This window comes from Arthrobacter ulcerisalmonis (assembly GCF_900609065.1).
GTDB classification, from domain to species: Bacteria; Actinomycetota; Actinomycetes; order Actinomycetales; family Micrococcaceae; genus Arthrobacter; species Arthrobacter ulcerisalmonis.
Window position 1 is genome coordinate 55,568 of sequence record NZ_UXAU01000020.1, and the last position, 55,711, is coordinate 111,278.

The 55,711-nt window shown below is 64.4% G+C and carries 55 protein-coding genes (1 of these 55 only partly in view); 22 read left to right on the forward strand and 33 right to left on the reverse strand.

Annotation, left to right across the window (positions count from 1 at the left end; translation table 11 throughout):
- The 6 genes from PSET11_RS06870 to PSET11_RS06900 form a co-directional block, all read right to left on the reverse strand.
- On the reverse strand, positions 1–54 hold the start of the coding sequence (locus tag PSET11_RS06870; RefSeq protein ID WP_124091366.1) for a GNAT family N-acetyltransferase. It extends 540 nt beyond the left edge of the window; only the first 54 of its 594 coding nucleotides appear in the window; it begins with the start codon at positions 52–54; its stop codon lies beyond the left edge, outside the window.
- Positions 55–63: 9 nt separating this feature from the next.
- Positions 64–2,298 carry a S9 family peptidase gene (locus tag PSET11_RS06875; protein WP_124091367.1) on the reverse strand — a complete coding sequence of 745 codons (2,235 nt, stop codon included), beginning with the start codon at positions 2,296–2,298 and terminating at the stop codon, positions 64–66.
- 295 nt (positions 2,299–2,593) lie between these two features.
- Positions 2,594–3,265 carry an arsenate reductase/protein-tyrosine-phosphatase family protein gene (locus PSET11_RS06885; RefSeq protein ID WP_124091368.1) on the reverse strand — a complete coding sequence of 224 codons (672 nt, stop codon included), beginning with the start codon at positions 3,263–3,265 and terminating at the stop codon, positions 2,594–2,596.
- A gap of 71 nt (positions 3,266–3,336) precedes the next feature.
- Positions 3,337–3,966, reverse strand: coding sequence for a hypothetical protein (locus tag PSET11_RS06890; RefSeq protein WP_124091369.1), 630 nt, complete (start codon positions 3,964–3,966; stop codon positions 3,337–3,339).
- A 36-nt stretch (positions 3,967–4,002) separates the two neighbouring features.
- Positions 4,003–4,722, reverse strand: coding sequence for a sortase domain-containing protein (locus PSET11_RS06895; protein ID WP_124091370.1), 720 nt, complete (start codon positions 4,720–4,722; stop codon positions 4,003–4,005).
- Positions 4,723–4,746: 24 nt separating this feature from the next.
- On the reverse strand, positions 4,747–5,520 hold the full coding sequence (locus PSET11_RS06900; RefSeq protein ID WP_124091371.1) for an LPXTG cell wall anchor domain-containing protein: 774 nt from the start codon (positions 5,518–5,520) through the stop codon (positions 4,747–4,749).
- A 227-nt stretch (positions 5,521–5,747) separates the two neighbouring features.
- Between PSET11_RS06900 and nhaA the strand changes: the two genes are divergently transcribed.
- Positions 5,748–7,073 (forward strand): Na+/H+ antiporter NhaA, encoded by a 1,326-nt coding sequence (gene nhaA, locus PSET11_RS06905; RefSeq protein ID WP_124091372.1) that lies wholly within the window; start codon positions 5,748–5,750, stop codon positions 7,071–7,073.
- 18 nt (positions 7,074–7,091) lie between these two features.
- Here the strand turns inward: nhaA and PSET11_RS06910 are convergent, their stop codons facing one another.
- A complete protein-coding gene (locus PSET11_RS06910; RefSeq protein ID WP_124091373.1) occupies positions 7,092–7,316 on the reverse strand; it encodes a hypothetical protein in 225 nt (74 codons plus the stop codon).
- Between the two features lie 143 nt (positions 7,317–7,459).
- Between PSET11_RS06910 and PSET11_RS06915 the strand changes: the two genes are divergently transcribed.
- Complete coding sequence (locus tag PSET11_RS06915; protein ID WP_203415923.1) at positions 7,460–8,683, forward strand: hypothetical protein; 1,224 nt, start codon at positions 7,460–7,462, stop codon at positions 8,681–8,683.
- A 32-nt stretch (positions 8,684–8,715) separates the two neighbouring features.
- Here PSET11_RS06915 and lepB read toward each other — a convergent pair whose 3' ends face one another.
- Both lepB and PSET11_RS06925 read right to left on the reverse strand, forming a co-directional pair.
- Complete coding sequence (gene lepB, locus PSET11_RS06920; protein ID WP_124091374.1) at positions 8,716–9,432, reverse strand: signal peptidase I; 717 nt, start codon at positions 9,430–9,432, stop codon at positions 8,716–8,718.
- 93 nt (positions 9,433–9,525) lie between these two features.
- The gene (locus tag PSET11_RS06925; RefSeq protein WP_124091375.1) at positions 9,526–10,407 is read right to left on the reverse strand and encodes a helix-turn-helix transcriptional regulator; all 882 of its coding nucleotides are present in this window, start codon (positions 10,405–10,407) and stop codon (positions 9,526–9,528) included.
- Positions 10,408–10,509: 102 nt separating this feature from the next.
- Here PSET11_RS06925 and PSET11_RS06930 point away from each other — a divergent pair, with 102 nt between their 5' ends.
- The 4 genes from PSET11_RS06930 (at position 10,510) to galU (ending at position 14,982) form a co-directional block, all read left to right on the forward strand.
- Positions 10,510–11,964, forward strand: coding sequence for an MFS transporter (locus PSET11_RS06930; RefSeq protein WP_124091376.1), 1,455 nt, complete (start codon positions 10,510–10,512; stop codon positions 11,962–11,964).
- 52 nt (positions 11,965–12,016) lie between these two features.
- Positions 12,017–12,901, forward strand: a complete 885-nt coding sequence (locus tag PSET11_RS06935) for an aldo/keto reductase (RefSeq protein WP_124091377.1) — start codon at positions 12,017–12,019, stop codon at positions 12,899–12,901.
- 20 nt (positions 12,902–12,921) lie between these two features.
- On the forward strand, positions 12,922–13,950 hold the full coding sequence (locus tag PSET11_RS06940; protein ID WP_124091378.1) for an aldo/keto reductase: 1,029 nt from the start codon (positions 12,922–12,924) through the stop codon (positions 13,948–13,950).
- Between the two features lie 141 nt (positions 13,951–14,091).
- The gene (galU, locus tag PSET11_RS06945; RefSeq protein ID WP_124091379.1) at positions 14,092–14,982 is read left to right on the forward strand and encodes a UTP--glucose-1-phosphate uridylyltransferase GalU; all 891 of its coding nucleotides are present in this window, start codon (positions 14,092–14,094) and stop codon (positions 14,980–14,982) included.
- A gap of 111 nt (positions 14,983–15,093) precedes the next feature.
- On the opposite strand, the gene PSET11_RS06950 is transcribed toward galU, so the two are convergent.
- The 3 genes from PSET11_RS06950 to PSET11_RS06960 form a co-directional block, all read right to left on the reverse strand.
- Positions 15,094–16,407, reverse strand: a complete 1,314-nt coding sequence (locus PSET11_RS06950; RefSeq protein WP_124091380.1) for a UDP-glucose dehydrogenase family protein — start codon at positions 16,405–16,407, stop codon at positions 15,094–15,096.
- 92 nt (positions 16,408–16,499) lie between these two features.
- Positions 16,500–16,919: a VanZ family protein gene (locus tag PSET11_RS06955; RefSeq protein WP_238989064.1), complete on the reverse strand. Its 420-nt coding sequence runs from the start codon at positions 16,917–16,919 to the stop codon at positions 16,500–16,502.
- 49 nt (positions 16,920–16,968) lie between these two features.
- Entirely contained in the window at positions 16,969–18,045 is a 1,077-nt protein-coding gene (locus PSET11_RS06960) for an LCP family protein (protein ID WP_124091381.1), read from the reverse strand.
- Here PSET11_RS06960 and PSET11_RS06965 point away from each other — a divergent pair.
- On the forward strand, positions 18,044–18,439 hold the full coding sequence (locus tag PSET11_RS06965) for a PqqD family protein (protein WP_124091382.1): 396 nt from the start codon (positions 18,044–18,046) through the stop codon (positions 18,437–18,439). The two genes, PSET11_RS06960 and PSET11_RS06965, sit on opposite strands and share 2 nt — an antisense overlap.
- On the opposite strand, the gene PSET11_RS06970 is transcribed toward PSET11_RS06965, so the two are convergent.
- Together PSET11_RS06970 and PSET11_RS06975 are read right to left on the reverse strand one after the other, a co-directional pair.
- A complete protein-coding gene (locus PSET11_RS06970) occupies positions 18,338–18,784 on the reverse strand; it encodes a helix-turn-helix transcriptional regulator (protein WP_124091383.1) in 447 nt (148 codons plus the stop codon). The genes PSET11_RS06965 and PSET11_RS06970 overlap by 102 nt on opposite strands.
- 307 nt (positions 18,785–19,091) lie before the next feature.
- Positions 19,092–19,565: an Lrp/AsnC family transcriptional regulator gene (locus PSET11_RS06975; RefSeq protein WP_124091384.1), complete on the reverse strand. Its 474-nt coding sequence runs from the start codon at positions 19,563–19,565 to the stop codon at positions 19,092–19,094.
- Between the two features lie 150 nt (positions 19,566–19,715).
- On the opposite strand from PSET11_RS06975, the gene pdhA reads away from it, so the two are divergent.
- From pdhA to PSET11_RS06990, 3 genes are read left to right on the forward strand one after another with little or no spacing between them, the layout of a single operon-like run.
- Positions 19,716–20,960 carry a pyruvate dehydrogenase (acetyl-transferring) E1 component subunit alpha gene (gene pdhA, locus PSET11_RS06980; RefSeq protein WP_124091385.1) on the forward strand — a complete coding sequence of 415 codons (1,245 nt, stop codon included), beginning with the start codon at positions 19,716–19,718 and terminating at the stop codon, positions 20,958–20,960.
- Positions 20,957–22,024: an alpha-ketoacid dehydrogenase subunit beta gene (locus PSET11_RS06985; RefSeq protein WP_124091386.1), complete on the forward strand. Its 1,068-nt coding sequence runs from the start codon at positions 20,957–20,959 to the stop codon at positions 22,022–22,024. Before pdhA ends, PSET11_RS06985 begins: the two co-directional genes overlap by 4 nt.
- 1 nt (position 22,025) lies before the next feature.
- Positions 22,026–23,483, forward strand: a complete 1,458-nt coding sequence (locus tag PSET11_RS06990) for a dihydrolipoamide acetyltransferase family protein (RefSeq protein ID WP_124091387.1) — start codon at positions 22,026–22,028, stop codon at positions 23,481–23,483.
- A gap of 327 nt (positions 23,484–23,810) precedes the next feature.
- On the opposite strand, the gene PSET11_RS06995 is transcribed toward PSET11_RS06990, so the two are convergent.
- A complete protein-coding gene (locus PSET11_RS06995) occupies positions 23,811–24,629 on the reverse strand; it encodes a helix-turn-helix domain-containing protein (RefSeq protein ID WP_160118970.1) in 819 nt (272 codons plus the stop codon).
- A gap of 337 nt (positions 24,630–24,966) precedes the next feature.
- On the opposite strand from PSET11_RS06995, the gene PSET11_RS07000 reads away from it, so the two are divergent.
- The 3 genes from PSET11_RS07000 to PSET11_RS07010 all read left to right on the forward strand — a co-directional run bounded on the left by PSET11_RS07000 (position 24,967) and on the right by PSET11_RS07010 (position 27,452).
- Positions 24,967–25,782 (forward strand): MBL fold metallo-hydrolase, encoded by an 816-nt coding sequence (locus PSET11_RS07000; RefSeq protein WP_124091389.1) that lies wholly within the window; start codon positions 24,967–24,969, stop codon positions 25,780–25,782.
- 223 nt (positions 25,783–26,005) lie between these two features.
- Positions 26,006–27,178, forward strand: a complete 1,173-nt coding sequence (locus PSET11_RS07005; protein WP_238989065.1) for a MinD/ParA family ATP-binding protein — start codon at positions 26,006–26,008, stop codon at positions 27,176–27,178.
- 67 nt (positions 27,179–27,245) lie between these two features.
- Positions 27,246–27,452, forward strand: coding sequence for a hypothetical protein (locus PSET11_RS07010; protein ID WP_124091390.1), 207 nt, complete (start codon positions 27,246–27,248; stop codon positions 27,450–27,452).
- A 155-nt stretch (positions 27,453–27,607) separates the two neighbouring features.
- Here the strand turns inward: PSET11_RS07010 and PSET11_RS07015 are convergent, their stop codons facing one another.
- Positions 27,608–28,258, reverse strand: coding sequence for an ANTAR domain-containing protein (locus PSET11_RS07015; RefSeq protein ID WP_238989066.1), 651 nt, complete (start codon positions 28,256–28,258; stop codon positions 27,608–27,610).
- Between the two features lie 724 nt (positions 28,259–28,982).
- Between PSET11_RS07015 and PSET11_RS07020 the strand changes: the two genes are divergently transcribed.
- Positions 28,983–31,025 (forward strand): DEAD/DEAH box helicase, encoded by a 2,043-nt coding sequence (locus PSET11_RS07020; RefSeq protein WP_124091474.1) that lies wholly within the window; start codon positions 28,983–28,985, stop codon positions 31,023–31,025.
- Positions 31,026–31,028: 3 nt separating this feature from the next.
- On the opposite strand, the gene PSET11_RS07025 is transcribed toward PSET11_RS07020, so the two are convergent.
- The 16 genes from PSET11_RS07025 to PSET11_RS07100 form a co-directional block, all read right to left on the reverse strand.
- Entirely contained in the window at positions 31,029–31,853 is an 825-nt protein-coding gene (locus PSET11_RS07025; RefSeq protein WP_124091392.1) for a hypothetical protein, read from the reverse strand.
- Positions 31,854–31,982: 129 nt separating this feature from the next.
- A complete protein-coding gene (locus PSET11_RS07030; RefSeq protein ID WP_124091393.1) occupies positions 31,983–32,306 on the reverse strand; it encodes a hypothetical protein in 324 nt (107 codons plus the stop codon).
- 130 nt (positions 32,307–32,436) lie between these two features.
- On the reverse strand, positions 32,437–32,787 hold the full coding sequence (locus tag PSET11_RS07035; protein WP_124091394.1) for a thioredoxin domain-containing protein: 351 nt from the start codon (positions 32,785–32,787) through the stop codon (positions 32,437–32,439).
- Positions 32,788–32,901: 114 nt separating this feature from the next.
- Positions 32,902–33,621: a hypothetical protein gene (locus tag PSET11_RS07040; protein WP_124091395.1), complete on the reverse strand. Its 720-nt coding sequence runs from the start codon at positions 33,619–33,621 to the stop codon at positions 32,902–32,904.
- A 62-nt stretch (positions 33,622–33,683) separates the two neighbouring features.
- The gene (locus PSET11_RS07045; protein WP_124091396.1) at positions 33,684–34,349 is read right to left on the reverse strand and encodes a hypothetical protein; all 666 of its coding nucleotides are present in this window, start codon (positions 34,347–34,349) and stop codon (positions 33,684–33,686) included.
- A 215-nt stretch (positions 34,350–34,564) separates the two neighbouring features.
- Complete coding sequence (locus tag PSET11_RS07050; protein ID WP_451965627.1) at positions 34,565–35,638, reverse strand: DNA polymerase IV; 1,074 nt, start codon at positions 35,636–35,638, stop codon at positions 34,565–34,567.
- 51 nt (positions 35,639–35,689) lie between these two features.
- Complete coding sequence (locus PSET11_RS07055) at positions 35,690–36,427, reverse strand: GAF and ANTAR domain-containing protein (protein WP_124091397.1); 738 nt, start codon at positions 36,425–36,427, stop codon at positions 35,690–35,692.
- Between the two features lie 46 nt (positions 36,428–36,473).
- Complete coding sequence (locus PSET11_RS07060; protein ID WP_124091398.1) at positions 36,474–37,430, reverse strand: carbohydrate kinase family protein; 957 nt, start codon at positions 37,428–37,430, stop codon at positions 36,474–36,476.
- A gap of 67 nt (positions 37,431–37,497) precedes the next feature.
- Positions 37,498–39,075, reverse strand: a complete 1,578-nt coding sequence (locus PSET11_RS07065) for a glycoside hydrolase family 32 protein (RefSeq protein WP_238989067.1) — start codon at positions 39,073–39,075, stop codon at positions 37,498–37,500.
- Between the two features lie 51 nt (positions 39,076–39,126).
- Complete coding sequence (locus PSET11_RS07070; RefSeq protein ID WP_124091399.1) at positions 39,127–40,668, reverse strand: glycoside hydrolase family 32 protein; 1,542 nt, start codon at positions 40,666–40,668, stop codon at positions 39,127–39,129.
- Positions 40,665–41,735 (reverse strand): ATP-binding cassette domain-containing protein, encoded by a 1,071-nt coding sequence (locus PSET11_RS07075; protein ID WP_124091400.1) that lies wholly within the window; start codon positions 41,733–41,735, stop codon positions 40,665–40,667. The genes PSET11_RS07070 and PSET11_RS07075 overlap by 4 nt, the downstream gene beginning before the upstream one ends.
- Positions 41,732–42,694 carry an ABC transporter ATP-binding protein gene (locus tag PSET11_RS07080; protein WP_124091401.1) on the reverse strand — a complete coding sequence of 321 codons (963 nt, stop codon included), beginning with the start codon at positions 42,692–42,694 and terminating at the stop codon, positions 41,732–41,734. The genes PSET11_RS07075 and PSET11_RS07080 overlap by 4 nt, the downstream gene beginning before the upstream one ends.
- Complete coding sequence (locus PSET11_RS07085) at positions 42,691–43,653, reverse strand: ABC transporter permease (protein WP_238989068.1); 963 nt, start codon at positions 43,651–43,653, stop codon at positions 42,691–42,693. The genes PSET11_RS07080 and PSET11_RS07085 overlap by 4 nt, the downstream gene beginning before the upstream one ends.
- 9 nt (positions 43,654–43,662) lie before the next feature.
- Complete coding sequence (locus PSET11_RS07090; RefSeq protein WP_124091402.1) at positions 43,663–44,640, reverse strand: ABC transporter permease; 978 nt, start codon at positions 44,638–44,640, stop codon at positions 43,663–43,665.
- Positions 44,641–44,734: 94 nt separating this feature from the next.
- A complete protein-coding gene (locus tag PSET11_RS07095; RefSeq protein ID WP_124091403.1) occupies positions 44,735–46,402 on the reverse strand; it encodes an ABC transporter substrate-binding protein in 1,668 nt (555 codons plus the stop codon).
- A gap of 79 nt (positions 46,403–46,481) precedes the next feature.
- Positions 46,482–47,543, reverse strand: coding sequence for a LacI family DNA-binding transcriptional regulator (locus tag PSET11_RS07100; protein ID WP_124091404.1), 1,062 nt, complete (start codon positions 47,541–47,543; stop codon positions 46,482–46,484).
- Positions 47,544–47,884: 341 nt separating this feature from the next.
- Between PSET11_RS07100 and PSET11_RS07105 the strand changes: the two genes are divergently transcribed.
- From PSET11_RS07105 to PSET11_RS07135, 7 genes are all read left to right on the forward strand, one after another.
- Positions 47,885–48,583, forward strand: a complete 699-nt coding sequence (locus tag PSET11_RS07105; RefSeq protein WP_124091405.1) for an HAD family hydrolase — start codon at positions 47,885–47,887, stop codon at positions 48,581–48,583.
- A 44-nt stretch (positions 48,584–48,627) separates the two neighbouring features.
- Positions 48,628–49,845, forward strand: coding sequence for an MFS transporter (locus PSET11_RS07110; protein ID WP_124091406.1), 1,218 nt, complete (start codon positions 48,628–48,630; stop codon positions 49,843–49,845).
- Between the two features lie 2 nt (positions 49,846–49,847).
- Positions 49,848–50,561: an esterase/lipase family protein gene (locus PSET11_RS07115; protein WP_124091407.1), complete on the forward strand. Its 714-nt coding sequence runs from the start codon at positions 49,848–49,850 to the stop codon at positions 50,559–50,561.
- A gap of 182 nt (positions 50,562–50,743) precedes the next feature.
- The gene (locus PSET11_RS07120; RefSeq protein ID WP_124091408.1) at positions 50,744–51,292 is read left to right on the forward strand and encodes an alternate-type signal peptide domain-containing protein; all 549 of its coding nucleotides are present in this window, start codon (positions 50,744–50,746) and stop codon (positions 51,290–51,292) included.
- 90 nt (positions 51,293–51,382) lie between these two features.
- Complete coding sequence (locus PSET11_RS07125) at positions 51,383–51,991, forward strand: hypothetical protein (RefSeq protein ID WP_124091409.1); 609 nt, start codon at positions 51,383–51,385, stop codon at positions 51,989–51,991.
- Positions 51,981–52,688, forward strand: coding sequence for a signal peptidase I (locus PSET11_RS07130; RefSeq protein WP_377947156.1), 708 nt, complete (start codon positions 51,981–51,983; stop codon positions 52,686–52,688). The genes PSET11_RS07125 and PSET11_RS07130 overlap by 11 nt, the downstream gene beginning before the upstream one ends.
- Positions 52,688–53,164, forward strand: coding sequence for a hypothetical protein (locus PSET11_RS07135; RefSeq protein WP_124091410.1), 477 nt, complete (start codon positions 52,688–52,690; stop codon positions 53,162–53,164). Before PSET11_RS07130 ends, PSET11_RS07135 begins: the two co-directional genes overlap by 1 nt.
- A 405-nt stretch (positions 53,165–53,569) precedes the next feature.
- On the opposite strand, the gene PSET11_RS07140 is transcribed toward PSET11_RS07135, so the two are convergent.
- On the reverse strand, positions 53,570–54,475 hold the full coding sequence (locus PSET11_RS07140; RefSeq protein ID WP_124091411.1) for a phosphatase PAP2 family protein: 906 nt from the start codon (positions 54,473–54,475) through the stop codon (positions 53,570–53,572).
- Positions 54,476–54,567: 92 nt separating this feature from the next.
- On the opposite strand from PSET11_RS07140, the gene PSET11_RS07145 reads away from it, so the two are divergent.
- Positions 54,568–55,638 carry an o-succinylbenzoate synthase gene (locus tag PSET11_RS07145; protein WP_124091412.1) on the forward strand — a complete coding sequence of 357 codons (1,071 nt, stop codon included), beginning with the start codon at positions 54,568–54,570 and terminating at the stop codon, positions 55,636–55,638.
- The last annotated feature ends 73 nt before the right edge of the window (positions 55,639–55,711 follow it).

Sequence of the window (55,711 nt, forward strand, 5' to 3'; positions counted from 1 at the left end):
GAAACGGCGCAGGATCAACCGCTCGGTGCGGATGGGCAGGGGAATCTCAGACATGCTCCGAGACTAACGCAGCCCAGCCCCCGGCAGCAGGTCAGTGGCGCGCAGGGCGTCGGCAATGAACGCGTAGTCCCAGGCCCTTTCGCGCCACTGCACGTACCGCCCGGACGCGCCACCATGGCCGCCGTCCATCTCGATCTTCATTACGATCGGTTCGGCGCCAGTCGTCACAGAACGCAGTGCCTGCACCCATTTGGCGGGCTCCACGTACAGCACCCGGGTGTCGTTGAAGGACGTCACGGCGGCGATCCGAGGATAGTCCACGGAACGCACGTTCTCGTACGGGGTGTAGGACTTCATGTAGGCGTACACCTCGGGATCGGTGATGGGGTTGCCCCACTCCTCCCATTCGAGCGCAGACAGCGGCAGGTTCGGATCCAAGATAGTGGTGAGCGCGTCAACGAACGGCACCTGGGCCAGCACGGCAGCGTACTTTTCCGGGGCCATGTTCACGATCGCACCCATCAGCAGGCCGCCCGCAGATCCGCCCAGCGCCGCGATCCGCGCCGGATCCACCCACCCCGAACCGGCCAGCCAGTCGGTGGCATCCACAAAGTCGGTGAAGGTGTTCTTCTTGGTCAGCTTTTTGCCGTCCTCATACCAGTGCCGGCCGAGCTCGCCGCCGCCGCGAATGTGCGCAATCACAAACACCACGCCACGGTCCAGCAGCGAGAGCCGGGCAATCCCAAAACCCGGGTCCATGCTGGCCTCGTACGAGCCGTACCCGTACACCAGCCCCGCAGCGGAGGAATCCTTGGCCACCGACTTGTGCCGCAGCACCGAAAGTGGAATCCGGGTGCCATCGGCGGCCTCGGCCCATTCGCGGCTGGCCACGTAGTCGCTGCCGTCGTAGCCGCCCAGAACCGGGCTCTCCTTCCGCAGCAACAGCTCGCCGGCAGGCAGATCGGACGTGGGCAGCACAAAGTCATACACGCGCGACGGCGTGAAGTAGGACGTGTAGCCCAGCCGAATCACGGGTGCGTTGTGGTCAGCCCCGGCAACGCCCGCCGTGTAGAGCTCCTCGTCAAATGCCGGTTCCACGGGCGCCTGTTGGGCTGCGGTGCCCAGGCCGGCAAGCCCCATTACCTGAACCCGCTCAATGGTGTCCTTGCGGATGGAGACAATCAGGTGGCTGGCGGTGAGGCCGGCGCCGTTGACGCGAACGTCGTCGGAATGTTCGACGACGGTCTGCCACGTCTGCTCCGCCAGTGGCCGGCCGAACTCGGTCAGGTCAGCCACGGACACCATGGAATTGATGGCGCCCCGGTTGTGGGTCAACAGAATCCGGTCAACGAGCTGGCCGTCGGGACCCTGTGCCTGGAAGGGCTCGGCGTCGTAGAGGACGCGTTCGTCGCGCGAGATGATGGTGCTGAGCTGCTGGTCCGGGTCGTCGAAGCGGAGCAGCCGGGTTTCACTGTATTCGGAGCAGCCAATGCTCAGCATCAGGTAGCGGCGGTCGGAGGACAGTTCGAAGCCCAGCCACAGGGCGTTGTCATCCTCTTGGTAAATGACCGTGTCTTCGCTGACCGGGGTGCCCAGCACGTGCGAGCGGACCTGGTACGGACGCCACGCATCGTCCACCACCGTGTAGAAAAGTCGTGACCCGTCGGGTGAGAAGGAGACGCCGTAGAAGATGTCCTCGATGACGTCGGGCAACAGTTCGCCGGTGCGGAGATCCTTGATGCGCAGGGTGAACCGTTCGTCGCCGGCGTTGTCCACCGCGTAGGCGAAGAGGTTTCCGTCCACTGTTACTGCGGTGCCGCCCACCGAGAAGAACGGCTGGCCTTCCGCTTCGATGTTGCCGTCCAGCAGCACTTCTTCGCCGGGAATCTCCACGCCAACCTCCACGGCGGGCGGGGTCCAGTCGGCAATGCGATCATCACTGTCGGTGGCCCTGACCCGGCACTGGATCCCGTATTCCTTGCCCTCGACGGACCGGCCAAAGTACCACCAGCCGTCCTTGCGGTGCGGAACCGACAGGTCGGTTTCCTGGGTGCGGCCCTTGATTTCCTGGAAAATCGCCCCGCGCAGCGGCTCCTGGCCCGCAGTGATGGCCTCCTGGTAGGCGTTCTCGGCCTGCAGGTGAGCCACCACCTCGGCGGAGTCCTTCTCGCGCAGCCATTCGTAGTTGTCCACAAACGTGTCGCCGTGGTGCGTGCGATCGGTGGGAACCTTCTTGGCCACGGGGGCGGAGGCTGAAACGGGCTTTTGGGCGGCATCCTGCAGCGGGGTGGAGGTCATGGCTTCAATATAGCCACCGCCACCCGCGCCAAGCGGCCGCGTTCGCTACCGGGTGAGCGGAGTGGGCCCAGGATCCGGAATGGGGAGCGGTCCGGGCGGCGCCGGCACGGGAAACGGAGCGGGCGGCGTCGGCCCGGGGTAGTCGGGCTGGCCCGGATCAGGCGTGATGGGGCCGGGCCCCGGGCCAGGTTCCGGCGGAAACGGCTCGGGCTCGTGCACTGGCGGGATGGTCATGGTGCTTCCCCTCTCACGCGATGGGCGGCGGAGCTCGGTGATCAGCCCGACGCCGGCACGTTCAGGATACGCCCGACGCCGCCAGCCGGGCGTGCCGCAGGATCGCCATGATGGCTGGTGACAGTTCGTCCTCCATCTGCCGGTAGGTCTCCGCAGACCGGCGGTAGGGGTCGATCACGTCATCGTCGCCCGCAGCCGATGCCAGGGACAGGTGCCGGACACCGGACGCGCGGGCGGCCAGCGAACGCCAGTGCTCGGCACTGCCGGCCAGGACCGAGCCGGGCGCCGCAGTAGGGGAACCCACGACGCCGGCCCCCTGGCCGCCGTCGTCTGCTCCAGAGCCGTCCGTGGCAGGCCCGCCGTCCAGGACGTTCAGCATCCGGGCGAATTCTCGGATGGGAAAGGTGCGCTTCATCCGGGTGGCGTCGAGCCGGAGAACCTCGCCGCGGTGCCCGGCGGTCATGGTGAGCACCAGGTCCGCCTCGCGGAGGATGGCGGGTGTGAGCTGTCGGGCGGCAAAGCCGTCGGGGGTGCCGCCGTAGGTGCGGACCACCTCGGCGGAGAGCGGCTGCATGGGTTCGCCCACCATGGCCCGGGTGCCAGCGCTGGTCACCACAAAGCCGCCGGGAACGGCCTGGTCCAGTCCTGCCTGCAGCAGCCGTTCCGCCACAGGGGACCGGCAGATGTTTCCGGTGCAGACGGTGAGGATGCGGATGGGTGCTGGCGTGTCCAAGGAGAGTCGCTTTCGGCCGTGGTCAGGACCCCCGCGGCCCTGACCTTCAACTTAACACGGACCGCAGGCGATCAGTACGCGGAGCTTGAGGGCGACGGCGAAGCGGATGGTGAGCTGGGGTGTTCTGTCCAACAGGCCAGGATGGTGGTGGCCATTTGGTACGCCAAGTCGTTGCGGGTGATGAAGTTGGGGCCGATCGCGTCTGGCAAGTCGGACGCGTCCACTTCCAGGACAAAGCTGTCCTTCTGGAACACGGCCGAGCCCGCCCCGGTCTCGTAGGCCGGGAAGCCCAGGTTGGACAGCCCGTTGATGGTCTTGGCGTTCTTGGCCAGGGCCTGCATGGCGTCGTAGTATTTCAGCGCCCAGATCTTGTCCAGGCTCTCCTTCACCGAAATGACCAAGTCACCCTTCTCCAGGTGATAGGTGCAGGTGAAGGTGCTGTCAGCCCATTTGCTCTCCGTCCGCGGGTTCGACTGCAGCTTCAAAATGGCCGTGAGGCGTTCCATGGGCTGGTCCCCGCACACCATTTTCGACTCTGCGCTGGGTTCATTGGCAGGCCGGGGCGAGACCGATCCGCCCCCACCGTGGTGGCCCGCGGCGGGAGCGGCACCGCCACCTCCGGGCGAGGCTGCGCCGCCGCAACCGGCCAGCAGCAGCGAGGACACCGCCAAAGCTGCCAGCCAAGATGCCTGCTTCTTCATGACTCGTCCGTCCCGGCCGCTACCCGTGCGGGTAGGTCAGGCCTTGAGTTTTGCGTAGACCACGTAGTTGTCGTCAAAGAGTCCGGTCGCTGGATCATAGCCATCACAGGTGATGAGGCGAAGCTCGGAACCCTCGGTGTTGCCATAGACATCGAAGGTGGGGAAGTCATTCTTGCTGTATTGCGCGGCCCGGTCCACCACAAATGTTGCGGTGCTGCCGTCGGCGCGGAGAGCGTTGATCTCGGCACCTGCAGCGAGTTGGCGGAGGTCCGCGAAGACGCCCTTGTGCCCGCCTAGCGCGTTGACGTGGCCCAGATAGATCGAGGGCCCGCGCTCGCCGGGGGTGGGGGAGCCGTTGTACCAGCTGGCCGGGGCGCCGTCGCCCACGTCCTGCGGCACCTCAAGGGATCCGTTGGCCCGCAGGCCGAGGCTGAGCAGGTCAGTCCGGAGGCCAATTGAGGGGACTTCAAGGGTGACCGGCTCGGATCGGGGCAAAACGGGAAGTACGACGCCGGCGGGCGCAGCGGGTGCAGCGCTGCCAGCAGGTGCCGGCCCAGTTCCCGCGGGAGACGGTGCAACCGTGGCGGCTGGCTGCGAGGCCGCCGCGGAGGAGCTGGACGATGGTGCAGCCGAGCTGGACGCGGCAGGTGCCGCGCCGCCGTCGGGCGTTCCACAGCCGGCAAGGGGGAGGAGGAGCAGAACTCCGGCCACCACGGAGGCACTGAGGCCCCCGCGGCGGCCGGATTTCGTGTGCATCACAATGCTCGTGACGGGCCGCGGTTAGACGGCGTCGTTGGCATTGCGCCGACGCACCAGGTAGGCGCCGCCAGCTGCAGCGGCGAGGACCAAGCCGCCACCCAGGGCCAGCATGGCGGTGTTGGTGCCGCCAGTTTCGGTGGCAACGCCAGTGTCAGCGCCGCCTACCGGCATGGCCATACCTGCCTTGAGCGTTCCGCACAGGGCAGGTGAGGTTGCAGCCAAGGGCAGGCTGGGAACCAAGTCAGACGGCGCCGCCTGGGCTGCGGGGCTGAGGGTGGCTGGATCCAAACCGTGCACCACCACAACGGCCGTGCCTGCCTTGAGCGCCGTCAGCGTATCGGCGTTCAGTTCGAACGTGCGGTCAACGGTGTAGCTGGAGCCTTGGCCAGCTACCTTGAGGTCAAGGCCAGCGGCAGGACTGGTGTCACCGCTGGTGGAGAGCGTGGTGACGATTCCGCCGTAGCTGGGTGCCCCCTCGGTGGTGGAGACGACGCCGTCACCATCCTTATCGGCGGAGGGTGCCGGGCAGACGCCCTGAGCGCCGCCGTGGATATGCTGGACGTGCGGGTACGGCGCGTCCATGAACGTGGCGGCCAGCCCGGACACCTTGAGGACGGCGTGGGCCTGGTTGCCGGTGACATCAACGGTGATGGTGCCGGAGGCGTTGCTGCCATTGATCTGGCTGAGGGTGGATTGGAACGACCACTGATCGGCAGCCGTGGCGGGGGCGCTGGCAAGGGCCATGCCGCCGAGTGCGAGCGCGGGTACTGCGAGGATGCGGAGTGTCTTGTTCATGGGAAAACCTTTTCCTCTTGCACGTGACATTTCTTCCCAGGGCGGGATACAGGTTGTTCGGGGCGCTAGTAAGCCTGGATGGGTAAATATGTGAAATACCTTACAAATACCTGTGACGCGGCTTATCGTTTTGCCCTGAGGTACTGCGCCGGCACGTAAGATGGTGACAAGGTGCGCCGGGAAGTCTGGTCGGCATGGTTTTGTCGACCCTCCGCGAAAGTTAGTTCATGAACCAAGCACCCCAGTCCCGTGTCTTCTCCCGGGGCAGCTACTCAGAAGCCCTCCGAATCGGCGCGATCCTTCGCAAGGAAACCGTGGGTGGCGCCCTCTTGGTCGCCGCAGCGGTGATCGCCCTCATCTGGGCCAATTCCCCGGCGTCGGATTCCTACTTTGCGCTCCGCGACCTCAAGTTCGGTTACGAACCGTGGCACTTGGAGCTGAGCCTGGGTGCCTGGGCGGCGGACGGATTGCTGGCCATCTTCTTTTTCCTGGTGGGTTTGGAGCTCAAAAGGGAGTTTGTGGCGGGGGACCTGCGGGAGATCAAAAAGTCGATCGTCCCGGTGGCGGCCGCGGTTGGGGGCGTGGTGGTTCCGGCCCTGATCTACGCCGGGATCAACCTGACCAGCCCCGAGACCCTGCGCGGTTGGGCCATTCCCACCGCAACTGACATTGCCTTCGCTGTGGCCGTGCTGGCAATTATCGGCTCCCACCTGCCGAGCGCCCTGCGCATCTTCCTGCTCACGCTGGCTGTGGTGGACGACCTCATCGCCATCAGCATCATCGCGTTCTTCTACACCAGCGAAGTCCAGCTCACCCCGCTTCTCTTGGCCCTCATTCCGTTGGGCCTCTACGCTTTCCTTGCCCAGAAGTACCGGCATTTCTTCGGCCGCAAGGCCGCTGCTGCGTGGCTGATCCTGTTGCCGTTGGGCATTGTGACCTGGGCGCTGGTCCACGCGTCCGGCATTCACGCCACGGTGGCCGGAGTTCTGTTGGGCTTCGCCATCCCGGTGATCCGATCGCAGGCCGGCGGCGGTCCCGGCGCAGGTCCGGGCCTGGCGGAAATCTTCGAGCACCGCTTCCGCCCCATCTCGGCGGGTATCGCTGTTCCGGTGTTTGCGTTCTTCTCGGCCGGCGTGGCCGTGGGCGGCTGGTCCGGCTTTGTTTCCGCGTTGAGCGATCCGGTGGCCTTGGGCATCATTGCTGCCTTGGTGCTGGGCAAGCCGATCGGCATCCTTGGCACCACGTGGGTCCTGACCAAGGCAACCCGGGCGCGGCTGGACGACTCACTGAAATGGATCGACATCTTCGGGGTGGCGCTGTTGGCCGGCATCGGCTTCACCGTGTCGCTGCTGGTGGCGGAGCTCAGCTTCGGGTTGGGCAGCCCGCATGACGACCACGCCAAGGTGGGCATCTTGGCTGCCTCGCTGATCGCGGCGATCCTGGCCACCCTGGTGCTGAGCACTCGGAACCGGCAGTACCGGCAGGCCGAGGAACTGGAGAAGGTGGACGCTGACCAGGACGGAATCCCGGACGTATACCAGGGCCGGTCCTAGCGGGCTTTTTTTGGCGGTTTAGGCGGTTGCCAGTGGTTCCGCGGGTTCGGCTACGTGCCGGATGTCCAGCGCCTCAGGGTCGATGAGTTTCCGTAGCCCAGTGCGGGCGTCCATGATCCAGAAAAGCTCCAGCGACGGCACCACATCGATGACCCGGCCGGAGTGGAACAGCTTTCCTCGGTGCCAGGCTTCGATGTAGTCGTTGATGCGTAATGGGTTGGTGCCGGTCAATAGCAGATCCATGGTGTGCCTCCCGTGTCTAATGCTTCTCTCCAAGCATTGCGTGCCTAGATTGCAGGCTCGTTTCCGCCGGATGATTTTCTGGTGACGCCAGGAGATAGGGTAATTTCGTTGACTATTCGGGGTTTGGCAATGGGGGATCTACAGTGAGCGACGTTTTAGGCCTGAGCATCATCGGGGTACCAGCGGTGGTTCGATTCGGCCCTGCGGTGAGCGCTGCGCAGGTGGCCGATCTGACAGCGGCCTGGTCCCGCTGTTTGGCTGCTCCGGACCTGGTTCCAGCCGCCGTCGACCCCGTCCTGCCCGGCTTGCCCTTCACCGCAGCCGTCACGTTCCAGCCGCAGGGGCGGGACCTGGATGTCCGGCAACTGTGCGCTGATACTTTTGAATCCCTCGCTGAGCGGCTGACCTCGCAGCTGACGCTGCTGGCCATCGAGGCGAACGCGGGAACGCTCACCATGCTGCACGCCTGCGGGCTGTCCGCGGCAGCGGACGGCAGCGTCATGGCGTTGGTGGCCAAATCCGGCACGGGAAAAACGACGGCGGCAACGCACCTGGCCAAAACGTTCGGCTATGTGACGGATGAGACGGTGGCGGTCACCTCGGCGGGGGAGGTGCTGGCCTACCCCAAGCCGTTGTCCGTCAAGGGAACCGTTGAAGGCCAGCCGAAGACCCAGACCGGCCCGGACAGCCTTGGCTTGGCTGAACCAACAGATGGGCTGTGGCTCCGGGGGATTGGCCTGCTGGACCGCCAGCCGGGCAGCCAGGCCGTGAGCGTCGAGGCTGTTCCGCTGCTGGAGGCCGTGATGGAACTGATCCCCAACACGTCCTCCCAAGCCCTATTGGATAAGCCGCTGCAGTCGCTCTGCGCGCTGATCGAACAGACGGGCGGCGTCCGCCGCTTCACCTACGCGGAAGCCGCGGACCTGGTGGAGGTGTTCCATGCGAGCGTCTTCGGGGGCGCTGCTGTGCCGGGACCTGTCTCAGCGCCCACGCCTGCTGAGTGGACCGGGGTGGGCTGCGCTGGTTCGGACGATCCGGTTCCCAACGGCTGGGTGGTGCGGTGCAACGCTGCAGACGCCGTGGAGTCTGACGGCGATATTCTGGTGCTCAACCGTGCGGGCGTCACCCGGCTGTCAGGGATTGGGCCCACCATTTGGGCCGCCACGGAACGGGCCATCACCGAGGACCAACTCATTGCGGTCCTGGACCGGGAGCACGGCCTTCCGGACGGGTACCAGGCCATGCTGGAAGAGGTTCTGGTGGACTTGGCTGAGCGCGGGATCATTGGCCGTGGACCGGGCGAGACTTTCTGGGGCGGACCGTCCGCCCTCGGGGTTTTGAACCTGGCTTCGCTGCCGGCGAAGTAGGGCGTCGCGACTTGGCCGCGGGTGCCGGCCGCCTACTTGATGGTGCCTACGGTATCCAGCGGCCAGATGCGAAGCGCCGCCTGACCGATAACGTCCGTCGTGTCGACCACTTTCATGCAGTCCGTGGGCCGCACGCTGGCGGGTAGCCGGCAGGATGCCACCGAGTCCAGGGAATTGGATCGGTGGTCGCCCATGACCACGAGTTTCCCTGCGGGCACGTCGAAGTCAGGGAAGCAGCGTGCGGAGGGCAGGGTGCTGTCGCAGTTGTTCTGTGCTGCATCGAAGGGGATGTCCTGGTAGATGTAGGGCTCGTCCAGGGGTTGCCCGTCGACCGTGACCTTCCCGTCCGCGCTGCAGCAGCTGATCTGTTGGCCCCCCACCGCCACCACCCGTTTCACCAGGAAGTCCTCGTTGGACGGTCCAATGCCGGTCACATCCCCGAAACTGCGGGCCACGGCGCCGAGGCCGCTGGCGGCTTGACGAGGTGTTTCGCTCTCCCACGACGCTGGCCGGGTGAAGACCACCACGTCGCCGGGCTGCGGAGTTGAGCCGCCGTACGCCAGGCGGTTCACCACGATCCGGTCCCCTCCTGCGCGCGCGCCCTGCAAGGTGTTTTCCATGGAACCGGACGGCACCCGGTAGACCTTGGCGATGAAGCCCTGGACCAGCGAGAGGATCACCAGCGCGGACAGGATGTTGATCAGGAGGGAGGCCCAGAGGGGCAGCTTTTTGCGGGCACGGCGGATCACACAAGCACGCTACCACCACCGGTTGCCAGACCCCCTCGAAGCGCGGGAGGGCTGATGCTCACGTTTGGTGGATCCGGCAATCGGTTCAGCGGATCAAGTGTTCTCCTTGACGGCAGCCTTTGTCGTTTCGCGCTGGGTAGCGGCCCAGCTGGCGAGGACTTTGAGTGCGTCCTCGGAGGGTGTGCCGGGATCTGCCGTATAGACGTTGATGCGCAGTCCGGGGTCGGCGGGAAGTTCCATCGCTTCGTAGATCAGGTCGAGATCCCCCACGATCGGGTGATGGAGCCGCTTGCGGCCGGTCCGGTGGTATTTCACATCGTGCCTGGCCCACCGCGTGCGGAACTCTTCGCTGCGGGTGGAGAGTTCACCGATCAGGTCAGTGAGGTCTTTGTCGTAAGGGTTTTTCCCGGCCGCGGAACGGAGGACTGCGACAACGTCATCGGCTGCCCGTTCCCAATCGGCGAAGAATTCCTGCGCCTTCGGGTTCAGGAAGGTGAAGCGCGCACTGTTCGGCGGGGTGGCAAGCTCTGCCATCATGTCGAGGTACAGGGCCCGGCCGAGTTCGTTGGCAGCCAGGACGTCCCCGCGGTCATTACGGACCCAGGCCGGCGCCGTCGTGATCGCATCGATGACGCGTTGCACGCTGGGCCGCACCGTCTGCGGACTGCGCTTGCGCCGCAACCGCGGGGAAGCGGTGGCGGCGCGGGCCAGGTCAAAAAGGTGGGCCGTTTCGGCGTCGTCAAGTTTAAGCGCCCGACCGAGAGCTTCGATCACGCTGTCGGAGGCGCCGGAAAGATTCCCACGTTCCAGCCGGATGTAGTAGTCGATGCTCATCCCCGCGAGCATGGCGACTTCTTCCCGGCGTAGGCCGGTAACGCGTCGGTTGCCGCCGTAGGCAGGCAACCCAGCTTCCTCGGGGGTGATCCTGGCGCGGCGGGAGGTCAGGAACTTCCGCACGTCGTCGCTGTGTGTCATGGCACCCACGCTACGCGCGGACCGTTCAACAAGGGAGGGACTGGCAGTACCCGGAACCAGCGTTACTCCCGGCATACGGGAAGTCACTGTTGCATGGAAAGCATGAAACCTGCATCTAAAAGCGCTCCCCGCCCGGCAGCGATCCTGGCAATCATCCTCGCCAGCTACTTCATGATCCTGCTGGACAACTCGGTCATCTTTACTGCACTGCCCAGCCTGCAGGGTGACCTGCAGTTGAACACGACGGAACTCTCCTGGGTCCAGAATGCCTACACACTGGTCTTCGGTGGGCTGCTGCTGCTCGGCGCCCGGGCCGGGGACCTGCTGGGACGCCGGCGCGTTTTCGTGGTCGGCCTGGTGGTGTTCTCTGTCGCATCCCTGCTGATCGGGCTTGCACCGGCTGGCTGGTGGGCCATCGCCGGCCGCGCCGTCCAAGGCATCGGAGCAGCGATCGTTGCCCCCGCTTCGCTGTCTTTGCTGACGGCGAGTTTCCCAGAAGGCCGGGAACGCACCCGGGCGATCGCCCTCTACGGCGCCACCGCGGGGATCGGCGCAAGTCTCGGCCTGGTCATCGGCGGCGCGCTGGCCGACTGGATCTCCTGGCGGGCCGGGTTCTTCGTCAACGTACCCCTTGGCGCGATCATGATCGCCCTCGCTCCCCGGGTCCTGCCGGAAAGCGACCGGGCCACCGGCCGTTTCGATCTGTTCGGAGCGCTCAGCGCCACGCTGGGAGTGGGCGCGCTCGTGTTCGGCATCATCAACAGCGCCGATGCGGGCTGGAACGCTCCTGTTGCGCGCACGGCCATCAGTGCCGGCGTCGTACTTCTGGTTATTTTCGTGCTGATCGAACGCAAGGCCGCGCAGCCGATCATGCCGTTGCGCCTGTTCGCAAGCCGCCGTCGCACCGGAGCCTACCTTGCCCGTTTCCTCTATTTGGGCGCGATGATCGCGTTTTTCTTCTTCACCACCCAGTTCATGCAGGGAGTTCTCGGATTCGATCCGTTGCATGCCGGCATGGGCTTCCTGCCCATGACCGCGGTCAACTTCGTAGTCGCCATGAGCATCCCGCGACTGCTGGGCCGGACGCCGGTCTCGGTCGCGCTGCTGGCCGGTATTTTGCTCACCCTCGCGGGGATGTTCTGGCTCAGCCGGGTCGACGTCGGCTCCTCCTACGTGACAGGCGTGGCACTGCCGATGATTCTCATCGGCACCGGCCAGGGTTTGGCGTTTGCGCCACTGACGTCCTTCGGTATTCTCGGCGCCCCGGCCTCTGACGCAGGGGCGGCATCAGGTTTGGTGAACACTTTCCACCAGATCGGCACCTGCCTGGGACTGGGCATCGCGGTCGCCGCCGCGGCCACCGTCCCCACGGTGGGTCCTGCCGCAGCCCACCTGTCCGCCGAGGTCAGCGCGGCACTCACCGCCGGCAGTGTCCTGCTCCTCCTGGCCGTTGTCATTACGGCGGTCCTCATCCTGCCTGCGGATCTGGCGGCCCGACGAAGCAGAACACCGGTCCTGACCGCACCGAAACTCGAGCCTGTCCGGCCAGGGAGGTAATCACGTGCCCTCCCACAACCCAGCACATCTGAATACCGTGAAAGGCATGAACATGGAACTCACACTCGACAACGGCGTCACCATGCCAGCCCTGGGCCTGGGCGTCTTCCAAAGCGCCCCGGAGCAGACGACGGCGGCCGTTGAGGCCGCGCTCGCTGCCGGGTACCGGCACATCGATACCGCCGCAGCGTACGGCAACGAACGAGAGGTCGGCGAAGGGATCAGGAACTCGGGACTTGACCGTTCCGAGGTGTTCGTCGAGACCAAGGTCTGGGTCAGCGACTATGGCTACGATCAGACGCTGCACGCCTGGGAGAAGGCAGCTGGAAAGCTCGGCCTCGATCACTTGGACCTGCTCATCCTGCATCAGCCTGCGCCGGACCGGTTCGAGAAGACCATCGCCGCCTACAAGGCCCTGGAATCCCTGCTGGCCGACGGGCGGGTGCGGGCGATCGGCGTCAGCAACTTCATGCCACACCACCTGAAGCAGCTGCTCGAAGAAACGGACATCATCCCTGCGGTCAACCAGATCGAACTGCACCCGTACTTCGCCCAGCCGGACGTCCAGGCGATCGACGCCGAGCACGGGATTCTCACCCAGGCCTGGTCACCGATCGGCGGCATCACTTTCTACCCCGGGTGGGGCGGTGAAGACCGCCGCAGCGTGATGGAAGACCCCACCATCGCCGGCGTCGCGCAGGCGCACGGCAAGACCCCGGCGCAAGTGATGTTGCGCTGGCATCTGCAACAGGGCCGCTCAGCCATCCCCAAGTCAATTAATCCGGCGCGCATCGCCGAGAACTTCGACGTCTTCGACTTCGAGCTTTCCGAAACTGAGCTCGCGGCCGTCGACGCTCTCCACACCGGCGTGCGTAGCGGACCGGACCCCGACGAGGCCCGCGAAGAGCGCTTCGCCATGGTCATCCCCGAAGCCTAAGAGAGCAGGAAATAATCAGCATGGAATACCGTCTTCTTGGCCGCACTGGTGTGCGGGTCAGTCCCTTGTGCCTGGGCGCAATGATGTTCGGCCCCTGGGGCAACGATGACCGCGCCGATGCCACCCGCATTATCCATCGAGCCCTCGATGCGGGGATCAACTTCATCGACACCGCTGACGTTTACTCCGGTGGGGCATCCGAGGAGATCGTCGGGCAGGCCATGGGGAGCCGTCGCGACGACGTGTTCCTCGCTACCAAGTTCTTCATGCCCATGAACGAGGACGATCCCAACCAGCGCGGCGGGTCCCGGCGCTGGATCATCCGCGAGGTCGAAAACTCACTGCGGCGGCTGAACACTGACTACATCGACCTCTATCAGGTCCACCGGCCCAGTCCGGACACCGATGTGGAGGAAACCCTGGGCGCCCTTACGGACCTGGTCCGCCAAGGAAAGGTCCGCTACCTCGGCTCCTCGTCGTACTCCGGATCCCAGATTGTGGAATCCCAGTGGGCGTCACGGGAACGCCGCTTGGAACGCTTCGTCACGGAGCAGCCGCCGTACTCAATCTTGGCTCGCGGTATCGAAGAGGACGTCCTCCCCACGGTGCAACGGCACGGCATGGGCACCCTCACCTACAGCCCGCTGGGCGGTGGATGGCTCTCCGGCCGCTGGCGGAAAGATGCGGCGTCCGCTCCCACCTCGAGTGCCCGCCCGAGCGCCCGGTTCGACATGACCCGCCCGGAGAATCAGCGCAAGCTCGATGTCGTCGAAGAACTCGCCCAGCTTGCCGAACAGGCCGGACTCAGCCTCATTGAGTTGGCTATTGCGTTCGTCATCAACCACCCCGGCGTCACGTCAGCCATCGTTGGACCACGCACCATGGAACAGCTCGAGTCCTACCTGCCCGCGGCCGACGTCGCGTTGTCCAGTGACGTGCTGGACCGCATCGACGAGCTCGTCGCCCCCGGCGTCACCATCAACCCGGACGTCAACAGCTACGGCGCGAACGAACTCACCGCGCTCGCACGCCGACGGGCACGACCATGACCCCAGATGCCCTTCCAAGCCCGCCACGAGGCGGTGGTGGCAGGCCGCCGCTCAACTTCCCACACGAAAAAAGCGTCCACGTGACTGACGTCTACTGCCCACAAATTGCCATGGTCCACGCATGATTTGTAAGGTTCAGCTATGACTATGGGGAGAGCTATCACCAAGGCCGTCATTCCTGCTGCCGGTTTGGGAACGCGTTTCCTGCCTGCTACCAAGGCAATGCCGAAGGAAATGTTGCCGGTGGTGGACCGTCCGGCCATCCAATATGTGGTGGAGGAGGCCGTCAAAGCTGGCCTGACCGATCTGCTGATGATCACGGGGCGTAACAAGCGCGCCCTCGAGGACCACTTCGACCGCGAGCCCGGCCTGGAAAGCGCGTTGGAGCGCAAGGGTGACACCGGCAAGCTGGCCATGGTGGAGCATGCCTCGAACTTGGGGCCGATCCACTACGTCCGCCAGGGCGAAGCGAAGGGCCTGGGCCACGCCGTGCTGTGCGCCAGCCAGCACGTGGGTAACGAACCGTTCGCCGTGTTGCTGGGCGATGACCTCATTGATGAAGCTGATGACCTGCTCACCACCATGATCGAGGTGCAGCAGAAGACTGGCGGCTCAGTGATCGCCCTGATTGAGGTCGACCCGACCCAGATCAGTGCCTACGGCTGCGCTGACATCTCCGTGGTGGAGGGCGAAGACTACGTCCGCGTCAACTCACTCGTGGAGAAGCCTGCTGTTGGCGAGGCCCCGTCCAACCTGGCCGTCATTGGCCGGTACGTGCTGCACCCGGCCGTGTTCGGCGTCTTGGAGGACACCCCTCCCGGTCGCGGCGACGAGATCCAGCTGACCGATGCACTCCAGACCCTCGCCGCTGGTGATGGCAACGGCTCCGGCGTCTACGGCGTGGTCTTCAAGGGCCGCCGCTACGACACCGGCGACAAGCTGAGCTACCTCAAAGCCGTCATCACGCTGGCCTCCGAGCGTGTGGAGTTCGGCGAAGAACTGAAGAGCTGGATGAAGGATTTCGTAGGGTAGTACTCCGCTTTTGTGCAATCAGGCCCGTCACCTCAGGTGACGGGCCTGTCTCGTTGGCGGAGCGTGACGTTGTGGGCCACGTTCAGTTCTGGGGCGTACGACGCCGGCGCGCTAAGACCTGCCGATGCCTCGGTATGTCCATCCCGCGGCCCGCCATTTAGCGGCGTCAAGCACGTTGCGGCCGTCGAGCACTCGCGCGTTGGCGACATCATTGGCTAGAACGTAGGGATCTATTTCCAGGTACTCGGTCCACTCTGTAAGAAGTAACAACGCATCTGCGCCGCGCACAGCAGTTTCGGTAGAAGCCTCGTAAGTGAGCTCGGGAAATCGGCGGGCTGCATTATTCAACGCGCGGGGATCAGTGACAGTTACTTGTGCGCCCTGAAGTTGGAGCTGTGCAGCGATGCTCAGCGCAGGAGAGTCCCGGACGTCATCGCTGTTAGGTTTGAATGCCGCACCCAACACGGTGATCCGCTGCCCCATAAGGCTACCGCCGCATAGCTCTCTGGTGATTTCCACTGCGCGGGTGCGTCGACGCATGTTGATCGCATCGACCTCTCGAAGGAACGTCAGGGCTTGGTCAGCACCAAGTTCGCCCGCTCGGGCCATGAACGCTCGGATGTCCTTGGGTAAGCACCCTCCACCAAAGCCGATCCCCGCCCCTAGAAATTTGCGGCCAATCCTATCGTCCAGCCCGATGGCATCGGCAAGTTGCGTCACGTCTGCACCCGCCGCTTCGCAGAGTTCGGCCATAGCGTTGATGAATGAGATCTTTGTCGCCAAGAATGAGTTGGCCGCCGTCTTGACCAGTTCGGCGGTGGGGTGATCAGTGACCAGCCTCGGTACTTGAGTCGAGAGAATCGATGCGTAGACCTCATCGAGTACGGCCACTGCGTAGTTCTCTTCGGAGCCATCGTTGACGCCGTAAACCAAGCGGTCCGGAGCCACAGTATCTTGGACGGCGTGGCCCTCCCGGAGGAACTCGGGATTCCACACCAGATGCGCGTCGCTCTCTTTCGCTCTGATGGTTGCAGCCAATCGACTCGCCGTACCCACAGGGACGGTGGATTTGCCCACCACCAAAGTTCCCGGCTTGAGATATGGGGCTAACGCCATCACGGAAGCGTCAACGTAGCTGACATCAGCCGCGTTTTCGCCTTTCTTCTGCGGTGTTCCTACGCAAATAAAGTGCACTTGGCACTCAGCGACTGCTGAAATGTCGGTGGTGAACTCCAACGTGCCCAATTCTTGGACATCTCTCAAGAGCTCATTGAGCCCGGGCTCGTAAATTGGGGCGTGGCCATCGGACAAGGAGGCGATCTTGTCAGCGTCAACGTCGATTCCCACCACCGTATGCCCAAGTTTGGCCATACTTGCCGCGTGAACGGCGCCGAGGTAGCCGCAGCCAATGACAGAAATCCGCATGTCTTCTCCACTCCGTAGGACTATCAGTCATTGGAGCAGCGAAGTGCGGACAGAACTGAAACGGTAGTTGACGATTGAGCGAAAGGTGACCGTCAGTTTGGCTGGCGTGTTTGGCGCCTCCACAGCAAAGCCAGAACGGCACCCAGAACTGTTCCTACAGTGTTCACGATCAAATCTATAGGGCTGGCGAACCGAGCAGGCAGGAAGAGCCCCTGGCAATTTTCGATGCAGCCGGACACGGCAAAGCCAAAGGCGACAACCTGCCAGAAGCGCCAGCGAGGAAACGCGAGCGCGGCCACGACCCCCACCGGAATAAAGAGCGCCACATTGGCGGACGCTTCCACAAACGCATAGTCCACCCAGGCAGGGATTCCGTGCCGGTGTAGGTAGCCCAACACCCGCGCCAACGCACCGCCAATCGGCCTGTCTACAGGGGTGGGCCAGAAGGCTATCAAAGCCAATGGCACGGCCATCAGCAAAAGCACCGTGCGCCAAAGCCCTGTGTGCTGCAAGGCACGCTGGAACCCACTCCCGGAACAGCTATTGGGCTTGCCCGGCAGGTCAGTTTCCGTTCTGGAAGTTGTTGGCGGCAACGTAATCTCCCAGGGTGTCACTGGCCAACGCACTGGAGATGCTGGCGATGGCATCAGGATTCTTGATCACGATCGACTGGCCATCCGCTGACGTTCCCGTTCCCAGCGTGGGAAGCGTGAACATACTGATGTTGTTTTGCCGGATTCCGCTAAGTTCCAGCCCTAGCGCGCCCAGTGCCGAGGCGTTCAGTCCCGAGTCCACACTGACGAACGGCGACACGGCCCCCACCACATTGCTGATGGTGACTGGGTTTGTCAGCGTCTGGCTGCTGATGAGCTTGGCCATGATGGATTTCAGGAACAGTTGCTGGTTCCGTACGCGCTGGTAGTCGCCGTCAACAAAGGCGTAGCGCTCCCGGACGAATCCCAGTGCCTGTTCGCCGTTCATGGTGTTGGGGCCAGCTTTAAAGACAAACTTCCCGTGGGTGGAGGTGAAGGGAATCTGGACGTTGACGTCCACGCCGCCCAACGCATCAGTGAGGCCCTTGAAGCTTTCAAAGTCGACCATGGCAACGTGGTCAATGCGCTGATTGAACACTGATTCCACGGTCTCCACCATCTTGGGCACGCCGCCTACCGCCAGTGCGGCGTTGATCTTAGCCTCGCCGCTGCCAGGAATCGGAACCCACAGGTCGCGCATGATGGACATGGCATAGACGTTTTTCCGGTCGGCGGGGATGTGCACCAGCATGAGTGTGTCGGCGCGCTGATCTGTTGCCACACCGTCAACGGCGTCCAAACTCGTGGCACCGCGGCTGTCGCTACCCATCAGCAGGATGTTCATGGGCGCCTTCTGCCCTGCCGGTGCCTCAACTTTTTGGGGCCGGGATGTCTCTGCGGGGAACGCTGATTCGATTTTCTGCGACTGCGAATCAAACGTGTTGCTGAGGTTCCACAGATAGCCTCCGGCTACGACGACGGCCACCACCACCAGGGCCGCCGCCACCAGCAGCACGTTGCGTGTTTTGTGGGATCTTTTGCGCCTGGGAGGCTCTGGCATGGTGGCCTCCGAGGGGTATCCGGAGGTGCCATCAGGGAGAGTCATGGATTCCTATGTGTGGGTGGCTGATCTGCTGGATACTATCAAGGTAGTGCGCGCCTGGGCTTCCCGGGCAATTGCGTCACCAGCGGTATGCAATCTTTATGCGAGGGGAACAGCGGTGGACAGCACAGTGTGGCAACGCGGCAGTTTGGTGGCCCTGGTGGAATCGGACGACGGCGCTCGGGTGGCACTTCTCCAATTGGATGCTGAACAGCCCGTGGTACTTGAGGGCAGTGCCGCGGCTATTTGGTCACTCATCAATGGGCGGCGGACCGCCAATGACATCGTGGCCGAACTAAGGGAACAGTTCGCCGTTGAGGGCGATGAAGTCCCTGCGCAGCTGGCGGATTTTCTCACCGGGTTGGCGCTCCAGCGCCTCATCGAACCTGCTCCCTAGAAGCGGCTGCCCAGCTTCGATTAACCAACCGTCCTGAAGCAATTGGTGCCGGAGGCTGAGCCGGGTGGGCACTGACACTCCGGTAGCTAGGTATTTACGCCGGACACTACCCAGGTGTTTCTTCACCATGTCCACGGTGATGCCAAGCTGGGAGGCAACGGTTTCCATCGAGTGCCCGTCGCCGCCCAGGTAGAAGGCGACTACCTGGTGTTCCCGTGCGGTGACGTGGACTGAGGGTCCGTGGGCGTTTTGGGCCAGCAGGACTTCGGGGGTGGGGAACACATCGCCCCGCGCCGCACTGCGAATGGCGTCGCCAAGAGTCTGGGTGTTTGCGGACTTGGCCACGAAGGACAGCAGGGTTGCGAGAAGTTCAATCCTTGATCCCGCTGCGTGGCGATGCCGTAGCGGGATCAAGGAATAGATATGCGCCCCCGTGAGCCCTTGCCATACTATTAGTATATTCTTTCGCGTGTGCATAGGAAACACCGTTGGCTTATTAGAACAGTCTGATGGCCTCACAACTTTCTGCTGGGCTTAGACAGCAGCTACTTGGCTGCTTTTGCTTGGACGTCGTGTGAAGAGAGTGCAAGTAGGACAGGGAGCTGAGCGCTCTCGCATCAGTCGTTACAGATTCCCTGTGTCGAACGCCCCTTCACCGCGTATCAACATCCTCAAACACCAGGAACGTCTGCGTGTCCAGGACGCCAGCCATGGACTGCAGCTGATCGAAGATCACCCGGCGTAGGTCAATATTGTCTTTGGCGCGGACCAGCAGGATCACATCAAAGTCGCCACCTACCAAGGCAATGTGATGCACCTCGGGGAGTGCTGACAATTCCTCGCGGAGGGCCCGCCACGCGTGCTGGCGGACTTTCAGCGTGACGTAGGCGGAGGACGTGAGTCCCGCCTTGATCGGGTCAACCAGCGCCGTGAACCGAGTCAGGACGCCCTCGCGAGTGAGGCGGTTGATCCGGGTATAGGCGTGGGCGCGCGAGATGTGCACGTTCTCGGCAACCTGCGTCACGGACATCCGGCCGTCCTGAACCAACTGCGCCATGATCTGCCGGTCTACCTGATCCAGCTCTGGCTTCTCAGCGGTGGGCACCACTGTGATCGATTCGTCCATAATGCTCTCCGTAACGGCCATCACATTTCACATTTGTCTACCAGATTAGCGTCAATTAATCATTCCTTCCACGATCGCCGCCATTCATGGATACGAATGACCTGGAAAGCCCATACTGGAGACAAATAGTCGCTAGTGAAAGGCGGACCAATGATGCTCTCCGCAGACCGAACAGTCCCGGGCACGCCTCCAGCTGAGCGGGCAGGGGACGCTGTCTCAACTGCCGTCAAAAAGTTTGGCATCAGCGTGGAGGACTACCTCCTGCCAGCCCGGAGCCAGATCCAGATGGTTGACCCGGACGGCCTGCTGAACGCGATGGGAGAGCAGGGCGCCGAGGCCGGCCACGAGTACCCTCTGCCCGGCGATGCGCAATTGGTGGCGGCGTACCAGCAGCTGGTGGTGGGGCGCCGGGTCAACGATCAAAACTCAGCGCTCGTCCGGCAGGGCAGGATGGCCGTCTACCCCTCAAGCCACGGTCAGGAGGCCTGCCAGGTCGCTGCCGCGCTGTGCCTTGCGCCGGGGGACTGGATGTTCCCCACGTACCGCGACTCCGTTGCCGTCATGGCACGGGGCGTTGACCCGGTGCAGACCATGACCCTGTTCCGGGGCGACTGGCACGGCGGCTACGACCCCGCAAAGCACAAGGTGGGCATCCAGTGCACTCCGCTGACCACGCAATTGCTCCACGCGGTAGGCGTGGCGCACGCTGCGAAGCTGCGCGGCGAGGACACCGTGGTGCTTGCCATGTGCGGAGACGGCGCCACCAGCGAGGGCGACTTCCACGAGGCCCTCAACTTTGCCGCCGTCTTCCACCTACCGGTGGTCTTCTTCGTACAGAACAACAAGTACGCCATCTCGGTGCCGCTGGCCCACCAGTCCGTTGCCCCCTCGCTGGCCCACAAAGCAGTGGGCTACGGCATGCCCGGCGAACGCGTGGACGGGAACGACGTCGTGGCGCTCCTGGCGGTCTTGGACCGCGCCGTCAAACTTGCCCGGGAAGGCTCGGGACCGCTGTTGGTGGAGGCCAACACCTACCGCATGCAGGCCCACACCAATGCCGACGACGCCACTCGCTACCGTGCGGACAGTGAGGTGGCAGAGTGGCTGGCCAAGGACCCGCTCACCAGGATGCGAACGTACCTAACCGGGCGCGGGCTCCTTGATGACAGCCTCGAAGCGCAGTTCGCAGCCGAAGCCGAGTCCGTCGCAACGCAGCTCCGGGAAGGACTCGGACAGGACGTTCCCGTGGACCCGCACGAACTCTTCCGGCACGTCTTCGCCACACCAACGGCCCAACTCAACGAACAGGCCGCGCTGCTGGCAGACGAACTGACCCGCGACCAAGCAGCCAAAGACACGGCGCAGGACGCAGCCACCAAGGAGGCAACCCCATGACCGTCACCACCTCCGCTACAGCCAAACCTGCGGCCAACGACGGTGCAGCTGGTGCCCAGCCCGTCACCATGGCTAAAGCGCTTAACACCGCCCTGGCCGACGCCATGCACGCCGACCCGTCAGTCCTGGTATTCGGTGAAGATGTGGGCGCCCTGGGCGGGGTCTTCCGGATCACGGACGGGCTGACCAAGACCTTCGGCGAACAGCGCTGCTTCGACACCCCGCTCGCCGAATCCGGAATCGTGGGGATGGCCGTGGGCATGGCCATCAACGGCATGCGCCCCGTGGTGGAGATGCAGTTCGATGCCTTCGCCTACCCGGCGTTCGAGCAGATCGTCAGCCACGTCGCCAAGATGCACAACCGCACCAAGGGCGCACTCACCGTGCCCATGGTGATCCGGGTGCCTTACGCCGGCGGCATCGGCGGAGTGGAACACCACTGCGACTCCTCCGAGTCCTACTACGCGCACACCGCCGGCCTCAAGGTCTTCACCCCAGCCACCGTGGCTGATGCCTACCGCATGTTGCGTGAAGCCATCGATTCGGACGATCCGGTCATGTTCATGGAGCCCAAGAAGCTCTACTGGTCCAAAGACGCTGTCGATCTCGAGTCGCTCCGCGCCGAACACGAGGCCAACAAGGTCACCGGGGTCAGCTCGGAGGGCAAAGCTGTGGTGGCGCGGGCAGGAGCTGACGCCACCCTGATCGCTTACGGCCCGGCCGTGCCCACCGCACTGGCCGCAGCCGCGGCGGCTGCCGCGGAGGGCAGGTCCTTGGAGGTCATCGATGTCCGCAGCATCGTCCCGTTCGACGACGACACTGTCTGCGCCTCGGTCCGGAAGACAGGCCGGGCTGTGGTCATCGCTGAGGCGCACGGTTTCGCCTCGGTCTCCTCCGAGATTGTTGCCCGCGTCCAGGAACGCTGCTTCCACCATCTCGCCGCGCCCATTCGCCGCGTCACTGGCTTCGACATCCCCTATCCAGCCCCCAAACTGGAGCACTACTACCTCCCGGGCGTGGACCGTATCCTCGACGCCGTTGACCGACTCCAGTGGGAAGACTGACATGAGCGAATCCCAAGTATTTCTCCTGCCAGACCTCGGTGAAGGCCTCACCGAAGCTGAATTGGTCAGCTGGCTGGTGTCCGTGGGGGACCAGATCGTGGTGGATCAGCCCATCGCGGAGGTGGAAACGGCTAAATCCACGGTGGAAGTCCCCTCGCCGTTCGCGGGCATCGTGGCCCAGCTCCATGGGCAGCCGGGTGAGACGCTCGACGTCGGCCGTCCCCTTATTTCGGTGACGCCCCTTGGTGCCGCGGTGGAGAGCGCCGGGCTAGCCACCGAAGCGGCACCGGCAGCCGCACAGACGTACCGCGAGGAGGAGCGTGCTGGCTCCGGTAACGTGCTGATCGGCTATGGGACGCCCGGCGGTGCCGATGTGCCGCGCCGCTCCCGCCCAGCAAGACAGCAAACGAACGACGCCGGCACGCACCCGGCTGCCGCCGTCGCCGAACCGGTGGCCGCCGCAGCCGCCAAGACGGCAGATGACCTGCTGCTCCTGCGCACCCGCGTGCCCGGAAAGCTTGGCGCCGTCATCTCGCCCCTGGTCCGGAGGATGGCCCGGGAACATGGAGTAGACCTCGGCGCAGTCAGTGGATCGGGGGACAGCGGCCTGATCATGCGGCGGGACGTTGAGGCAGCCATCGGTACTCCACCCAGCCCCCACGGGTCAGCCGCAGCCTCCGACGAGGCCAGCCCGTCAGCTGCTACCAGGGCGGTCGCCAGCGACCCGATCGCCAAAGACGATACGGAAATCGATCGGCGCACTGGCCTGGGAATCGCCTCGCGTGAGCCTGTCCGGGGGGTGCGCAAAGTCGTGGCAGCCACCATGGCCAGGAGCCGCACCGAGATCCCCGAGGCCACCGTGTGGGTGGACGTGGATGCCACGGCGCTGGTTGACCTGAAGGGCGGTGGCGCGGACGCCCCCAGCCTGCTCGCCTTCATTTCACGCTTCGTCACCGCCGGCCTGCGCAAGTACCCTGCCCTCAACACCCGCCTCGAGGCAGCTCCGGACGGTGGCCAACAGATCGTGACGTTCGACGGCGTGAACCTCGGCTTCGCGGCGCAGACGGACCGTGGCCTGGTGGTCCCCTCCATCGTGGCAGCGCACAAACTGAGCGCTCGCGAACTGGACGGAGAGATTCGCCGGCTGACCGCCGTCGCACGCGCCGGAAAGGCGACTCCGGCGGAACTCGGGCGCGGCACCTTCACCGTCAACAACTACGGCGTCTTTGGTGTGGACGGATCAGCGGCCATCATCAACCACCCTGAGGTGGCCATCTTGGGTATCGGCCGGATCATCGACAAGCCCTGGGTGGTCCGCGGCGAACTGGCAGTCCGGAAGGTGGTGGAGTTGACCCTCACCTTCGATCACCGGGTGTGCGACGGCGGCACGGCAGCCGGGTTCCTCCGCTACGTTGCAGACGCCGTGGAGAGCCCCGGAACAGTCCTCGCAGACCTCTAGGTCCTGCACAAAAACCAAGGGCGCCGGTCAACTGACCGGCGCCCTTGGCGTTATTGTGGCGCCTCCGTGGGGAAGGCGCCACAAGGATTTAGTTTGCGCTGCAGAAAACCAGCGTGGAGCTGACAGAACCGAATTCCTTACTGCCGGTGCCGACTGAGCGATTCGCCAGATTTGTGAATCAGGAGCATGGCGTGCAGAACGCCCGTACGGATGCTCTGCACCCAATCTGTGGCACCGACTGCCGGGCGTGGCCCTAATCGCCAGAAGGTGTCGCATCCCGTGAAGCAAGGTGTCGCAAAAGTTAGAGGTCAGCGTTTGCGCAGAAGTTCAGGCAGCTGGTCGGCCCAGGGACCGGACGTCCCTGGGCGAGCCGTAGCCTGCGGCTTGCAGGGTGCGGCGGAGGTGGCCCAGTGACGCGAATCCGGAGTTGGCTGCCACCTGCTCCAGGCTGAGCACGGCGTAGGCGGGGTCGGTCAGCAGCCGCAACGCTAGGTCGATCCGGCCCTGGCGGATCTGCTCGGCCACGGCCACCCCGCGTTTGTGAAATTCACGCTGCAGTTGACGCAAGGAGACGTTGAACTCTTGGGCCAGAAGGTGCGGTGTCAGTGTTGGATCGCCGGCGGACGCAGCGATGAACGCCATGGCCCTGTCGTACAACGCCGGTTTACGCCCACCCTGTCCCGCCCCGTGGTGCTCCAGGAAGAGCCCGCCAAGCATTTCGTGCACCAGCTTCTCCATGAAGTAGGCGGCCACATTGGAGGCGGTGGCATTGTCCTGCACCAGGGACTCGAGGAATTGTGCCACAGGGGCAAGCAGCGCACTGTCCTGCCGAAACGCGGTGGGTTGGGTTCCCGCGGCAATGCCAAAGTCAACCAGAACTTGGCGGGGGATCTTGGCCACGATGACCCGACCGGGCGAGCTCCAGTAGGCGCTGAAGCTGGCAAGCCCGCTGCCCAGCCAGCAGGATCCGGGCTGGGAGGTGATGAGACCCTGGGTGCGGCCGTCAATGGTTACCGGGCTGTCCCTGACAAAGTAGCAAAGCACCTCATCGGTGCCCGGGGCTGGAGCACGTACCTGCAGCACTCCCGGGCTGGCCGCCACCTCCATGATGACGGTGGCGCCAAAGCGGATGGCTTTGACTCCCACCTGCTGGTTATGGCTGGGCCGGACGGCAAGCGGTAGCCCGGGAGTTGGGTCCGGGACTGTGCCCGAACCGTCCAGTACCTGCTTAAATCGCTTGGCCCCCACAGCTGATGCCCCCCGGCTCCGGGCGCCGCTCGCGGTTGGCCCGGACATTCAAACTCACGTTCCCCCAGCGGGTCCGTCTGCATAGATTGGCATGGGACAGCCCGGTCAGCCTGCGATGGTAGCCAAAAGGATGAGGTGGGCGTGGACGCGGGCATCCCCGCTTCCGGACCGGTGACTGGGTAGACTCAGTCCCAACAGAACGCGATCGCAGTACTGCGGGAGGTACGGACACACCATGGCGGAGTGGCTAGAAGTCGGCCCGGACAATTACGTCTTGATCACCGAGGGGTCTCAGCTCAACACCGGGTTGGTGGTGGGGGCCCAAAGAGCCTTGGTCATCGACACCGGCTGTGGGCCCCGGCAAGGGCGCGAGATCCTGGATGCGGTACGGAGCAAAACCTCCCTGCCCCTGGTGGTGGTGAACACGCATGCGCATTACGACCATTTTTTTGGGAACGCGGTCTTCGCCGAGGACGGCGCCACTGATTTCTGGGCACATGAGAATTGCGCTGCCGAGATTGACGCGCGCGGTGATCTTCAGCGGCGCTTCGTGGGAACCCTGGAGCCGGAAATGGCTGCTGGCGAAGGCCAAAACATCGAGCTCGTGGTGCCCAACGCCATTGTGAAGGACCAGCCCGTGCTGGTGGATCTGGGTGGCATTACCGCCACCCTGTTCTACTTGGGCCGCGGACACACTGACGGTGACCTCCTGGTGGGAACGCCCACCACCCTTTACGTTGGCGACCTGGTGGAACAAGGCGCCCACCCGTCATTTGAGGATTCGTTCCCCGAAGACTGGGCCGATTCGCTGCGTCATATTTCCGCGCTCCGGCACCGCTACGAATTCCTGATTCCTGGCCACGGCCAACCCTGCAGCGACGAATTCGTCAACACCATGGCTAACACCATGACTACCGCTGTGCGGCAGGCAACGCAGTCCATCCGCGACATGCCTAGCGACGCCACCAAGGCCATCCCCATCCTGCCGTACGGGCCGGAGCAGTCCCGCTGGTTTATCAAGCGGCTGCGGGAGACCTCGAGGGAACGCTAAACCCATGCGGGACGCTGCCGCTCGGGGAGCAGCAAGCGCCTAAACTTACACACTCAACCAACGCTGCACTTTTGCGGCCTTTCGTCCCGGGGGGACTGCCATGCCCGATCCGGCAGATCAGAACGCAAGCTCATCAGCAGGGGACGCAGGGCAATCGCTGCCCAGCCGCCGTCGCGATCTCCGTCGCTCCGGTGGCGACGCGGCGGGACCCCGGACAGGAACCATGCCAATCATCACGTCCGCACCATCCAGCCGGTCCGACGAAGGACCCCAGCCTGCGCCCCGCTCCTCGTGGGCGGCCGCGGCTGCTGCAGCCGATGCTGCTTCGGTGGATGCCCCGCCAACGCCTGCTTCCGTGGATGGCCCCGCAACGCCTGCGGCGGGATCGGTTCCGCCGGTACCCAATGCTCAACCCAGCCTGCGCCGGGTGCGGCCTACTGTGGCCGATACCATCTCGGACACCCCCATGCCTGACTTCATCAGCTCGCCGGGTTCGTTCGTCAAGGAACAGAAGCCCCGGCCCGTTGGTGGCGTGCGGGGAGCCCTCTATGACGTGACCGGCGGGGCCTGGAACATGGGTCCGGGTGCCAAGCAGCGCGAAGAAGACGAACTGGCGCTGCGGATTTCGCGCCAGCTCCAGGGCAGTTATAACACTGCTGTGTTAAGTCTCAAGGGCGGGATCGGCAAAACATCCACCACTGTTGGCGTGGGTTTGATGCTGGCCGAGTACCGCGGAGATGCTCCCTGCGCCATCGACGCCAACCCGGACTCCGGCGACCTTGTGGAGCGGGCCTTGGGCGAGGGCATCTATCAGCGGTCCACGCCCCGCACCATTACCGACCTGCTCAACAACATTGACTCGATTGATTCGCTGACGTCCCTGGCGCGCTACATGCACCACGCCGGCCGCCTGCACCTCATTGCGGGCGAACAGGATCCGGAGCTCTCGGACTCCCTCACGGCTGCCGAGTACCTGCAGATCCGCAAACTCATCTCCAACTACTACTCCGTTGCCCTGACAGACTGCGGGACCGGCGTGACCCACAAGGCGATGAGCGGGATCCTGCAATCCGCCGACAACTTGGTCATCGCTGCAGGCTATGCCGTTAGTGGCGCCAAGCGGGCCCGCAGCACCCTGAGCTGGTTGGCCAGCCACGGGTACGAAGATCTGGCCCGGAATGCCATCGTTGTCATCACGGATAAGGATGAGGTTTCTTCCCGTGTGGACAAGGACGCCATTGAGGAGCACCTCGCGGGAATCTGCCGCCAACTCATTGCCGTGCCGCACGATCGGGGAGTGGCTGACGGGGATCTGGTGACCCTGAGCGCGCTCCGTCCGGAGACCCGCAGGGCCTACAAGGAGATCGCCGCCGCGATCGTTGACGGATACAGGTAGTCACCGCGTAAAAAGGCGCGTACTGGCTACTCGGGCGGAGCGAAGTAGGGACTCATAAGCTCACTTCATGATCAATCTCATTGATGACGTGCGCCGTAGTCGCCGCACGTCACACCGTCTCAGCATTGAGAAAGTCGGTCTTGCCGCGGTTTCCGTCACGTGTGCAGCGGTGTTGCTGCCGGCGATCGGGTTTCACGCCATTGCCACGTCCCTGACCTTCGCCCGGAAGGCCCAAGCACCAGCGGATGTGGAGCACAGTTACCTCATCACGTAGGTAGTGCACATCAGGGAACACAAATACCCGGCACGGCAACGCGCCGGGTATTTGCGTGCCCCCACCAACCCTCCCGGAGCTTTCACGCCTGTAACCCCATCCCTCCCGGAGCTGTTGCGCCCAAAACGGCAGCCCTCCCGGAGCTGTTGCGCCCTTTACCTGCTGGATTTGGCCGTCTGGTCCGACGTCAGGTTTTGCAGAACGCTTTCGGCCACGCTGGAGACTTGGAGGCCACGCAGTTGCGAGGTGTGGGCCAGCTTCCCGAAGGCGTCCGAATAGGTGGAACGCGTTTGGGCCATGATCACTCCGCAGGCCACGTCAATGGATTTGCGGCTTTCCAGGACAGTGCCCAGGTTGTCTGCTGCTGACCGGATGCCGTGTACTTCGAGCGCCAGTTTGAGGCTATGCGATGCCACAGCGGCGAACCGGTGAGCTTCCCCTACTACCTCGGGCGCGAACTTGAACCCGGCGGGTCCCAGCAGCACCAAGGCGCAGGTTGAGCCGGCGTCTAACCGGACCGGAATGGCCAAGCTGCCACCGTACGTACCTACCACCACTGAGCCTACGGAGCCCAAGGCATCTGCCATGGGTCCGCCGCCGTCTTCCAACGCCGCGAGTGTTGCGGCCCGCTGGTTGTTGGCTGCGCTGAGAGTGCCTCGTCGCACTCGCTTCAAGGTGGCCGCACAGTCAATATCGACGCCGGCCAGGCTGCTGATGGTCTGCGCCGCTACCTCAGTGAGGCGGCGCAGGGAGCCCTGCTCGGACTCCGTGTTGGAAACCAGGTCCAACAAATACCCTGATGGCACAGATGCTGGCTGGTCCGCCTGCTGTCCATTCCCCACTTCACTTGGCTCAGTTGCCAAGTCTTGCCCCACCACTAATGGACGTGCTGTCACTGTATTGCCCCCGTAAAAAACATTTCCCCCATGCTGCACATAGGCTACGTACGAACTTATGAGAGTGGGAGCTGGGGCACACGAGTACGGGGTACTCGACTTTGGGAGCAGCCAACTCGTGTGTACTCGCTTTTGTGCAAGTGAAGTACGCATCGCTACCCGCGGGCACGGTGCCGGGCCGGTTAAGCCCGAAGATCGGGAACTACGCGCGGAAGACCAGCCACCACGGTAGGATGGGGGAGTACCGGCCCTCTCGCCGTGCAGCCTTTCCAGTTCTGGCGTCAGTCCGGAGCAAGGTTGCTTCGGCTACCGGGGTCACCGGTCCCGTTGTAGGGGGACAGCACCTCTGTGCTGGTTCCCGTTCGTAGCATCTGGCTGCGCTGCAGGGTCCGGGAGGGGCTTTAATTGGCCCCGAAGTGTCCCGGCAGTCCACGTCGGGTCCGCCCGTCCGCTGAATTGCGGTCTATCGGAGGAGAAGTTCTTGGCTCGAGGCCAACGCCAATCAGGCACTGCCCGCAGGGGCGCCACCACTGGCGATTCAGGACGCTCCGGCGACGCCGGCCGTTCAGCCGGCGGTGCACGCCGCGGGGGACAGCGGGCAACCCGCCGCCCACGCGATCTCGACAATGAGGGCATGATTCCCGTGTTGGCCAAGGCCGTCCGCGAGGTAGAGGGAGCCGCGCAACGAGGCAAGGTCCGGCCTGCGGGCAGGACCACCTTCCAGGTGGTGGCCCTCCTGGTCCGCGAAGAGCGGGCTCGGATCAAGAACGATCCGGAGAGCACCGAAACGCAGCGGGCTGAGCAGCTCAAACGCCTCGACGGGGTGGCCACCATCCTCGCGAAGACCGCCGCGCGGGACACCTCGCTGCTGGTGCTCCTGCCTGAGGACGCGCCCGTCTCCGACGCCGCCGTCAGCCTCAAGCGCGACATGCAGCGGGCCGCGGGTGTTGAGGTCGCCGAGGCGCCCAAACCCGATCCCGTGCTGGACCCCTTCGCCGTGGTGCCGGAGCGCAGCGTGGTTCCCCAGTCCGTGGTCTCCCGGCAGTTGGCCAACCCCTTCCTCGCCCCCGATTTCTCCGCCGTCGACCATAACCGGCCTACCGGCAGGCTCAGCAGTTGGGAGCTTTTGGGCCCGTTGTTCCGCTCTTTCGAGTACGGCGGCGCGAGTTCCTGCATGGATTTGCCGGATACGACAGCGGTCAAGGCCCCCGTGGGTCTGGAACTGATGAAGCACCAGGCGCAGTTGGTGGGCGCCGCCGCTGATGGTCACCGGACCTTCCTCCTGGCCGACGAGCCCGGGCTCGGCAAGACGGCGCAGGCACTCCTTGCCGCCGAGGCCGCCGATGCTTTCCCGCTGTTGGTGGTGGTGCCCAACGTGGTCAAGACCAACTGGGCGCGCGAAGCGGAACGCTGGACTCCCCGCCGCACCGCCACCGTGGTGAACGGCAACGGCGACACTATTGACGGCTTCGCGGACATCGTGGTGGTCAATTACGAGGTCCTGGACCGGCACGTGGGTTGGCTGGGCACGTTTGGTTTCCGCGGCATGGTGGTGGACGAGGCCCACTTCATCAAGAACAAAACCTCGCAGCGCTCGCAGCACGTCCTGCAGCTCTCTGCGCAGATCCGCGAACGCTCGGCTCGCCCGCTGCTGATGGCTTTGACGGGTACGCCACTGATCAATGACATCGAAGATTTCCGCGCCATCTGGCAGTTCCTGGGCTGGATTGACGACAAGAAACCGCTGGCGAAACTGATGAGATCGCTGGAGGAAAATGGCCTGACGCCCGCTGACTCCGGTTTCTACACCGCAGCCCGGGGCAGCGTGGTGGACCTGGGTATTGTGCGGCGCCGCAAGGTGGACGTGGCCGCAGACATCCCCGCCCGGCGGATCGCTGACCTTCCCGTTGAGCTCGATGATGAGGCTGGCCGGACCATCCGCGCCGCCGAGCGTGACCTGGCAAACCGCCTGGTGCAACGCTACGATTCAGCGCTGGAACACCGCCGCTCCAGCGTGCCCGTGGCTGGCATCGACCACGAACTGGTGCGGCGCGTTGCCCGCTGGGAACGCGAAGACACCAAGAGCGCCGGGCCGGAAGAAAACGTCTTTGGCGTCATGCGAAAGATCGGCCAGGCCAAGGCTGGACTGGCCGCAGACTACGCAGCCCAACTGGCCCGCAACGTGGGCAAGGTGGTGTTCTTCGCCAAGCACATCGACGTCATGGACGTCGCCGAAGAGACCTTTGCCCGCCGCGGGCTGCGTTACTCGTCCATCCGCGGAGACCAGTCGGCCAAGCAGCGGCAGGAGAACATCGACGCGTTCATCAACGATCCCGATGTCGCCGTCGTGGTGTGTTCCCTCAGTGCCGCCGGCGTGGGCCTGAACCTGCAGGTTGCCTCCAACGTGGTGCTTGCTGAGCTCTCGTGGACGGATGCCGAGCAGACGCAGGCCATTGACCGCGTGCACCGCATTGGCCAGGCAGAACCGGTGACGGCGTGGCGCATCATTGCGGCGCAGACCATCGACTCCAAGGTGGCGCAGCTGATCGATTCCAAGGCTGGGCTCGCGGCCCGGGCACTGGACGGGTCGGACGAGGACATTACGTCCTCGGAGGACATCCAGTTGGGTGCCCTGGTGGCGCTGCTGACCGAAGCGCTGGAGGCCCGGCGCAGCTGACTCTCAGGAGTCGCGGGGCAGAACCAGGAGGAAGCCTTCTTCCAGGTCGCTGCTCCAGCGCCGCGGCTCGCGGATCACGAACTGCGCCGCCAGCTCCTGGGGCGTGAGTAGGCTGTTCGGAGCGGGAGATGGCCCCCATTTGGTGTCGCCATGCGGGTAGAGCGGGTCCAGGATGTTGACGCCTGTGACCGTGAAATCGGCGAACTTCTGTGGATCTCCGACTGACTCGAAACCGCTCATCACCCACGCATGCCGACCGCTCCACATGACCAGGCCTACTGGGCGTCCCGTTTCGGCGAGGGCGCGGGCGGCAGTCCGGACGGCGTCGTCGTACGTGGCGATGCTGACGACGGCGTAGGGTCCCATCCCGGATTCGGTGAGGACCTGCGCCCAGCCGAACGGGTTGGCGCCGTTGTAGGCGTTGGCGGAGAGCGCCCGCGCGCGTTCCCAGAGCGCGCTTTGCTGGCCGCTGTCCGCCCAGGTGCTGCCGCCGGTGTCGTCGATGAGATTGTGCGCCATCTGGATGCTCGCCGCAACGCACCAGTCGAACGTGTACTGGGGGACCCAATCGCCCTCCTGGAAGAGGTTGACGGCGTAGGGTTGCGGGGTTTCCGGGGGTGGCGCGGCTACCGGCGGTTCCGCTGCGGAAGGGGCCGACGACGCCGGGGCTGCTGCGGCCATTTGGGCTGCGGCGGTCTCTTGGGCCGGCGCTGCCGTGGTTGCCACCGGCGTGACGCCAGGCGCTGCACTGCCCGCTGGGGAGCAGGCCGCCAGGGCGATTGCCGCGGCAGCGAGCCAAGCCAGGAGACGGGAGTGCGCGCCAGTCATGATGGGCCCATCCTACTGCCGCGGTCCCGTGGCGGCGAAGAGTTTTCCACCACCTCGGAGTCCGGCTATCCGTGTGTGCAGATACAACCGGTCTTGGAGGTGATGGTGGCGTGGAGATCGAGGTGCGGGCTAGGCCGCTACCAAGCCCGGCACTGCGTGGTCGACTCGGCGCGGCGCCAAAATACTGATGTGGCACGGCGCCTGCTGCGGATCGACCGTGAGCGGCAAATGGTGTTCTCGTGACGAGGCCTGAAGCATCGCCAAGGCGTCCTGATCCACCCAAGCATGCGAGACATCCAGGTTAACCTGCAGGTTTTGCTTCAGTGCGTTGGCCCGCTTGGCCACAACGTACAGCGCATGAACACTGTTAATGGTGATGTGGCCTTTGGCGATCACCTGGGCTACCGAGTGATCCAGATCGAGCCGGACCACCACATTGAGCTTTGCTGTCATTTCCGTAAAACCTTCCCCCGCATTGGCTGCGACGCTGCAGCTTCTTGCATGGCTGTTTCCCCAGCCACCATCAGATTAGGGAGTCAGTGTGACCTGCGCAACATCGCTCGTATTGTTACGAAGCGAGCTGTCACACGCACTGCGGCCGCCGACCCGCCAGCGCAGCCACCGGCACAGCTGTCCAATGCAGGCTGTCGGGCGCAAACGTAATGATGGTCGAGGCTTCGGAGCTGCGTGCCTGGTCGATGGCGAACAACAGCTCGTCCTCGAGATGCCGCACATGCTCAAGCCTGCTGTCCGGGGAGCCCGGCAGATCGCCGTCGTCAATCACCACATGGCCCTTGCCGTCCACGATGATCTTGAGTAGATATCCCCGGTCCGCGTGCAGGGACCCTCGTGTGGAGGTAATCTCGGTAATCTCGGTGATCCGGTCAGCCCGGATCAGGCCGTTGCCTGTGGTCCTAATCCACACCTCGCCCATAAAAGCCTCCTCGGTGATGGGCGCCCCGAAGCAGCCCCTACGGCGAACGCTACTCCTTGACGGCGCGTTTGTGACCCCTTGATTTCCGAACTCTTCACGCGGGTGAGGGTATGGCTAGCGTTCGGCTTCGATGGGCAGGGCGCGTGTTCCCAAGTTGCGGATTGTCCCCTTGAGCTGGTTGGTACCCCGAGCCTGGACACGGCACTCGACGGTGCCGCCAGAGGTGATGACCACTGACTCCAGTTTGTCGAGATGCCGGCTGAAGGCCCCGTTCGTGAAGTCATCGGCCTTGGAACTGCAACTGGAGACGTTCGTACCCGGAGTTGAGCTGGCGAAGACCACTTCAGCTGTGTGGATTTGATCGCAGCCGACTTCCGCAGCGGTAGGTCGATTCCAGCATCTGCGTATGGCGGCGTCACCATCGGTAGTGAGGAGATTCTGGAGCTGAACCGAAAAGCCGCTGGGCAGCTTCGCGGTGCACCCTTTGGAGCTTTGTTCGGCAGTGACATCAGAGCGAAGAACATCCGTGCCGGGCGCCCCGCCAGCGTAGGTGATCACCGTGTCTTGCGTGCAAGGGCCGTCCGTGGCGATCAGTTCGCTGGCATGTTGGCCGCTGCACGCTACGGCCTGATCTTGGCTGTTGAAGCAGGCAACCGACGGTGCGGTTTTCGATTCTTCGGGCAAGGGCGTGTTGTCGGCGAGCGCCGCTGGCGCTTCTGCATTTTGGCTGGGACTAGTACCGGGGCCAGGGCCGGGCACCATTGCTGCGTACAGGGCGATGCAACCCACAACGAAGGCGCCGATGGTGGTGATCGCCACCAAGTTCCTGATCATGTTTCGCTCGGAAAATGGAACCCGAGGTTGGGTGTTCTCCCTGGCCATCTGGTCGGCGCCGGTCAGTCCAGGGTAATGCTGGAGAGGACCGCGGTGACGGAGTCGTTGTCGCGTGAACTCGCTGGATCAATGGCGACTTGGATCTTGAGGGCGTTGACGCCGCCTACCGGGACGGATATTTCCTGGATGGTGTTGAACGGCACCTTTTGAATTTCAATCTGCTTGCCATTGGCAATCACCCTCACTTCCACGATTTTGTCGGAGGAAGTCGAGGAGTTGGATTGACCTACCTTGAACGTCAATTTGTTGAAGTTGTTGGCAAGGCGCAATTCCAAGGTCTTGGCGTAGCTTGCGCCCGGGGTCGTCAGCTCTGAGGCGATGCCGTTGATGTTGGCACGGTCCGCCACGTCATAACGCTTTTCACTCCAGTCTCGGTCGACGTTGAAAAACTCGCTCAGGGCAAGGGGCTTGCCGGCCTTTTCGGTGGCCACCGTCGAGGCCGGTTCAGACGTTTCGCCTGTGGATGCGGTGGGCATCCGGGTCGTTTCCGAAGAGCTCGGGGTGCTGCTGGGAGTTGGGGTTGCCGTTGCCTTGGTCTGGGTGGGCTCTGGAGCATTCGTCTCTGTCGCGGCAGAAGTTGGCGCTGTAGGAGATTCTGTGGCGGCACAGGAAGTGAGGGCTACCGTGGTCATCATGAGCCCTGCCGCTGCGGCGAGACGTATCTTCATGTCTTCTCCAGTTCTGCGTTGAACTTGCAGCCCGCACTGTCAGTCTCATCGTTGAGACTTGGCTGGTGGGGGCCGCCCATTTCAGAACTGTAGCTCAGGGCTCAGGGGAATTTGCTCACGATTTGAAGTAGGTTGCGCGCACGGGGTTTTATGACTCAATTCCCTGCCGCGATTCAGCTGCGTCAATTCCTTACTTAACGAGAATCCCGGCTCGTTCACCAGCCGCCGCGGGTGGGGGTGTGGCCCTGGCGGGCATCGTCCGGCATGGCCATCTCGGCCCGCAATCCCAGGAGCCGGACCGGGCGGTCCGGTTCGAGAATGCTGGCGAGCTCCAGTGCCTTGGCCAGGACCGCCTCTCGGTCGAACGTTTCCGGAATCTTCCGCGCGTGCGTCTTGGTGAAGAACGGCGCGTACCTGACCTTGAGCTTCAGACCGATGACCGGCCGTCCTTCGGCAGCGACATCTGCCAGGACGTGCGCTGCCAAGTCCCTGACGGCGTCGTCGATTTCCGCTTTCTCCGTCAGGTCCTTCTGGAACGTCGTTTCGCGGCTGTGGCCGCGGGCCACCCACGGGGTGTCGTCCACCTCGCTGGCCCCGTCCCCGCGGCCCAGTTCCGCATACCAGAGGCCCATTTTCGGGCCGAATTCGGGCACCAGGTCCTGGGGATCAGCGGCAGCCAACTCTGCAACAGTGCTCACGCCGAGCTTGGCGAGCCGGGCTGAAACTTTTGCGCCCACTCCCCACAGCTCCCGGGTGGGCAGGCCACCCATGACCTCCAGCCAGTTCTGGCGGGTGAGCCGGAAGATGCCGGCGGGTTTGCCGAAGCCCGTGGCCACCTTGGCGCGGACCAGAGTGTCGCCGATGCCCACGCTGCAGTGCAGCTGCGTCACGTCCAACACCGCGGCCTGGATCTGCCGGGCATAGTCCTCCGGGTTGTCCGTCTGGATGCCAACGAAGGCCTCATCCCACCCCAACACCTGGACGGTGGCACCCGGCTGCGCGCGGACCGTAGCCATCACGGATTCGGACGCTGCAAGGTAGGCGTCCTGGTCAACCGGCAGGATGATGGCGTCCGGCACCTTCCGCGCCGCGATGCGCAGCGGCATCCCGGAACCGACGCCAAACGCCCTCGCCTCATAGGACGCCGTGGACACCACAGCCCGCTCGGTGGGGTCACCGCGGCCGCCCACAATGATGGGTTTGCCCGCCAACTCTGGCCGCCGCAGAACCTCGACGGCAGCAATGAACTGGTCCAGGTCAACATGCAACACCCACGGGATTGAGCTCACGCTTTCAGTGTGCCCCAAATTCAGTACCGGAGCAGCAAAATCCTGGGTCCGCTAACCGTCAAAGTGGCTGATCGGGTTCTTGGTCCCGGTAAGCCGCTCCACCACCGAAAGCGCCACGAGGTGCAGTTTCTGGTTTCGGTCGCTGGACGCCCGCCGCAGAATATTGAAAGCATCGTCCTGGCTGCACCGGTTCTGCGCCATAATCATCCCGCAGGCTAGGTCGATCACCGTCCTGTTCTCCATGGCCGACTTGAGGTCCTGGCCGCGCTGATCGGACGCCGCCAACCGGATGGCGAGGCGCAGGGCCTTACTGGCCATCTCGGCGAACCCGCTGGCCGATGCAACCACGTCGTCCTCAAAGATCCTCGGCCTGGGCGCGAAAAAGTTCAGGACAGCTCCTGACTCGTGGGCAAGGTCCATGGGGACACCAAGGGCACTCTCGATCCCAGCTGCCGCCAACGCCAGTTGGTATTCGGGCCAGCGCTGATCCTGGTGCACGTCAGACAGGATCACGGGAACCCCACTTTCGAGGGCGTCGACGCAGGGCCCATCGCCAAGGGTCTGCTCAATCCTGTCCAACGCGATGGCGGTCTCGCTGCTGCCGCTGATGGTGGCAGTCCGCCGCCGCCGGTGCAACGTGACGGCACACTCGATCTGTTCACCGGTGGCGGTACTGAGCATCACCGCCGCAAATTCGGTCAGACTCTGAAGGACTGCCTGGACGTCGGCGGTACCGGCAATCGTGTCCACCAAGCTTTGGAAATCTTCTGCCAGCTGTTCTGAGGACATACCTCACCATAAGAGCTTCGGCAGGTGTCCACAACGTGTAGCGGATTCAGGAGATGGCGTGGGCCGTCGGTCGTGACCCGAGGGCCGCTTCCAGTTCCTGCAGGGTGGGCGGGTTTGCTCCTGCCCGCCGGACGGTGATAGCGGCCGCAGCGGCGGCGCAGCGTCCGATCCTTTCCAGCACCGGCGGAGCGAAACCTTCCGTGGCCCGGGTGAGCAGGCCCAGGATCAGGGCCGACATATAGGAGTCGCCAGCGCCGATGGTGTCTGCCACCCCGGTAGCCACCGCAGGGATTCTCAGGGTCCCTTCCCGGGAGGCAAGGTGCGAGCCGTCCGCCCCCATAGTCACCACCGCCAGGCTGGCACCCAGCCCGAGAATGTGTGTGGCAGCGGACTCGATGTCCTTGCGGGGATAGAGCCACCGGGCGTCCTCATCGCTGAGCTTGACCACATCGGTTGACGGGATCAGCTCCTCAAAGATGACCCTGGCTTCTGCGTGGGTGCCGAGCAGAGCCGGACGGATGTTCGGGTCCAGGGTGACGGTGCAGTGGTGCTGGATGTCCTCGACAAGGGATTTGACGACGGCGGCCCCTGGGGCGAGGAACGCAGCGATGGACCCGGTGTGCACCAGCCGGGGACGGGCAGCCAGGGTGGCTCCAGCCAGATCCCAGTTGACGTCGAAGCTGTACACGGCAGAGCCATCTGCACCCAGGACTGCCGTTGCCGTGGAGGTCCGGGACAGGGACTGCGAGCCGGGCAGAAGCGCCACCCCAGCGCTGAGCAGATGCTCCCGGATGGCGGCACCCCGCCTGTCAGGACCGATAGCTGTCAGCAACCCGGTGGGCACCCCCAAGCGGCCCAGCCCGTACGCCACATTGGCCGGTGAACCACCGGGGTGTTCGACCGGGCCTGCAGCGGTGGTGACGATGTCAATGAGCGCCTCACCCACCACGCACACATCAGTTCTGGGCTGCAGGTCCTGCCGGTCTGTTGTCTTGGGTTCCACTGTGGTGCCTTCTCCGGATTGATGGCGAGCTGGTGCCAGGAGCGCTGGGCTCCTGGCACGGACGGGCCTACTGAGTTGCGCTGATCTCGCTGATGCGCAGATTACGGAACGTTGCCGCGCCGTCGTGCGCGTAGAGACGAATGCCGTTGTCACCCTCGAGCGGGAAAACACGGTGCGAGTGCACCACCCGGCCATCTCCCACGAACATCTCAACGCTGGTCCGGTCCACCAGGATCCGGACCGTGATCCGGCCGGTTCCGGGGTCCACCGGGGTCTGGGATTCCCCGCCGGTGGGGTTGATGGTGGGGCGTCTGTTCAGGTAGGCAAAGGGGCCGGGTAGATACACCCCGGCAGCAACGTGCCGGCCACCGCCGGGGGCGCGGCATACTTCGAAGCCGATATTCGCCGTCGGCGACGCGGGATCCCAGGTAACTTCGCAGGTCAGGTCGTAGGCCGGAAGCCGGACGTCGAGGTCGTGGGTGCCGGCAACAGCCACATCCCCCAGCTTGTAGGTCCGCTTGACGTGGTTGGCGAGGGCCGCCGTGGGGGCTGAGGCGAGGTAGTAGCCAGTGGTTCCCTTTTTCAGCCGCAGGTCACGCACGATCATGTCGTCGCCGTTGTACCCGTCGGTTGCGAGGGTAGGCGTGTTGTGCGGGTAGTCCCAAAAGTTAGCCCACCCGATGGCCCGGCGAAGGCTGGGGTCCTCGGCCCCTGTCCGGTCGTGGTGTGGGTACGTCACCGCCCCATAGAAGTCGAAACCGTAATCAAGCCATTCAGGCTCGGGCCGGTCGGTAGTGAAGGCGCTGCCATCGAAGGAACCGGTCCAGTACGCGTAGGTGGCGGGCAGGCCGCGGCCCTTGCCGTTGGCGCTGGTGCCCAAGACCCAGTGGGAGGTGCCGTCGTCGGCGGTCATTCGGAACAGGTCGGGGCATTCGAGTACCCCCAGGTCGGTGCGGATGAACTCGCCCACCCGCTGCCAGGAACGCAGGTTCGCAGACGTGTAGAAGCCGAGCTTCTGGCCTTCAGCGTTGATCATCAGCCACCGTTGCCGGTCCCCATCCCAGATCACTTTGGGATCCCGGAAATCTGCCACCCCAGGGTTCGGCAAGGCAGGATCGGTGCTGCCAGGCTTGAAGGAGCGTCCGCGATCGGTGGAATACCAGAGGTACTGCCCCTGGCGGCCATCGGGCGCCTGTGTCACCAGGGCTATCACTGCGCCGGCACCGTAGCCGGCCGTGTTCCGCTCATCGACCACCGCGGAACCCGACCAGCAGTCCCCGTTCTTGTTGCTGAACTTGGGGATCGCCACGCCACGGTCGCGGAAGCTGACGTGATCGGTGGTGGTGACCCGCCGCCAGGACGTGCCGCCGCCTCCGTTTACGTAGTCGGCGTTGTAGAGGTAGTAGTAGTGGTACTCGCCGTCAATGTAGACGGGACGCTGGGGATCGTTTTTCCAATTGTCGGGCACGCTGACGTGATAGTAGGGGCGCATCCGGGTCCGTCCTTTCGGGAGTGGGTCTTTGCCGGGGCCAGCTGGTGCGGCCAGCGCAGGCCCAGCGCCGGCAACAGCGAGCGGTGCAACGAGCGCGGCGGAGCCGGCGCTGGTCAGGAGGGTGCGGCGCGTGACTGAGGGTGATTCCTTCATTGGTTCCCTTTGATCGGGGCAGCGTGGTGGCTGCGAAGTGGGGCTGCTGTGTCAGGGGTGGAGCTGCCGGCTGTCGGTGAAGATGTCGGCCATGGTCCAGGCGTCCAGCGACTGCAGCTGAACCGTCCCTGCGGCGGCTGCCAGGCTGACCTCTTTGCCGTGCAGGGTGGGGTAGACACGGGCCGTGAGGGGTTTGCCGTTGGCGAATATTTCGAGTGCTGACCGATCAACCAGCACGCGAAGGTGCACCTTGCCCGCCGGCATGGGGATGGGGCCGGACTTTTCTTCCACGTCCACGGTGGGGTCCAGGCTGCTCCTGGTGCGGTCCAGCCGCAGGGTGCCATGGGAATCAGGGCCGGCCTCGCGATTGACCTCGATCACTGTGGTTTCGCTGGAATCCGTGGTGGCAAGTACCTCGAGGCGCAGGGAAGCACCCGGAGCCAGTTGGAAATGGAGTTCGAGGTCCAGCTGATTTCCCGAGACAGCGGATACTGCGGGCGCAGCGTCTGCTACCAGCTCCATCCCGCCCACGTGCACGTGGTTACTGCGAAGATTCGCCAGCTCCGGTACGGGGGCGAACGTCAGGCTGCCGTCAGCGGCGAGGGACGTAACGCGGGGCAGGCTCATCACCCCGGACCAGCCAGCTTCCACCATTGCGGCGTCGCTGCGGCCTTCCTGCAGCCAGCCGAACATGATCCGGCGGCCGGATTCGTCCAGGAAGGACTGTGGTGCGTAGAAGAATCGCCCGCCATAGTCCAGCCGATGCAGGTCCCCGGGGACGTAGGAGTTCCCGGCGTAGCGCCCGGTCCAGTACAGCGGGTGCCGAGTATCGCCGTCGTCCCAGGCCGAGAAAACCAGCACATCCGGCGAGTTGTCCGTGGACGCAGATCCGAGCGATCCCTGTCCCGCCCGGAACAGGTCGACACATTCCCACATGGTGCCGGTCCAGTCGGTGTCCGCGGGGTCTCCCTGGGCGGCGTCGCCGATGAACAGCGGCCCAATGTAGTCCCAGGACCGCAGATCAGCGGACTCGTACAGGAACGCCGTGCCGCCGCGGCTGCGGATCCCCGATCCCACCAACTGCCGCCAAGTGGCCCCTTCCCGCCAGACGCAGTGGTCCCGGTACGCGGTAATCTCGACGCCGGCCGGTGGGGCTGCGATGACCGGATTCGCTGGATCTTTGGACCAGGTCCTGAGATCGGGGGTGCCCACCGCAAGGCAGGGCAGTTCCTGGCCGTCCACCCGGCCCGAATACACCAGGGTGGGGATGCCGTTGTCGTTGACCAGTACCCCTGACCAGCAGCCGTCGGCATCTGGCCCCGCTGAAGGGCTCAGGGCCACTGGCTGGTCAGTCCAGGTCACCAGATCAGTGCTGGTGGCGTGGCCCCACTGAATATCGTGGTGGAACGCGCCCTCGGGGTTGTACTGGTAGAAGAGGTGGTACGTGCCGTTCCATTGGCTGACGCCGTTGGGGTCGTTGAGCCAGCCGGCGGGGGAGACGAAGTGGAAACGGGGCCGGAGGGGGTCAGCCTCGGCGCGGGCCAGCAACTGGTCCTGGGGAACGGTGGCGAGGGGATGGATGATTTCGGTCATGCGGAGGTCAACTTGTCTTTCGGTTCGGTTGCCAGGGCGTGCCCGCCGCTTCCGGCCAGCGGCCGATACAAGTGGCAGCGCACCCAGTGGCGGTTTTCTGGATCCCCCACTTGGTGCCGGACGGGTTCCGCTGCGGAGCAGGCCTGGTCCGGATCGCCGTCGAACGCGCAGTGCGTCGAGGACATGACGGCCTCCCGCAACCTGGCGCGCTGCAGTGGATCGTAGGATCCCGCCCGGGCCGGATCAGGCACGGCAGAGACCAGCAGCTGGGTGTAGGGGTGCGCTGGATTGGCCAGTAAGTCCAAGGACTCCCCTTCCTCCACGAGCTCACCCGCAAACATCACGGCGGTCCGGTCGGCCAGGTAGCGGGCGGAGGCGAGGTCGTGGGTGATGTAGAGCATGGAGATGCCTTGTTCGTCCCGGAGCTTGCGCATGAGGTTCAAGACGCCGATGCGGACCGAGACATCGAGCATGGACGTCGGTTCATCGGCCAGGATGACCTGCGGCTCCACAGCGAGGGCGCGGGCAATGGCAACGCGCTGCCGCTGGCCGCCGGAAAGTTCATGCGGGTAGGAGTTCAGCATGTCTTCCTGCAGTCCCACGGTGGTCATCAGCTCAGCCAAGCGTTGTTGGGTGTCCTCCTCGGACCCCGTGCCCTTGTGGTGGATCGCCAGGGCACGGCGCAGGAAGTGCTCGATCCTGTGGGCCGGGTTCAGGGAGCCGAACGGGTCCTGGAAAACCATCTGCAGTTGGGCGCGGTAGGACCGGGACGCCTGGAACCGGTCGCGGTGGAGGACGTCGACGCCGTCAAGCAGGATGGCGCCTGAGCTCGGCTTTTCGAGCCGGGCCACGCAGCGGGCCAAGGTGCTTTTGCCGGACCCTGATTCCCCGACGAGGGCGACGATTTCGCCGCGGCCGATGGTCAGGTCCACCTGGTGCAGTGCCCGAACGGACTGCCGGGAGAACAGCCCGCCGATGGGGAAAGATTTGCCGAGGCCACGAATTTCCAGGGCAGGGACCTCGACGGCTGGTGGGCTCACGGGTGACGTGGGAAGGGTGGTGCTCATGGTGTGGCTCCTTCCAGGGATGCTGCGGGAATGGGGGAGTCGACGGCGGCCGTGGGGGCGACGAAATGGCCGGGCGCCACCTCGGTGAGGTCCGGGATGTTCCGGAACTTCACGCCGTCGGGCAATCCTGTCAGCGGGACCCGCGGACCGGTGAGGGGCGGAAACGCACCCATCAGGGCCTGGGTGTACGGGTGGCGGGGGTGGGCGTAGACGTCCTGCGCTTTGGCGGTTTCCACAATCCGCCCGCCGTACATGACGCCCATCCGGTGGGACAGTTCCACCATGAGGGACATGTCGTGCGTGATGAACAGGACGGAGAAGCCCAGCTCGCGTTGCAAGTCCTTGATCTGGGCCATAATCTCCTGCTGCACCACCACGTCCAGCGCTGTGGTGGGCTCATCCAGGATCAACAGCGAAGGTTTCAGGGCCACGGCCATGGCAATCACCGCACGTTGCCGCATGCCGCCGGATAGTTGGTGCGGGTAGGACTTGAGCCGGCCGGAATCGATCCTGACCAGCTCCAACAGTTCACCGGCACGCTTGAAGGACTCCCTGCGGGAGTACCCGGCATGCGTGGTGAAGATGTCCACGATCTGTTCGCCAATGGTCATCACCGGGTTCAGCGAGTTCATGGCCGACTGGAACACCATGGCCACGTCCTGCCAGCGGAACCGGCGGAGCTCCTCGGGACTCATGGCCAGCACGTCCCGGCCGCCGAAGGAGATGCTGCCGCCGGCGATTTCCGCGGGATCCTTGAGCAGGCGCATGATCGAGTTGGCGATGGTCGACTTCCCGCAGCCTGACTCTCCAGCCAGGCCGAACACCTCGCCGGTGCCAATGCTGAAGGAGACGCGGTCCACGGCGGTGGTGGAGCGGGTGTCACCGATGTACTTCACGGTGAGGTCCTTGACCTCAAGGACCGGCTGGTGTGAGCCGAAGGAGACTTGGGAGACGGTCATTTGGCGGCGCTCCGTTCAGTTGTCTTGGGGGCTTTGATTTTCCGCAGGCGGGGGTTGGTGACTTCGTCCACGGCGTAGTTGATCAGGGCCAGGGCGAACGCAACCAGGGCAATGCAGACACCGGAGGGCACGAAGACCCACCAGCTGCCCGTGAGTAGCGCTCCTTCGTTGCCTGCCCAGAAGAGGTTGTTGCCCCACGAGACGGTACTGACGTCCCCGAGGCCCAGGAACTCGAGTCCGGCCTGGGCGCCAATGCCGTAGATGACGCAGCCGAGCAGGGTGCCCATCACGATCGAGGCCATGTTGGGGAGGATTTCGCGGAACATGATCCGGCCGGCGCGCTCGCCGGTAACCACGGCCGCAGCCACAAAGTCCTTTGATCGGATGGACAGGGCCTGGGAGCGCAGCACCCGGGCCGAACCAGCCCAGCCAGTGACCACCAGGACCAGGATGACGGTTCCCAGGCCCGTAGGCAGGAACGCCGCCAAGATGACCAGCAGCGGCAAGCCCGGCAGGAGCAGGAAGACGTTGGTCAGCAAGGACAGCGATTCGTCGATGAACTTGCCGAAATAGGCTGACGCGAGGCCCACCAGGATGCCGATGAAGGTGGAGGCCAGGCCCACTGTCAGCCCCACGAACAGGGAACTCCGGGATCCGTGGACGGTCAGGGCCAGGACGTCTTGGCCTTTGGCCGTGGTGCCGAGCCAGTGTTCCGGCGATGGCTCCTGGGATGCCAAGGCAGTGATCCGTGACGGATCTCCCGGAAACAGGAAGGGCGCCAGCAATGCCACGGCGATGAAGGCGACCATCAGGGTCATGCCCACAAGGGCCTTCTTGTTGGTGATGAGGCCGTGGATGAAGCTGCGTTTTGGCTTCTGCCGGACCGGGCGCGGACGGTGGGCAACGGGTGCCTGGTCCGTGGCCGATTCCGGGGTGGTGTTCTCGATGAAAGTTGTCATGGTGGGCCCTTAGTTGCTGCGCACGCGCGGGTCGAGGCGGACGTAGAGAATGTCCACCAGGAAGTTGGCCAACAGGACAGCGGCCGTGATGGTCAGGAACAGGCCCTGCATCAGGGGGTAGTCCAGGCCCTGGACGGCGTTGAGGAGTTGGTAGCCAACGCCGGGGTAGGCAAACACCACTTCGGTGAGCAGCGCACCGCCCACCACGAAGCCCAGGCCCATGCCGAAGCTGGTGACGGAGGGCAGCATGGCGTTCCTGGCTGCGTAGCGGAGCATGATGCGGCCCGGGCGGAGTCCCTTGGCCTCGGCCATGGTGATGTAGTCCTCGGAGTTGGTGGCGATCATGGTGTTCCGCATGCCCAGCATCCAACCGCCAATGGAGACGAGCACGATCGTCAAGGCCGGCAGCACCAGGTGGGCGCCTACATCGCCAATGAACTCCCAGGTGAACGCGGGTTCAAGGCCGTCCGTGAAAGCGTGCCGGATCGGGAACCAGCCCAGGACCACGCCGAAGAGGTAGAGCGCGCCCATGGCCAGCCAGAAGTAGGGAAACGAGCCAATGAAGACCAGCAGCGGGGGAAGCGCCGAGTCAATGGCCCCGCCGCGCCGCCAGGCCGCGAGGATGCCCAACAGGTTACCCACGACGGCGGCAATCACCAGGGCGGTTCCGCCGAGCAGGAGCGTCCAGCCGATCTGGGCGGAAATGACTTCCGTGACCGGGGTGGGGAATCGGGAGATGGAGACACCCATCTGACCGGTGAGCATGCTGTGCAGGTAGCCGAAGTACTGCTCCCAGATGGGACGGTCGTCCACGCCCAGGAGTTTGCGGAGAGCTTCGATTTGTTCGGGCTGCATCCTGTCCTGGGTGCGGGCAAACATGCGGGAGACGGGGTCGCCGGGCATAAAGCGCGGGAGCAGGAAATTCAGGGTGATGGATGCCCAGAAGGCAATCAGGTAGAAACCCAGGCGGCGCAGGATGAAGCGCACGGTTTCCCTCCATTCGGGAATTGCGGAAAGTGTGGGGCTGCACGCCCGGCGGCAACAACGGCGGACCGGGCGTGCAGAGTGTGGTGGAGGTCCGCTACTTGCGGGGTTCGAGCGTGGTCAGGACCAGGACGGTGGTGGGTGCACGGACCGAGAGGGTCGCGTAGGGGTTGTCCTGGGTGGGCCAGCCGGTGAAACGGGTGTCGTTGAAGGCACCCCACTCCGGGCCGGAGAACAGCGGCACCAACGGGGCGGCGTCGTTGTACTCTTCCTGGAGCTTGTTGGCGATATCCTTCTGCTTTGACTGGTCAGTTTCGGCCGCGAACTGGGCCAGCAGGCCATCAGCCTTGGGATCGCCGAAGCGGTGGTAGTTATCGAACGTCGAGGTCCCTACCGGTTTGACGGTTGCCGAGCCCATGGTGGCGTTGAAGTATTTGTAAGGGCTGGGATCGTTGGCGGACCAGACGATGCCTGAATCAAAGTCGCCCTTTTCGTAGCCCGCCACGACGGCGGCCCAGTCCGGTGAGTCCACCTTGGCAGTGACGCCAACTTCGGCGAGGTTCTGCGAGATCACGTTGGCCACGGACAGCCAGTCAGACGAGGTAGCTCCCACGGAGATCTTGAACTCGAAAGGCTTTCCGTCCTTCAGCGTGCGCTTCCCATCAGCTCCCTTGGCGTAGCCGGCCTTGTCCAGGAGATCGTTGGCCTTCTGCACGTCAAACTTAGTCCACGTGCAGTTGTCCTTGACCTGGGTGTTTTTCCAGGTCTCATAGTTGCCGGAGAGCCCGGTGCAGTCAGCTGGCTGGGCGTAGCCGCTCATGCCGATCTTGGTGACCTGATCGCGGTCAACCGCCATGCTCAAGGCCTTGCGGACATCCACGTCATTGAACGGTGCCTTGGTGGTGTTGAGCTGCCAGTTGATCATGGCGCCCGTGGGCGGGAACCAGTACTGGCGGTGGTCCTTGTCCTTGGAAATGAACGTTTTTTCGATGTTGGGGATGTACTGCGGCGCCCAGTCCACATCGCCGTTCGCTGCGGCGAGGTTAGCGCCGTCGTTTCCGGCGAAGGCCAGCATTTTGACGCCAGCGATTTTCTGCTTATCCGGCTGCCAGTAATTCGGGTTCTTCGTCAGAACGAAGGACTGAGCCTGGAAGCTGTCCACCTCGGTGTACGGTCCGGTGCCCACAGGCTTGGCGTTCGCGTCCTTTTCCGGGTCCGCAAGGGTGGACCAGACATGTTTGGGCAGGATGGAGAGCTGCCCGACGTCGTAAAGGGCCGGGGACCAGGGCTTGTTGAAGCTGAAGGTGACCTTGTTGCCGTCCGCGGTGACGGTGTCCAGGTATTCGAAACCGCCCTTGAGTTTCTTCTGGAGTTCGAACGTGTAAGCAACGTCCTCGGGCACCAGGGGCTGGCCGTCGGACCATTTCACGCCGTCGCGCAGGGTGAACGTGATGGATTTGCCGTCGTCGGCGGCCTTCCACTCGGTGGCGAGCCACGGCACCGTATCGCCCTTGGCAGGGTTGAAGATCAGCAGCGATTCGTAGATGGACTGCTGGACCATGGGGTTGACCGTCGGTGCGAACGGGTTGAAGTTCTGGACGAACGTGCCCATGTCTTCGCGGGGGATGGTGAGGAATGCGCTCGCGGCGGCGTCGCTGCCGCTGGTCTTGTTGACGTTGGCTGCGCAGCCGGTCAGCAAGAGTGCGCTTACTGCCAGGCCGGTGGCCGTGATCCGGGCAGCCCTGAGCAATCGGGGTTGTGTCATGATGGTTATCTCTTTCCTGTCTTCATCTGCAAGGTGAAGGGGTGGGTAAGGGGTTGCTCTTCGGCGAATGATTTCGCGGTCAGACCGAAGAGCGTTCTAGCAGCGGACAGTCGACCAATTGCTGGTCGGCAAGGATCGGCTGTCCTGCTGTCAGAGCGTTGAGTGTCTGGACGCCCAGGGCACCCATTTTTTGGAACGGCAACGCAACGGTGGTCAGTTTGGGCCTGAGGTAGGCCGCAATCAGTTCCTGGTTGTCGAAGCCGATCACAGCTATGTCGTCGGGGATTCTCAGTCCCCGTTCCTTGATGGCGTCGTAAGCGCCCGTCGCCATGCGGTCGTTGAGGCAGAACAGCGCCGTGGGCGGGTCCGGGTGGTCAAGGATCTGGCAGGCTGCCTCATAGCCGCCGTCCGCCGTCGCATATCCGGCTACCACCAGGTCGGGGTCCAGCTCCAGTCCGGCGCTGGTGAGCGCGTCACGCGCACCCTCCAAACGCCCCACAGCAGCCGGAATGTCCGGATCCAGGTTGATCACTCCGATGCGGCGGTGGCCGCTGCGGAGCAGGCGTTCGACGGCGACCCGTCCACCTGCGCGCTCGTCCGGGACGATCGAGGGTAGTTTCCCGTCCGCGTCGAAGCAGTTGATCAGGACGGTGGGAACCTCCTGCGCGCTCGCCGGTACATGGACACCGCGGTGGAACGTCGCCGCGTACAGCAGTCCTTCCACCCGCTGTTCGAGTAGCTTTTCGGTTGCGGCGTCCTCAAGGCCTTGGTTGGGTCCTACGGCATCGGCCTGGTCGGAAGGGGCGATGAGCAGGAACCTGCGGTCCAACCAGGCCTGGTCCTGGGCGCCTTTGATGACGTCGACGGCGAATGGTGCCGTGACGATCTCGGTGACAATCCCGTACCAGTCACTGCGCCGGGAGGCCAAGGCGCGGGCGCCGGCGTTGGGTCGGTAGCCCAACACCTGGACGGCCTCGATGATACGGGCCCGGGTTTCCTCGGAGATGCTGGTGTTTTCGCGGTTACTCAGCACAAACGAGACAGCGGTCCGGGAGACGCCAGCATGCTTGGCGACATCGCTCATGGTGACGCCCCGCTGCCGCACTGCTGCGGCGGATGGGGACGCTGTGCTCTTCGCCATTAAACGCTCCGGTCTTCTTTGACGCTGGCGGGTGCCAGGTGGTGATCATCTGTAGATCCTGATCCGCTACTAGTAACGCGCGTAACCAAGAATCTGTGACTTAGGTTACGCGCGTTAGTTGAGGCCTGTCAAGAGGTCATTGAGAACCGGGGACACCCGAAGTCGGGACGCCGCTGCGTGCGCGGGTGTAGCCTCAAATAAGGACAGTATGCTTACTAATTAAGTGGAACTGATGGCGCAGCGCCTGGGCGACGACATGGGCCGCATCGGTAGTTCAGTTCGCGCCCGTGGCAGGCTTCCACGTCCAGCCCAGAAAACCGCAACGGAAGGCACCCATAACGATGACCCCATCACCCCGGCGCGCAGTGCTGTTCGACGTCGATGGAACCCTGGTCGATTCCAGTTACCTCCACGCCCTGGCCTGGTGGCAGGCTTTCCGCCGGGAAGGCCACGACATTCCCATGTCCGCCCTGCATCGCTGCGTGGGGATGGGCGGCGACAAGCTTGTCCAGCATTTCCTGCCGGAGTGCGACGACGCAACGCAGGAGTCGTTGTTGACCACCCATGGTGCCGTCTTCTCCACCTTCTGGCCATCGTTGCGAGCCTTCGACGGTGCCCGGGACCTTCTGGCTGCCTGCTCCCAGGCGGGGCTGGCTGTGGGGCTGGCCTCATCCGCGCAGCAGCGTGACCTCGACGCATCCATGGAAGTACTGGCAGCGCGTGACGTCATTGATGCGTGGACCAGCTCCGGCGACGCCGAGGCGAGCAAGCCAGATCCGGACATCCTGGTGGCCTGCCTGGAAAAGTTGAAGATCGATGCGGCAGACGCCGTGTTCGTGGGTGACGCTGTGTGGGACGTGCAGGCTGCTGCGGCGCTCGGGATCCAGGCGATCGCCCTGACCTGCGGCGGAATTAGTGCAGGCGAATTGCGTGACGCCGGTGCTGCAGAAATCTACGACAGTCCCCGGCAGCTCCTGGATCACCTTTCGGACAGCATCATCGGCGCCCTGCTCACCAGCGAGCCGCGCCTGCCTGCCTGACGTCATGCCGGGTTGGCCATCTCCGCAGCCATAGGATGAACACGATGACAGTTCCCGGAGACCCACCCCCGTTCAGCCTACGCAGCATCGCCGTTGCCGCCTTCGGTCCGACGCTTTTGTACGGTGCCGGGACGGGAGCCATTCTGCCGGTGGTGGCCCTGACTGCTCGGGATCTGGGTGCCTCCGTTGCCCTTGCAGCATTGATCGTCACCCTGATGGGGCTGGGCGCGTGGTTCTTCAATCTGCCCGCGTCACTGGTGACCCTCAAATACGGCGAGCGCTGGTCGATTGTGGGCGCCGCCGCTGCCGGGGCTGTGGCGCTGGCCGTGGCCGCCCTCAGCACCGTGCTTCCCGGTGGTTTGTGGCTGTTGGCTGCCGCGATGCTCGTCGTCGGGATGTCCGGCAGTGTCTTTGGCCTGGCGCGGCAGAAGTACCTCACGGAGGCCGTCCCCGTGCAGCATCGCGCCACGGCCCTGTCCACCCTGGGCGGCGTGAACCGGATTGGCATCTTTATTGGCCCGTTTGCTGGCGCGCTGGCCATGCAGTTTGGCGGGATCTCTGCCGCCTACTGGGTGGGCGTGGGCGCCCTGGTTGCCGCGGCCTTCCTGTCGCTCACCATTCCTGACTTGGCCTATACGCCAGGTACCCAGGGGCCCGACGGCGGACCGGAACCTACGCTGCGCAGTGTTGCGGTGTCGCACGCCCGGGTTTTTCTCTCCCTCGGCGTGGGGATTCTTTTGCTCAGCGCGTTGCGATCGTCCCGCCAGGTGGTCATCCCGCTCTGGGCCGACCACTTGGGGATGGACGCCACCCAGGCGTCCCTGATCTATGGGCTCTCCGGCGCCATCGACATGTTGGTCTTCTACCCGGCCGGCAAACTCATGGACCGCAAAGGCCGGCAGTGGGTGGCCATCCCGTCCACGCTGCTCATGGGCCTGGCACTGCTGCTGATTCCACTCACGGGGTCCTTTGTTGGCCTGTTGCTGGCGGCGCTCCTGATCGGCTTCGGCAATGGCATCAGCTCCGGCCTGGTGATGACCTTGGGCGCGGACTTCTCCCCGGATCGCGGCCGCGGCCAGTTCCTTGGCCTGTGGAGGTTCATGGCGGACGCCGGATCCACCGGCGGACCTGTGCTCCTCTCCGGGGTGACAGCGATCGCTACCCTGGGCGCGGGGATCTCAGCCACCGGGATCCTGGGGTTCGCCGCGGCGGCCGTGTTCGCCGTCGTCATTCCCCGGCTCCGGCACCGGCGCAACTACTAGCCATGGGCGAACCGCGAATGTTCCTGCAGAAGGCCACATGGTGGCTTGCCGATTACGCCTACGCGGCCGGCTGGCAGCTGCGGGGGATCGCGTCGCGGGTGAGCCCGGAGTCGTTTCACCAGGGGCACCTGCGGCCGGTGGTGATCATTCCAGGCGTGTACGAGAACTGGCAGTTCATGCTCCCGCTGATCCAGGCAATTCACGACGCAGGCCATCCCGTCCACGTGGTCACCGTCCTTCAGCGCAACAAGCTCCGGGTGCCCGCGGCGGCACAGCTCGTAGCGCGGCACCTCGAGGAGGCGGGCCTGCGGGACGTGATGCTGGTGGCCCACAGCAAGGGCGGCCTGATCGGCAAGTTCGCCATGCTTCGGCTGGATCCCGAGCAGCGAATCCGCGGGATGGTGGCCATCTGCACCCCGTTCTCCGGCTCCCGCTACGCCAGGTTCATGCTGCTGCCAAGCCTTCGGATCTTCTCGCCCCGCAACGCGCTGACCCTCCGGATGACGCGGGAACAGGCCATCAACAGCCGGATCACGTCCCTTTACGGCGTGTTCGATCCGCATATTCCGGAGGGTAGCGTGCTGCCGGGCGCCACGAACATCGAACTCGCCGCCGCTGGGCATTTCCGGATCCTGGGGGACCGGGAGACGGCGCGCCTGGTGGTTGCACAGCTGGCGGCTGGATCCGCCGGCGAGCTGCCGCGGGCCCTGCCCTGAACCAATCCGAATGACCGCTGCTGAACCATCAGCAAGCTTCTGACATGCGGTTTCTCACCTGATGGAAGCTTGAGAGAACCTTGAGTTAACCCTGACGCAAACCCCTACTTGGTCCTGATCTTCGCTGTGCAAAGTAGTTCTCAGCAGCAAACCACACACCAAGAACTTATAAAGGGGACACCATGAAGAACAGCACCATGATCAAGGGAACCGCAGCCATCGCCGTAGGCGCAGCACTGTTGCTGGGCGGCGGCGGAACGCTGGCAGCCTGGAACGCAGAAGCCACCGCAGCTCCGGGCACCATCGTCTCCGGCGACCTGAACGTCGTCAAGACCGCCGCAGGCGTCTGGAAAGACCGCGCCGGCACCACCATCGCCGACATCAGCGCCTACCGCGTTGTCCCGGGCGACAAGCTCACCTTCACCCAGGACGTGGACGTGACCCTGACCGGCGACAAGATGGCCGCCAGCATCGTCGCTGAAGGCGTCGGCGCCGTCAACGGCTTCACCCCCGCCAACGTTGCAGTTTCCGCCCCGGCACTGACCATCGGCGGCGTGGCCGTCACCAACAACCTGGGCCCCAACTCCGCCGTCCAGAAGGTCACCGCCACCATCTCCTTCGAATTCCTCTCCAGCACGGCCAACCGCGCCGACGTCACCAAGAGCTACAACTTCGGCAACGTGAAGTTCACCCTGCAGCAGGTAGTGGCTGGCAAGGCTGGCCTGCTCTAACACAGGCGCACCCTGCTTCACCTGACTTACCCCCGGTGGGCGGCTTCGACCGCCCACCGGCAGGACAATGAACTTTCACCAGGAGGAACCATGCGCGTCAAGCGCACACTGCAGGCGGCAGCACTCATCGCCGCAGCAGTCATCCTGGGCCTGGTCACCGTCCAAGGAACCTACGCACTCTGGAGCGCCAACGCCGTCACGGCCCCCGGAACCATCAGCTCCGCATCGTTCGACGTCGCCATGACCGCCGCAACCTCAGGCCAAAGCACCAACATGACGTTGGCATCCGGCCAGTCGGCAGCCCTCGCATTGGGCCCGACGGCGGCACTCCAGCCCGGCGACACCGTCCAGGCCGGCGTGGTGGTCACCAACAACACCAACGCCGGCGGCACCTTCAACACCGCCACCACCGCAGGACCCGCCACCGTGGCCAACGCAGCCGGTGGCACACTGGCGCAGTACCTCAGCGTCACGGCCAAGATCGCGGCCTCCACAGCAGAATGCGCCACCAGCACCGGCTACACCGCAATCGGTACCGCCGGCCTCACCTCCCCAGCAACGCCCAAAGCCGGATCCACCGTCTTCTGCTTCCAGGTAGCACTCAGCACCTCAGCACCCTCCACCGTGAAAGGACAAGCCGTGAACATCACGCTTCCTATGACCGCCCGTCAGTTGTGCGGGGTGCCCGGTGGCTGCTGAACTGCTTGAGGCTCCGGTCTCTTCTCCTGATCCCTCTTTGGTCCCCGCCGTTTCCGCTGGTGCGCCTGACACCGCTGGTGCGAAGCGCTCCGGCAAGCACGCTGCCGGCGAGAAAAAGAGCGGCGGCATCCTGGCCGCCGTCGGACGCAGCCTGAGCATGGCCGCCATGCTGGTGGCGCTGTTCGCCGCCGCCGTTCTGATCGTGCTGCCGTTCGCCACCGGATCGCACACCTACACGGTGCTGACCAACTCGATGGCACCCAAGTTCCCGCCCGGCACGTTCATGGTCATGAAGCCGGCCGCGTTCGACACCCTGCAGTACGGCGACGTCATCACCTTCCAGCTCTACTCGGGACGCCCCGACGTTGAAACGCACCGCATCGTGGGCTTCGGCGCCACCCAAGACGGCGAAAAGACCATCATCACCCGCGGCGACAACAACGGCGCCAACGATCCCGAGCCCGTCCGCGCCATGCAGGTCAAGGGCAAACTGTTCTACGCCGTTCCCTACGTGGGTTTCGCCGCCAACGCCCTGGGCAACGCAGACCGCGACACCTGGACCACCTTGGCCGCCGCCGGCCTCATCGGCTACGGCGCCATCATGGTGTTCACCTCCGTCCGCAAGAACCGCAAGACGCGCACTGAATCTGAGGCTACTGACACTGGCGCCGCTGCCAACTCTGTTGAGGTGCGGTAATGCCGAAGTTGCGGAAGCTGCCCGGCGCGGCCCTGGCCGTGGGCGCCTTCATCCTGACAGTCCTGCTGGGCATCGGCGGCGCACCGGCGTCGGCCTTGTGGCAGCAGAGCGCAGCGGCCACCATGACGGTCACGGCCTCCACCACCTGGCCCGGTCCCGCGTTCGATACCGGCTGTTCCAACGTCTGGTTCAACCGCTACATCGTGCTGAGCTACTCGCTGCCCAGCACGCCGAAGACGCTCACCTACGCAGCCAGCCGACCGGACGGTACCTTCTCCGCACCGGACACCGCCAGCGCAGTGAAAAACGGCAACGAATGGGTCTCTGTGGACAATGACATCTTTGCCAAGAGCGCAGGCATGAACACCGTGGTCATCCGCATGACGGCAACGTTCGCGAACGGTTCAGTCTCCACGTCGGATGTCTCGGTGGTGCTCGAGTCAGCCGGTGGCTCCCGATGGATCTACTGCGCCTGACCACCAACCCTCCCGGAGCTTTTACGGGTGTTTGGCTGACGCTCCCGGAGCTTTTGCGGGTGTTTGGCTGACGCTCCCGGAGATTTTGAAGCCGGGGGAGTCGACGACGGCGCCGCCAACGAAAGGCGAGAAGCGGCGTTGGGTGGGTGCCGCCGTCGTGCGTTCAACGCAGCATGATCCGCGGAACGGGCCTTAAACATGGAAGTCCCGACACCGCTGTATGGGGGGCAAGAGCGGCGCCGGGACGACATGGGGGCTGCTGTTATACAGCCGGTGCCGGGCCGATGGGGGGATCGACCTGGCATGGTCAACTATGGTGCTCGCGGCTCAAGAAAATGGGCTGGAATTCATCAAGGTTTCGTCAGTTTTGGTGGGGAAGTCCTCGAGTTCGTCCCGGGCCCCGCGTCAGGGAGTTGTTGCGGACCGGCGTCGGACGGCGTAGGCAAAGAGAGCGGTGACGGCCACGGTGGCTAGATAGCCGGCGATGACGATCAGCGCGATTCCAGCCCAGAAATAGTTGGTGACGCTGACTTGCTGCCAAGGGCTTGGTGCTATACGGGCGAGTGAATAGACCGCCACGAGAGCCCACGCCAGACCAATCAGTACCGGGAGCGTGATCCAGATGCGCGCCGAGCCGAGGTGCCCGCCGAACCCGTCCCACGAATTCCACGAACCGCGCCGGACCACAAGCCACCCTGCGGGGATCATGAAGGCGCCCACCAACAGAAATGCGGCAATGACGTCGGCCGGACGATGCCATTGGTTGATGACGGTGGACGCGCCGGATGCGATGGCAAAGGTGCCGCCAACGAACCCGGCGAAGGGCCGCCACTTGGGCGATGACATCAGGAACAACGCGGCCGCCGCGGACGCAGCAAGGGTTGTGTGGCCGGACGGGAGCGAGTTCAGTTCCAGGGTGACCACACCGCGGTCTGGCCGAATCGGTAAGAATTCCTTGAGGACCTGGGTGGCTGCGTTGGCACCGATACAGGCAGCGACAGCGATTCCCGCCTCGGCCCACCGCCGTCGAATCACCGTCACGAAGAGGGCCACGATGGCCGAACCCACCAAGGATATTGCTGGCAGGGAATCGAGCAGCTGGGTGCTGGCTTGGCCAGCCTGTGCGCTGATGGCGGCGGCCTCCACGAGCGCGGACTCGTCAATGTACTGGCCGGTGGTGGTCTGGACGAAGAAATAGTAGGTCCCGATCAGTCCCGCGACGCAGGCCAGGGTTGCGAGCACGAAGAGCAAGCCCGAGCCCGGAGCGGGGCGGGCTGAGGTCTTGGATCGTGCTGAGTGCGAAACGGCCATTAGTTAAGGGTGGCACAGAAAACTGGGAGTGGGCTCGTTGGCTGACCGCTGGGGGACCGGCGCCCGCGGACCGCCGCAGGTACAGTGAAGCCATGCCTGCCGCCGAGCCCCTGACGCCAACCGGCCTGCCGGACCAGACCCAGCACCTTCCTTCCTTCGAGGAGATTCTGGGCAGCGTCCATGTGGTCAGCCTGCCCATGCGGGTCCGTTTTCGCGGAATCATGGAACGCGAAACGTTGCTGCTGCGCGGCCCAGCCGGGTGGGGCGAGTTTTGCCCCTTCCCCGAATACGGCGACGCCGAGTCGTCCCGTTGGTTGGACGCCGCGATCGAGGCGGCCTGGGTGGGCTTCCCAGCTACCGTTCGGCAGCGGATCCCCATCAACGCGACAGTTCCAGCCATCCCGGCGGACAGGGTTGCCGACCTTCTGGCCCGGTTTGGCCGAGTCGACGCCGTCAAGGTCAAGGTGGCGGAGCAGGGGCAGGAGCTGGCCGACGACGTCGCCCGCGTTTCGGCTGTCCGCGCGGCCTTGCCGCACGCCGCCATCCGCGTTGACGCGAACGCAGGCTGGGACGTTGCCGCCGCCGTGACCGCCCTGACCCGACTCGCTGACGTGGGGCTGGAGTATGCAGAGCAACCGGTCCCCAGCATCGACGGTTTGGCCCAAGTCCGAGCCCTGCTGCAGGCAGCGGGCACGCCCGTGTTGATTGCAGCGGACGAAAGTGTCCGCAAGGAAGATGACCCGCTTAAGGTGGCGCGTGCTGGCGCGGCGGACCTGATCGTCGTCAAGGTGGCCCCCCTGGGCGGCGTACGGCGCGCCCTGGACATCGTGTCGCAGGCTGGACTTCCCGCCGTCGTGAGTTCCGCCCTGGACACGTCCGTGGGGATCCGCGCCGGGCTGGCGCTCGCCGCCGCGCTCCCGAACCTGCCGTATGCCTGCGGGTTGGGCACGGTGTCGCTCTTCGAATCGGACATCACGGCAGACCCCCTGGTGGCCGACGACGGCGGCATCAGCCTCCGCGATGCCGTCCCGGACGCCGGGCTGCTGGAGCGGTTCGCGGCGTCGGCGGAACGCAGAGATTGGTGGGTTGAGCGGTTGCGTCGGGTGCATGCGGTGGTGGCGGCCGGCGGTTCTGCCAGACGCCTGAACGCCACCCGCAATTAACCTGGGCGCCACGTAGGCGACTGCTGGGGGACGGGCGCGGCTGGCACGGTGGACGGGTTCCCACCTCCCCCCG

What these genes read in the sequence shown, in the direction of transcription:
- PSET11_RS06875 (WP_124091367.1), bottom strand. Translation starts at nt 2,298, where the DNA reads ATGACCTCCACCCCGCTGCAGGATGCCGCCCAAAAGCCCGTTTCAGCC.
- PSET11_RS06890 (WP_124091369.1), bottom strand. Translation starts at nt 3,966, where the DNA reads ATGAAGAAGCAGGCATCTTGGCTGGCAGCTTTGGCGGTGTCCTCGCTG.
- PSET11_RS06895 (WP_124091370.1), bottom strand. Translation starts at nt 4,722, where the DNA reads ATGCACACGAAATCCGGCCGCCGCGGGGGCCTCAGTGCCTCCGTGGTG.
- PSET11_RS06900 (WP_124091371.1), bottom strand. Translation starts at nt 5,520, where the DNA reads ATGAACAAGACACTCCGCATCCTCGCAGTACCCGCGCTCGCACTCGGC.
- nhaA (WP_124091372.1), top strand. Translation starts at nt 5,748, where the DNA reads ATGAACCAAGCACCCCAGTCCCGTGTCTTCTCCCGGGGCAGCTACTCA.
- PSET11_RS06910 (WP_124091373.1), bottom strand. Translation starts at nt 7,316, where the DNA reads ATGGATCTGCTATTGACCGGCACCAACCCATTACGCATCAACGACTAC.
- PSET11_RS06925 (WP_124091375.1), bottom strand. Translation starts at nt 10,407, where the DNA reads ATGACACACAGCGACGACGTGCGGAAGTTCCTGACCTCCCGCCGCGCC.
- PSET11_RS06930 (WP_124091376.1), top strand. Translation starts at nt 10,510, where the DNA reads ATGAAACCTGCATCTAAAAGCGCTCCCCGCCCGGCAGCGATCCTGGCA.
- PSET11_RS06935 (WP_124091377.1), top strand. Translation starts at nt 12,017, where the DNA reads ATGGAACTCACACTCGACAACGGCGTCACCATGCCAGCCCTGGGCCTG.
- PSET11_RS06940 (WP_124091378.1), top strand. Translation starts at nt 12,922, where the DNA reads ATGGAATACCGTCTTCTTGGCCGCACTGGTGTGCGGGTCAGTCCCTTG.
- galU (WP_124091379.1), top strand. Translation starts at nt 14,092, where the DNA reads ATGACTATGGGGAGAGCTATCACCAAGGCCGTCATTCCTGCTGCCGGT.
- PSET11_RS06950 (WP_124091380.1), bottom strand. Translation starts at nt 16,407, where the DNA reads ATGCGGATTTCTGTCATTGGCTGCGGCTACCTCGGCGCCGTTCACGCG.
- PSET11_RS06965 (WP_124091382.1), top strand. Translation starts at nt 18,044, where the DNA reads ATGGATTCCTATGTGTGGGTGGCTGATCTGCTGGATACTATCAAGGTA.
- PSET11_RS06960 (WP_124091381.1), bottom strand. Translation starts at nt 18,045, where the DNA reads ATGACTCTCCCTGATGGCACCTCCGGATACCCCTCGGAGGCCACCATG.
- PSET11_RS06975 (WP_124091384.1), bottom strand. Translation starts at nt 19,565, where the DNA reads ATGGACGAATCGATCACAGTGGTGCCCACCGCTGAGAAGCCAGAGCTG.
- pdhA (WP_124091385.1), top strand. Translation starts at nt 19,716, where the DNA reads ATGATGCTCTCCGCAGACCGAACAGTCCCGGGCACGCCTCCAGCTGAG.
- PSET11_RS06985 (WP_124091386.1), top strand. Translation starts at nt 20,957, where the DNA reads ATGACCGTCACCACCTCCGCTACAGCCAAACCTGCGGCCAACGACGGT.
- PSET11_RS06990 (WP_124091387.1), top strand. Translation starts at nt 22,026, where the DNA reads ATGAGCGAATCCCAAGTATTTCTCCTGCCAGACCTCGGTGAAGGCCTC.
- PSET11_RS07000 (WP_124091389.1), top strand. Translation starts at nt 24,967, where the DNA reads ATGGCGGAGTGGCTAGAAGTCGGCCCGGACAATTACGTCTTGATCACC.
- PSET11_RS07005 (WP_238989065.1), top strand. Translation starts at nt 26,006, where the DNA reads ATGCCAATCATCACGTCCGCACCATCCAGCCGGTCCGACGAAGGACCC.
- PSET11_RS07010 (WP_124091390.1), top strand. Translation starts at nt 27,246, where the DNA reads ATGATCAATCTCATTGATGACGTGCGCCGTAGTCGCCGCACGTCACAC.
- PSET11_RS07020 (WP_124091474.1), top strand. Translation starts at nt 28,983, where the DNA reads ATGATTCCCGTGTTGGCCAAGGCCGTCCGCGAGGTAGAGGGAGCCGCG.
- PSET11_RS07025 (WP_124091392.1), bottom strand. Translation starts at nt 31,853, where the DNA reads ATGACTGGCGCGCACTCCCGTCTCCTGGCTTGGCTCGCTGCCGCGGCA.
- PSET11_RS07030 (WP_124091393.1), bottom strand. Translation starts at nt 32,306, where the DNA reads ATGACAGCAAAGCTCAATGTGGTGGTCCGGCTCGATCTGGATCACTCG.
- PSET11_RS07035 (WP_124091394.1), bottom strand. Translation starts at nt 32,787, where the DNA reads ATGGGCGAGGTGTGGATTAGGACCACAGGCAACGGCCTGATCCGGGCT.
- PSET11_RS07040 (WP_124091395.1), bottom strand. Translation starts at nt 33,621, where the DNA reads ATGATCAGGAACTTGGTGGCGATCACCACCATCGGCGCCTTCGTTGTG.
- PSET11_RS07045 (WP_124091396.1), bottom strand. Translation starts at nt 34,349, where the DNA reads ATGAAGATACGTCTCGCCGCAGCGGCAGGGCTCATGATGACCACGGTA.
- PSET11_RS07055 (WP_124091397.1), bottom strand. Translation starts at nt 36,427, where the DNA reads ATGTCCTCAGAACAGCTGGCAGAAGATTTCCAAAGCTTGGTGGACACG.
- PSET11_RS07065 (WP_238989067.1), bottom strand. Translation starts at nt 39,075, where the DNA reads ATGAAGGAATCACCCTCAGTCACGCGCCGCACCCTCCTGACCAGCGCC.
- PSET11_RS07070 (WP_124091399.1), bottom strand. Translation starts at nt 40,668, where the DNA reads ATGACCGAAATCATCCATCCCCTCGCCACCGTTCCCCAGGACCAGTTG.
- PSET11_RS07075 (WP_124091400.1), bottom strand. Translation starts at nt 41,735, where the DNA reads ATGAGCACCACCCTTCCCACGTCACCCGTGAGCCCACCAGCCGTCGAG.
- PSET11_RS07080 (WP_124091401.1), bottom strand. Translation starts at nt 42,694, where the DNA reads ATGACCGTCTCCCAAGTCTCCTTCGGCTCACACCAGCCGGTCCTTGAG.
- PSET11_RS07085 (WP_238989068.1), bottom strand. Translation starts at nt 43,653, where the DNA reads ATGACAACTTTCATCGAGAACACCACCCCGGAATCGGCCACGGACCAG.
- PSET11_RS07095 (WP_124091403.1), bottom strand. Translation starts at nt 46,402, where the DNA reads ATGACACAACCCCGATTGCTCAGGGCTGCCCGGATCACGGCCACCGGC.
- PSET11_RS07100 (WP_124091404.1), bottom strand. Translation starts at nt 47,543, where the DNA reads ATGGCGAAGAGCACAGCGTCCCCATCCGCCGCAGCAGTGCGGCAGCGG.
- PSET11_RS07105 (WP_124091405.1), top strand. Translation starts at nt 47,885, where the DNA reads ATGACCCCATCACCCCGGCGCGCAGTGCTGTTCGACGTCGATGGAACC.
- PSET11_RS07110 (WP_124091406.1), top strand. Translation starts at nt 48,628, where the DNA reads ATGACAGTTCCCGGAGACCCACCCCCGTTCAGCCTACGCAGCATCGCC.
- PSET11_RS07115 (WP_124091407.1), top strand. Translation starts at nt 49,848, where the DNA reads ATGGGCGAACCGCGAATGTTCCTGCAGAAGGCCACATGGTGGCTTGCC.
- PSET11_RS07120 (WP_124091408.1), top strand. Translation starts at nt 50,744, where the DNA reads ATGAAGAACAGCACCATGATCAAGGGAACCGCAGCCATCGCCGTAGGC.
- PSET11_RS07125 (WP_124091409.1), top strand. Translation starts at nt 51,383, where the DNA reads ATGCGCGTCAAGCGCACACTGCAGGCGGCAGCACTCATCGCCGCAGCA.
- PSET11_RS07135 (WP_124091410.1), top strand. Translation starts at nt 52,688, where the DNA reads ATGCCGAAGTTGCGGAAGCTGCCCGGCGCGGCCCTGGCCGTGGGCGCC.
- PSET11_RS07140 (WP_124091411.1), bottom strand. Translation starts at nt 54,475, where the DNA reads ATGGCCGTTTCGCACTCAGCACGATCCAAGACCTCAGCCCGCCCCGCT.
- PSET11_RS07145 (WP_124091412.1), top strand. Translation starts at nt 54,568, where the DNA reads ATGCCTGCCGCCGAGCCCCTGACGCCAACCGGCCTGCCGGACCAGACC.